This window comes from Saccharopolyspora mangrovi (assembly GCF_035320975.1).
Classification (GTDB): domain Bacteria; phylum Actinomycetota; class Actinomycetes; order Mycobacteriales; family Pseudonocardiaceae; genus Saccharopolyspora; species Saccharopolyspora mangrovi.
Genome location: NZ_JAWLNX010000006.1, coordinates 285,132 through 330,769 on the forward strand (window position 1 = coordinate 285,132; position 45,638 = coordinate 330,769).

The 45,638-nt window shown below is 69.5% G+C and carries 42 protein-coding genes, 3 tRNA genes, 1 rRNA gene and 1 riboswitch (1 of these 47 only partly in view); of the genes, 16 read left to right on the forward strand and 30 right to left on the reverse strand.

Annotated elements, in window-relative coordinates:
* The 7 genes from R4I43_RS11535 to R4I43_RS11565 all read right to left on the reverse strand — a co-directional run.
* Window positions 1-121: the 5' portion of an LLM class flavin-dependent oxidoreductase gene (locus tag R4I43_RS11535; RefSeq protein ID WP_407691227.1), read on the reverse strand. 923 nt of this gene lie to the left of the window's left edge; only the first 121 of its 1,044 coding nucleotides appear in the window; it begins with the start codon at window positions 119-121; its stop codon lies off the left edge, out of view.
* Window positions 122-274: 153 nt separating this feature from the next.
* A complete protein-coding gene (locus tag R4I43_RS11540) occupies window positions 275-1,579 on the reverse strand; it encodes a lysine N(6)-hydroxylase/L-ornithine N(5)-oxygenase family protein (protein ID WP_324265572.1) in 1,305 nt (434 codons plus the stop codon).
* 90 nt (window positions 1,580-1,669) lie between these two features.
* Complete coding sequence (locus tag R4I43_RS11545; RefSeq protein ID WP_324265573.1) at window positions 1,670-2,497, reverse strand: siderophore-interacting protein; 828 nt, start codon at window positions 2,495-2,497, stop codon at window positions 1,670-1,672.
* A gap of 98 nt (window positions 2,498-2,595) precedes the next feature.
* Window positions 2,596-3,981 (reverse strand): DHA2 family efflux MFS transporter permease subunit, encoded by a 1,386-nt coding sequence (locus R4I43_RS11550; protein WP_324265574.1) that lies wholly within the window; start codon window positions 3,979-3,981, stop codon window positions 2,596-2,598.
* Window positions 3,981-4,169 (reverse strand): MbtH family protein, encoded by a 189-nt coding sequence (locus R4I43_RS11555; RefSeq protein ID WP_125088916.1) that lies wholly within the window; start codon window positions 4,167-4,169, stop codon window positions 3,981-3,983. Before R4I43_RS11555 ends, R4I43_RS11550 begins: the two co-directional genes overlap by 1 nt.
* 81 nt (window positions 4,170-4,250) lie before the next feature.
* Window positions 4,251-11,279: a non-ribosomal peptide synthetase gene (locus R4I43_RS11560; RefSeq protein WP_324265575.1), complete on the reverse strand. Its 7,029-nt coding sequence runs from the start codon at window positions 11,277-11,279 to the stop codon at window positions 4,251-4,253.
* A 92-nt stretch (window positions 11,280-11,371) separates the two neighbouring features.
* On the reverse strand, window positions 11,372-12,724 hold the full coding sequence (locus R4I43_RS11565) for a GNAT family N-acetyltransferase (protein WP_324265576.1): 1,353 nt from the start codon (window positions 12,722-12,724) through the stop codon (window positions 11,372-11,374).
* Window positions 12,725-13,028: 304 nt separating this feature from the next.
* Here R4I43_RS11565 and R4I43_RS11570 point away from each other — a divergent pair, with 304 nt between their 5' ends.
* From R4I43_RS11570 to R4I43_RS11580, 3 genes are all read left to right on the forward strand, one after another.
* A complete protein-coding gene (locus tag R4I43_RS11570; RefSeq protein WP_324265577.1) occupies window positions 13,029-13,970 on the forward strand; it encodes a hypothetical protein in 942 nt (313 codons plus the stop codon).
* Window positions 13,971-13,984: 14 nt separating this feature from the next.
* On the forward strand, window positions 13,985-14,395 hold the full coding sequence (locus R4I43_RS11575; RefSeq protein WP_324265578.1) for a hypothetical protein: 411 nt from the start codon (window positions 13,985-13,987) through the stop codon (window positions 14,393-14,395).
* A 101-nt stretch (window positions 14,396-14,496) separates the two neighbouring features.
* The gene (locus R4I43_RS11580; RefSeq protein ID WP_324265579.1) at window positions 14,497-15,615 is read left to right on the forward strand and encodes a polysaccharide pyruvyl transferase family protein; all 1,119 of its coding nucleotides are present in this window, start codon (window positions 14,497-14,499) and stop codon (window positions 15,613-15,615) included.
* Here R4I43_RS11580 and R4I43_RS11585 read toward each other — a convergent pair.
* The 4 genes from R4I43_RS11585 to R4I43_RS11600 all read right to left on the reverse strand — a co-directional run bounded on the left by R4I43_RS11585 (window position 15,606) and on the right by R4I43_RS11600 (window position 18,093).
* Window positions 15,606-15,878, reverse strand: a complete 273-nt coding sequence (locus tag R4I43_RS11585) for a hypothetical protein (RefSeq protein ID WP_324265580.1) — start codon at window positions 15,876-15,878, stop codon at window positions 15,606-15,608. The genes R4I43_RS11580 and R4I43_RS11585 overlap by 10 nt on opposite strands.
* Window positions 15,879-16,099: 221 nt before the next feature.
* Complete coding sequence (gene tenA, locus R4I43_RS11590) at window positions 16,100-16,810, reverse strand: thiaminase II (protein ID WP_324265581.1); 711 nt, start codon at window positions 16,808-16,810, stop codon at window positions 16,100-16,102.
* Window positions 16,811-16,934: 124 nt separating this feature from the next.
* Complete coding sequence (gene thiD / locus R4I43_RS11595) at window positions 16,935-17,732, reverse strand: bifunctional hydroxymethylpyrimidine kinase/phosphomethylpyrimidine kinase (RefSeq protein WP_324265582.1); 798 nt, start codon at window positions 17,730-17,732, stop codon at window positions 16,935-16,937.
* A riboswitch (TPP riboswitch) is annotated at window positions 17,720-17,815 on the reverse strand. It overlaps the preceding gene by 13 nt.
* A 41-nt stretch (window positions 17,816-17,856) precedes the next feature.
* A complete protein-coding gene (locus R4I43_RS11600) occupies window positions 17,857-18,093 on the reverse strand; it encodes a hypothetical protein (RefSeq protein ID WP_324265583.1) in 237 nt (78 codons plus the stop codon).
* Between the two features lie 173 nt (window positions 18,094-18,266).
* Between R4I43_RS11600 and R4I43_RS11605 the strand changes: the two genes are divergently transcribed.
* The 5 genes from R4I43_RS11605 to R4I43_RS11625 all read left to right on the forward strand — a co-directional run bounded on the left by R4I43_RS11605 (window position 18,267) and on the right by R4I43_RS11625 (window position 22,166).
* Window positions 18,267-19,007: a hypothetical protein gene (locus R4I43_RS11605; protein WP_324265584.1), complete on the forward strand. Its 741-nt coding sequence runs from the start codon at window positions 18,267-18,269 to the stop codon at window positions 19,005-19,007.
* A 247-nt stretch (window positions 19,008-19,254) separates the two neighbouring features.
* On the forward strand, window positions 19,255-19,452 hold the full coding sequence (locus R4I43_RS11610) for a hypothetical protein (protein ID WP_324265585.1): 198 nt from the start codon (window positions 19,255-19,257) through the stop codon (window positions 19,450-19,452).
* 176 nt (window positions 19,453-19,628) lie between these two features.
* Window positions 19,629-21,266: an AMP-binding protein gene (locus R4I43_RS11615; protein ID WP_324265586.1), complete on the forward strand. Its 1,638-nt coding sequence runs from the start codon at window positions 19,629-19,631 to the stop codon at window positions 21,264-21,266.
* Window positions 21,267-21,329: 63 nt separating this feature from the next.
* Window positions 21,330-21,971: an oligoribonuclease gene (orn, locus tag R4I43_RS11620; protein WP_324265587.1), complete on the forward strand. Its 642-nt coding sequence runs from the start codon at window positions 21,330-21,332 to the stop codon at window positions 21,969-21,971.
* Window positions 21,972-22,093: 122 nt separating this feature from the next.
* Window positions 22,094-22,166 (forward strand) — tRNA-His (locus R4I43_RS11625).
* Window positions 22,167-22,279: 113 nt separating this feature from the next.
* Here R4I43_RS11625 and R4I43_RS11630 read toward each other — a convergent pair.
* The 14 genes from R4I43_RS11630 to R4I43_RS11695 all read right to left on the reverse strand — a co-directional run bounded on the left by R4I43_RS11630 (window position 22,280) and on the right by R4I43_RS11695 (window position 34,661).
* Window positions 22,280-23,785, reverse strand: a complete 1,506-nt coding sequence (locus R4I43_RS11630; protein ID WP_324265588.1) for a tyrosine-type recombinase/integrase — start codon at window positions 23,783-23,785, stop codon at window positions 22,280-22,282.
* Between the two features lie 23 nt (window positions 23,786-23,808).
* The gene (locus R4I43_RS11635; RefSeq protein WP_324265589.1) at window positions 23,809-24,111 is read right to left on the reverse strand and encodes a helix-turn-helix domain-containing protein; all 303 of its coding nucleotides are present in this window, start codon (window positions 24,109-24,111) and stop codon (window positions 23,809-23,811) included.
* Between the two features lie 290 nt (window positions 24,112-24,401).
* Window positions 24,402-26,000 carry a hypothetical protein gene (locus tag R4I43_RS11640; protein ID WP_324265590.1) on the reverse strand — a complete coding sequence of 533 codons (1,599 nt, stop codon included), beginning with the start codon at window positions 25,998-26,000 and terminating at the stop codon, window positions 24,402-24,404.
* Complete coding sequence (locus R4I43_RS11645) at window positions 25,997-26,974, reverse strand: bifunctional DNA primase/polymerase (RefSeq protein WP_324265591.1); 978 nt, start codon at window positions 26,972-26,974, stop codon at window positions 25,997-25,999. Before R4I43_RS11645 ends, R4I43_RS11640 begins: the two co-directional genes overlap by 4 nt.
* Window positions 26,975-27,010: 36 nt before the next feature.
* Complete coding sequence (locus tag R4I43_RS11650) at window positions 27,011-28,468, reverse strand: DNA cytosine methyltransferase (protein ID WP_324265592.1); 1,458 nt, start codon at window positions 28,466-28,468, stop codon at window positions 27,011-27,013.
* A 219-nt stretch (window positions 28,469-28,687) separates the two neighbouring features.
* Entirely contained in the window at window positions 28,688-30,934 is a 2,247-nt protein-coding gene (locus R4I43_RS11655; RefSeq protein ID WP_324265593.1) for an FtsK/SpoIIIE domain-containing protein, read from the reverse strand.
* Window positions 30,934-31,983 carry a hypothetical protein gene (locus R4I43_RS11660; protein ID WP_324265594.1) on the reverse strand — a complete coding sequence of 350 codons (1,050 nt, stop codon included), beginning with the start codon at window positions 31,981-31,983 and terminating at the stop codon, window positions 30,934-30,936. The genes R4I43_RS11655 and R4I43_RS11660 overlap by 1 nt, the downstream gene beginning before the upstream one ends.
* Window positions 31,980-32,252, reverse strand: coding sequence for a hypothetical protein (locus R4I43_RS11665; protein WP_324265595.1), 273 nt, complete (start codon window positions 32,250-32,252; stop codon window positions 31,980-31,982). Before R4I43_RS11665 ends, R4I43_RS11660 begins: the two co-directional genes overlap by 4 nt.
* Window positions 32,253-32,338: 86 nt before the next feature.
* Window positions 32,339-32,515, reverse strand: coding sequence for a hypothetical protein (locus R4I43_RS11670; protein ID WP_324265596.1), 177 nt, complete (start codon window positions 32,513-32,515; stop codon window positions 32,339-32,341).
* A complete protein-coding gene (locus tag R4I43_RS11675) occupies window positions 32,512-32,886 on the reverse strand; it encodes a hypothetical protein (RefSeq protein WP_324265597.1) in 375 nt (124 codons plus the stop codon). The genes R4I43_RS11670 and R4I43_RS11675 overlap by 4 nt, the downstream gene beginning before the upstream one ends.
* A gap of 15 nt (window positions 32,887-32,901) precedes the next feature.
* Window positions 32,902-33,063, reverse strand: coding sequence for a hypothetical protein (locus R4I43_RS11680; protein ID WP_324265598.1), 162 nt, complete (start codon window positions 33,061-33,063; stop codon window positions 32,902-32,904).
* Between the two features lie 16 nt (window positions 33,064-33,079).
* Entirely contained in the window at window positions 33,080-34,138 is a 1,059-nt protein-coding gene (locus R4I43_RS11685) for a hypothetical protein (RefSeq protein ID WP_324265599.1), read from the reverse strand.
* Complete coding sequence (locus R4I43_RS11690; RefSeq protein ID WP_324265600.1) at window positions 34,138-34,452, reverse strand: WhiB family transcriptional regulator; 315 nt, start codon at window positions 34,450-34,452, stop codon at window positions 34,138-34,140. Before R4I43_RS11690 ends, R4I43_RS11685 begins: the two co-directional genes overlap by 1 nt.
* On the reverse strand, window positions 34,449-34,661 hold the full coding sequence (locus tag R4I43_RS11695) for a helix-turn-helix domain-containing protein (RefSeq protein WP_324265601.1): 213 nt from the start codon (window positions 34,659-34,661) through the stop codon (window positions 34,449-34,451). Before R4I43_RS11695 ends, R4I43_RS11690 begins: the two co-directional genes overlap by 4 nt.
* Window positions 34,662-34,854: 193 nt before the next feature.
* Between R4I43_RS11695 and R4I43_RS11700 the strand changes: the two genes are divergently transcribed.
* Complete coding sequence (locus tag R4I43_RS11700) at window positions 34,855-35,217, forward strand: GntR family transcriptional regulator (RefSeq protein ID WP_324265602.1); 363 nt, start codon at window positions 34,855-34,857, stop codon at window positions 35,215-35,217.
* Window positions 35,218-35,225: 8 nt separating this feature from the next.
* Here the strand turns inward: R4I43_RS11700 and R4I43_RS11705 are convergent, their stop codons facing one another.
* A complete protein-coding gene (locus tag R4I43_RS11705) occupies window positions 35,226-35,432 on the reverse strand; it encodes a hypothetical protein (protein ID WP_324265603.1) in 207 nt (68 codons plus the stop codon).
* Between the two features lie 191 nt (window positions 35,433-35,623).
* Here R4I43_RS11705 and R4I43_RS11710 point away from each other — a divergent pair, with 191 nt between their 5' ends.
* Entirely contained in the window at window positions 35,624-36,853 is a 1,230-nt protein-coding gene (locus R4I43_RS11710; RefSeq protein ID WP_324265604.1) for a helix-turn-helix domain-containing protein, read from the forward strand.
* Between the two features lie 194 nt (window positions 36,854-37,047).
* Here the strand turns inward: R4I43_RS11710 and R4I43_RS11715 are convergent, their stop codons facing one another.
* Complete coding sequence (locus R4I43_RS11715; protein ID WP_324265605.1) at window positions 37,048-37,698, reverse strand: NAD(P)-dependent oxidoreductase; 651 nt, start codon at window positions 37,696-37,698, stop codon at window positions 37,048-37,050.
* 78 nt (window positions 37,699-37,776) lie between these two features.
* On the opposite strand from R4I43_RS11715, the gene R4I43_RS11720 reads away from it, so the two are divergent.
* Together R4I43_RS11720 and R4I43_RS11725 are read left to right on the forward strand one after the other, a co-directional pair.
* Window positions 37,777-38,646, forward strand: coding sequence for an AraC family transcriptional regulator (locus R4I43_RS11720; protein ID WP_324265606.1), 870 nt, complete (start codon window positions 37,777-37,779; stop codon window positions 38,644-38,646).
* A 39-nt stretch (window positions 38,647-38,685) separates the two neighbouring features.
* Window positions 38,686-38,958: a hypothetical protein gene (locus R4I43_RS11725; RefSeq protein WP_324265607.1), complete on the forward strand. Its 273-nt coding sequence runs from the start codon at window positions 38,686-38,688 to the stop codon at window positions 38,956-38,958.
* Window positions 38,959-39,328: 370 nt separating this feature from the next.
* Here R4I43_RS11725 and R4I43_RS11730 read toward each other — a convergent pair whose 3' ends face one another.
* Window positions 39,329-40,522 carry a L,D-transpeptidase gene (locus R4I43_RS11730; protein WP_324265608.1) on the reverse strand — a complete coding sequence of 398 codons (1,194 nt, stop codon included), beginning with the start codon at window positions 40,520-40,522 and terminating at the stop codon, window positions 39,329-39,331.
* Window positions 40,523-40,793: 271 nt separating this feature from the next.
* Between R4I43_RS11730 and R4I43_RS11735 the strand changes: the two genes are divergently transcribed.
* The 4 genes from R4I43_RS11735 to R4I43_RS11750 all read left to right on the forward strand — a co-directional run bounded on the left by R4I43_RS11735 (window position 40,794) and on the right by R4I43_RS11750 (window position 43,038).
* Window positions 40,794-40,869: transfer RNA gene (locus R4I43_RS11735), tRNA-Lys, on the forward strand.
* 160 nt (window positions 40,870-41,029) lie between these two features.
* Window positions 41,030-41,102: transfer RNA gene (locus R4I43_RS11740), tRNA-Lys, on the forward strand.
* 346 nt (window positions 41,103-41,448) lie between these two features.
* Complete coding sequence (locus R4I43_RS11745; RefSeq protein ID WP_324265609.1) at window positions 41,449-41,979, forward strand: DUF5134 domain-containing protein; 531 nt, start codon at window positions 41,449-41,451, stop codon at window positions 41,977-41,979.
* Window positions 41,980-42,153: 174 nt separating this feature from the next.
* Window positions 42,154-43,038, forward strand: a complete 885-nt coding sequence (locus R4I43_RS11750; RefSeq protein WP_324265626.1) for an ABC transporter substrate-binding protein — start codon at window positions 42,154-42,156, stop codon at window positions 43,036-43,038.
* 1 nt (window position 43,039) lies between these two features.
* Here R4I43_RS11750 and R4I43_RS11755 read toward each other — a convergent pair whose 3' ends face one another.
* Both R4I43_RS11755 and rrf read right to left on the reverse strand, forming a co-directional pair.
* On the reverse strand, window positions 43,040-45,403 hold the full coding sequence (locus R4I43_RS11755; protein ID WP_324265610.1) for a glycoside hydrolase family 3 C-terminal domain-containing protein: 2,364 nt from the start codon (window positions 45,401-45,403) through the stop codon (window positions 43,040-43,042).
* A 131-nt stretch (window positions 45,404-45,534) separates the two neighbouring features.
* Window positions 45,535-45,638 (reverse strand): 5S ribosomal RNA (gene rrf / locus R4I43_RS11760); the annotation flags it as partial.

The window sequence follows — 45,638 nt, forward strand, 5'->3', positions numbered from 1 at the left end:
CAGTCGTCGCCGCCAGCGCGTCCGAAGGCGAGTCCTCCATCCCCACGGTCGCCAGGTCCAGCACCGACAGAGGTACCGACGCCTCCCCCTTGGCCGAACCCCGGACCTGATCTCCACTCACGCGCGCGTTCATCACGCCGTACAACCACGACACCCGCGACCTTGTTCCCGATCCCCGCGCGTGACCAGGGCCATTCCAATTTCGCGCGAAATTCGAGCCCCGAAGTTCGGACTCGAATTTCGCGCGAAATTCGAATTGCGCAAGTCCGGGAGGTCAGTTGCGGGAGAGGGCGTAGTCGCGGGTGGGGGTTTTGCGGCGGGTGAGGAGGGAGTCGCGGATCTCGCCCGCGCGGACCGCGCCGTTGGACAGCAGCGACGAGGTGATGCCGTGCGTGTGCTCGGTGCCGCCCTGCAGGTAGATAGCGCCGGGCAGCTCGCCGGTGGTGCGCACCCGGTAGTCGCGCTCGACCTGCAGCGAGCCCTGCTCGTCCCACTCGCAGTGCCGGGCCATCTCGCCCAGCAGCGTGTACGGGTCGCGCGGGCGGCAGCCGGTGGCGTAGACGAGCAGGTCGGCGTCGAGGACGCTGCGCTCGCCGGTGGGCTGGAACTCGACGGTGACCTTCGCCCCGTCCGGCCGGGTGTCGACGTCGACCAGGCGGCTGGCGTTGAGGATCCGCAGCCGCTCCGCCCCTCGCACCTTCTCCTGGTAGGCGCGGGCGTAGAGCTCCTCGATCAGCTCCAGGTCGACCACCGAGTAGTTGGTGTTGCGGTGGTAGTCCATGAGCTTCGCGCGGACCTCGGGCGAGGAGGCGTAGAAGTCGTCGACGGCCTGCGGGTCGAAGATCCGGTTGGCGAAGGGGCTGTCGTCGGCCGGGCTGTAGCCGTAGCGGCCGAACACCGCGCACACCTCGGCGTCGGAGAAGGTGCGGTGCAGGTAGTCGGTGACCTCGGCGGCCGACTGGCCCGCGCCGACGACCAGGCAGCGCTTCGGCTCCTCGGTCAGCTCCTGGACCCGGTGCATCAGGTCGAGGTTGTGCCAGACGCGCTCACCGAGCTCGGCGCCCTCCGGCACCGAGGCCTCCAGCCCGACGGCCATGACGATGTTGCGCGCCTTGTGCACGGCCAGCTGCCCGCCGTGCCGGACGACGACCTCGTAGTGCTCCTCGACGGGGTGCACCTCCACGACCTCGGAGTCGTAGCGGACCACGTCCTCGAGCCGGCCCGCCGCCCACTCCAGGTAGTCGTGGTACTCGACCCGGGTGGGGAACATCGTCTTGTGGTTGATGAAGTCGGCCAGCCTGCCCTTGTCGTGCAGGTAGGACAGGAAGGAGAAGTCGCTGGCCGGGTTGCGCATGGTGACCAGGTCCTTGAGGTAGGACACCTGCATGGTGGTGCCTTCGATCAGCATGCCCCGGTGCCATCCGAAGGACGCCTGGCGTTCGAAGAAGACCGCGTCCACCGGGTCGTTCCCGTCGTTCCGGTTGTGCTCCTCCAGCGCGATCGCCAGCGCCAGGTTGGAGGGCCCGAACCCGATCCCCAGCACGTCGTGGACTTTCTCTTGGTTCAGCGCCGCAGACACGTCGTCCCCTCGGTTCGCCGGAGCCCGACTCGCGGGCGAGTGAGATCACCGGCGAAACCGTGGGGTCAGGCCGGGAATTCGCCGCGTCGGTCAGTCCCGATCGTGATTGTGCTTGTCGTGGTATTCCGTTTCGGCCATGCCGTACTTCCAGTAGCCGATGGCCAGCACGGACTGGGCGTCCATGCCCCGCTCGTCGCGCAGGTGCCGCCGGATGCCGCGCACGACGCCGGACTCCCCCGCCACCCAGGCGGAGACGTCGACGTCGGCGGGCACGTCCAGCTCCTGCACGGCGTTGATCAGTTGCCGCGAGAGCCCCGCTGAGACGCCTTCGCGGTGCATCCAGGTCCACCGCAGGTCCGGCGGGCACTGCACGTGCTGCCGGTCGGCGGCGGTGTCGACCTCGACGAGCACGTGGCCGCGCGCGGTGGGCGGCAGCTCCTCGACGATGCTGGAGATCGCGGGCAGCGCGGTCTCGTCGCCGACCAGCAGGTACCAGTCGGCGGCCCGGCAGGTCCTGCCACCGGGTCCCATCACGCCGAGGCGGTCCCCGGGCCGGGCGTTGCGGGCCCAGTTGGAGGCCACCCCGTGCTCGCCGTGCATGACGAAGTCGATGTCGAGTTCGCCGCGCGACTCGTCGTAGCGGCGAACGGTGTAGGTGCGCATGGTCGGCCGGACTTCGGGCTCCGGCCAGCGGTACCGGCCGGTCTCGGGGTCCAGCTGCGGGAGGACCGGGCGCTCCTGGCCCTGGCGCGGCACGAAGACCTTGATGTTGGGGCCGGTGTGCTGGTCGAGGAAGCCTTCCAGCTCCTCGCCGCCGAGGGTGACCCGCCGCATCGACGGGCTCAGCTCAGCGGTGCGCAACACCTCGAGGTCGCGTGCCGGGGGCCGGTTGCGCCGGAGTCGATCCGCAGTTCCCATCGACCGTGCGTTCCTTTCCGCTCCACCAACGATCACTCAGTTAAGGCTAGCCTAACCATAGATCGGAAGATTGTCTTCCCCTCGGTGGCTCAGATCTCTCAGCGCCCGGCCGAGACCGGTTCTCGTTGCGGCGTCACGACTTCCGTGACCCGCAGTGCCAGGAGAACACCGATGATCGCGAAACCGGCGCAGGTCAACATCGCCAGATGGTATGAACCCAGCCCCGGTCCGGCGGCGGCCAGAACGCTGGCCGTGATGGCCACGCCGAGCGCCGAAGCCACCTGCCGCTGCACGTTGAACAGCGTCGACGCGCCACCGGTGGCGGCCTTGTCGATGGTGGTGAAGGCGACGACCTGCAGTTCGGCCGTGGCTGCCCCGACGAAGAAGCCGGAGGCCAGCTGGACGAGCGCGGCCATCCACGCGTCGTGCGGCCCGATGACGTTCATCAGCGCGAACGACACCGCCGCGCCGAGCATCGCCACCGCGATCAGCGGTCTCGGCCCGAACCTGCGGTGCGCCCAGGCGACCAGCTGCGAGGCGATCATCAGACCCACCGCCTTCGGCAGCGTCACCAGTCCCGTCTCCCACGCCGAGGCGCCGAGTTCCACCTGGTACATCAGCGTGAACCCGTAGAGCGTGCCGAGGAATCCGACCAGGCAGGTGAACAGGATCAAGCTCGCCCGGCGGAAGTGGTCGTCGGCGAACAACCGCAGGTCCAGCATCGGGTGCTCGGTGCGCAGCTGGGACCGCACCAGCAGCCCCAGCAGCACGAGCCCGGCAGCACCGGCCGCCCAGCTCAGCGTCGCCGACGCCCCGCTGGCGATCCCCTCCAAGCTGAACACCACCAGCCCGAGACCCGGTGCGGCCAAGGCGAATCCGCGCAGGTCGAAGCGCTTGTCCGGCGCTTCCACGTGTTCCTGCAGCAGCAGCGCGCCGAAGACGAGCGCGGCGATGCCCACCGGCAGGTTGACGAAGAATCCCCAGCGCCAGGTCAGGTGCTCGACGAAGAACCCGCCCAGCACCGGTCCCAGCGCGGGCGCCACCGCCGTGGGTAGCAGCAGGACCCGCGACAGCCGGATCCGCTCGGCGGGCGGGTAGGCGCGGAACAGCAGGGTCAGCGCGACCGGGCTCATCATTCCGCCACCGGCGCCCTGCAGGATCCGGGCCAGCGTCAGCTGCGTCAGGTCGCCCGAGATCCCGCACAGCGCGGAGGCGAGCACGAAAACCCCGAAGGCGGCCAGGAAGACCCGTTTCGTGCCGTAGCGGTCGCCGAGCCAGCCCGACACCGGGATGCACACCGCGAGGCTGACCAGGTAGCCGACGTTGACCGACGACGCCGAGCTCGCCGACACCGAGAAGTCCTCGACCAGCGCGGGCAGCGCCACGTTGACGATGGTGGCGTCCATGCCGTTCATGAACATCGCCGCGACGTAGCAGACGCACACGGCGACCTGCGGGTTCACCCGCCGCAACGCGGTGGCCATCAGCGGGCCGGCCGCATGTCGGTCCAGTGGACCTCGATGTGGTCGACGCAGGACTGCCGATCGGCGGGGCCGTGCGCGACGGTCCACCCGGCGGGCACCTCGATCGCGGCCGGCCACAGCGAGTACTGGTCCTGATCGTTGATCAAGGCGTAGTACTGCGCGTCCGGATCCTCGAACGGGTTCGTCATCCTCTTGCTCCTCCTCGCGTTCACCCTCGAGCCGACATCTCCGAACACCTCCCGGCGAGCCCCGCCGGGAGGAATTCCGGATCACTCGTCGGTTTCGTCGAGCGCTTGCTGCACGACTGCTGCGATCTCGGCCAGCGGCTCGGGCTGGGTCATGTCCTTGTGCTCGCAGGCGATGTCGTGGTCGATCACGTTCCCCGCCACGTACGGCTGCCACATCGCGCTGGTCAGCGACTCCTTCGCCGGGTTCACGGTGGCGTTGAAGAACAGCACGTCACCGCGGAACTCGTCGTGGTCTGCGGTGTTCTCCAGGACCGCGCAGTTGGCGAAGTTGTCGATGATGGCGGTGACGCTGTGCTCCTCCAGGTTCGCCAGGGCGCTTCCCTCGGCCGACAGGACCTCCAGCACGTAGTCCCTGGTCAGCGGGCCTTGGCGGAGTTGGGACAGGTCGTAGCCGGCCATGTAGAGCAGGGCCTGCAGCGCCTCCTCCTCGGTGGGCAGCACGTCCCAGACGTCCTTGGGGTAGGAGTCGAGCATGCACAGGAAGCGCACCTCCTCCCCCTGGGCCTGCAGCTGGGTGCCCATCTCGTGGGCGACCACGCCGCCGAAGGACCAGCCGAGGAAGTAGTACGGCCCGTGCGGCTGCACCGCCCGGATGTGCTCCAGGTACTCGGCGGCCATCTCGGCGAGGCTGCCGGCCACCGGCGCCGGTTCGGCCAGACCGCGGGACTGAACGCCGTAGATCGGCCGCTCGTCGTCGATGAGCTTGAGCAGCCCGGAGAACGGCCAGGCCAGCCCCGCCGCCGGGTGCACGCAGAACAGCGGTGGCTTGCTGCCGGTGGTGCGCAGCGGCAGCAGGATCTCCAGCGCGTCCCGGCCACCGCCGGTATGGATGCGCTCGGCGAGCCCGGCGACGCTGGGCGCGGCGAACAGGCTGCCGACGTTGACCTTGATGCCCAGCGCGTCGCGGATCCGGCCGATGAGCTTGGCCGCGAGCAGCGAGTGCCCGCCCAGGTCGAAGAACCCGTCGTGCACGCCGACCCGGGGCAGCCCCAGGACTTCGGCGAACAGTCCGCACAGGATCTCCTCGGTGGGGTTGCGCGGCATGTCGTTGCCGACGGTCTCGGCGAGGTCGGGCGCGGGCAGCGCGTGCCGGTCGAGCTTGCCGTTGGGCAGCAATGGCAGCGCGTCGACGAACACCACGGCCGCCGGGACCATGTAATCGGGCAGCTCCTCGCCGACATGACGACGCAGCGCGGCGGCGTCGGAATCGCCCACGACGTAGGCGACGAGCCGCTTGTCGCCCGGGGTGTCCTCGCGGACCACGGCCGCGACCTGCGAGACGTCCTCGTGCTGGGTCAGCACCGCTTCGACCTCGCCGAGCTCGATGCGGAAACCGCGGATCTTGACCTGGTCGTCGGCGCGGCCGGCGAAGTCCAGCGTCCCGTCCGCGCGCCAGCGCACCAGGTCACCGGTGCGGTACATGCGGGCGCCCGGCTCGCCGAAGGGGTCGGCGACGAAGCGCTCCGCGGTCAGCCCGGCCCGGTTGAGGTAGCCGCGGGCGAGCCCGAGCCCGGAGACGTAGAGCTCGCCGACGACACCGGGCGGGCACGGCTGCAGCCGCTCGTCGAGCACGTACACGCGGGCGCCCGGGTCGGGCACGCCGATCGGCACCGAGCTCGACACCGCGTCCGGATCGCAGTCCCACAGCGTGGTGTTGACGGTGGCCTCGGTCGGCCCGTAGCAGTTGAGCATCGTGCGGTCCCGGCCCCAGCGCTGCACCAGGTCGGAGGGCACCTTCTCGGCGCCGCACAGCAGCGTGGCGTTCTCCGGCAGCGAGACCTCGGGCGGGAACATGCCCATCATCGACGGCCCGATCGCCAGGTGCGTGATCTCGTGGCGCCGCACGTGCTCGGCCAGCGCCTCACCGGGAACGCGCAGGTCGGAGGGCACGACGACGAGCGTTCCGCCGCTGAGCAGACCCATGCAGATCTCCCAGAACGCCACGTCGAAGCTCGGCGAGGCGAACTGCAGCACCCGGCTGTCCGGGGTGACGCCGACGCGGCGGGTCTGGGTGGCCAGCAGCTTGCCGATGCCGCGGTGCGCGACGACGACGCCCTTGGGCGTGCCGGTGGACCCGGAGGTGTAGATGACGTAGGCGGCGTCGTCGAGATCCGGCTCGGGCAGCTCGAGGTCGCCGTCGGGCCGGTCGGCGTGGTGCACCAGCGTCGTCGGCAGGTCCGCGTCGAGGTCGTCGGTGAGCACCAGGCGCGGCCGGGCGTCCTCGACCATGTGCCGCAACCGCTCCGGCGGGTACTCGGGGTCGAGTGCGAGGTAGGCGGCACCGGCGTGCATCGCCGCGAGCAGGCCGATGATCAGATCGGCTGAGCGCGGCAGCATCACGCCGACGATGTCACCGGGTCCGGCGCCGCGTTCGACCAGCAGCTTCGCCTGCTCGGTGACGCGTTCGCGCAGCTGCCGGTAGGTGAGTTCGGTGCCCTCGAAGACCAGTGCCGGCTTGTCCGGGTTGGCCTCGGCGCGTTCGGCCAGGATCTGCGGGAAGGTGCCCGCCGGTCCGACGTCGCCGGTCGCGTCGCCCCAGGCCAGGACCTGCTTGCGGGTCTGGTCGCCGAGGACGTCCAGCCGCCCGATGGGCGTGTCCGGTGCGGCCACGGCGGATTCGAGCAGCATGACGAACCGGTCGACCAGCGATTCCACCGTCCGCTCGGCGAACAGGTCGGTGCTGTACTGCACCAGTCCGCGCACCTCGCCGTCGGCGTTCTCGTGGAGGCTGAAGGCGAGGTCGAACTTCGCCGCCCCCGCCGGGATCGTGTCCACAGTGGTCTCGATCCCGGGCAGGTCGGCACGCACCGATTCGGCGGCGCCCCAGTAGGCCAGCATGACCTGGAACAGCGGGTGCCGGGCCAGCGACCGCGCCGGGTTGAGCAGCTCGGCGAGCCGCTCGAACGGCAGCTCGGCGTTGTCGAAGGCCGCGAGGTCGGTCTGGCGCACCCGGTCCAGGAGCTCGGCGAACGTCGGCTCGCCGGAGGTGTCGGTGCGCAGCACCAGGCTGTTGACGAAGAACCCGACGAGGTCGTCGAGCCGGTGGTCACCGCGCCCGGCGACCGGTGAGCCGATCGGGATGTCGGTGCCCGCGCCCATCCTGGTCAGCAGCGCGGCGAGCGCGGTCTGCAGCACCATGAACGCGCTGGTCTGGTGCTCGGCGGCCAGGTCGCGGATCCGCCGGTGCAGCTCGGCGTCCAGGCCGAAGCGCACGGATTCACCGCGGTGGCTCGACACCGCCGGACGCGGGTGGTCGGTGGGCAGCTCCAGCTGGTCGGGAAGGCCGGCCAGCTGCTGCTTCCAGAACTCCAGCTGCTGCGCGGCCAGCCCGTCCGGGTCGTCCTCGTCGCCGAGCAGTTCGCGCTGCCAGAGCGCGTAGTCCACGTACTGCACCGGCAGCGGCTCCCACTCGGGGGCCCGCCCGTTCAGCCGGGCGGCGTAGGCGGTGGACAGGTCGCGCACCAGCGGGCGCACCGACCACTCGTCCCCGGCGACGTGGTGCAGCAGCACCAGCAGCGCGGTCCGCTCGCCGTCGCGGAACAGCTCGGTGCGGATCGGCGGTTCGGTCGCCAGGTCGAAACCCTCCCGCGCGGCCCCGGCCAGCGCGGTGTCCACATCGGACACGTGTCGGACCACCAGTTCCGGCGCCTGGTCCCCGATCTGCTGACGGGGTTCGCCGAGGGTGTCGGGGAACGTCGTGCGCAGGCTCTCGTGCCTGCCGACGACGTCGCCGATCGCGGCGCGCAGCGCGGCCACGTCGGGTTCTCCGGACATCCGCAGCACCAGCGGCATGTTGTAGGTGGCGCTCGCGCCTTCAAGCCGGTTGAGGAACCAGAGCCGCTGCTGGGCGAACGACAGCGGGACCTCCTCCGGCCGCTCCACCGGGCGCAGCTCGGGACGGCGGCCGCCGGAAACCTCCAGGCGCTCGGCCAGTTCCGCGACGGTCGGGTGGTCGAAGAGGGTCCGGATGCCCAGCTCGCCGCCGAGTTCGGCGCGCACCCGGGTCAGCAGCCGGGTCGCGAGCAGCGAATGCCCGCCCAGCTCGAAGAACCCGTCGTCGATGCCGACCTGCTCGACGCCGAGCACCTCGCCGAACAACCGGCACAGCGCGCGCTCGGCGTCGTTGCGCGGCTGCCTGCCGCCACCGGCGACTTCGGGCGCGGGAAGCGCCTTGGTGTCGAGCTTGCCGTTGGCGGTCAACGGGATCTCGTCGACCGCGACGAACGCGGCCGGAACCATGTAGGAGGGAAGCCGCTCGGACAGGTGGGCCCGCAACCGGGCGGGATCGGCGTCGCCGACGGTGTAGCCGACCAGCCGCTTGTCACCGGGGACGTCCTCGCGGACCGCGACCGCGGCCTGCCGCACGTGCGGGTGCGCGGCCAGGTTCGCCTCGATCTCGCCGAGCTCGATGCGGAAACCGCGCACCTTGACCTGCTGGTCGGCGCGGCCCATGAACTCGATCGAGCCGTCCTCGCGCCAGCGCCCCAGGTCGCCGGAGCGGTACATGCGGGTGCCGGGCGCGCCGAAGGGGTCGGCGACGAAGCGCTGCGCGGTGAGCCCGCGCCGTCCCAGGTACCCGCGCGCCAGGCCTTCGCCGGCCACGTACAGCTCACCGGTCACGCCGGGCGGAACCGGCTGCAGCTGCGAATCCAGCAGGTAGACCCGCAGATCCGGGATGCCGCGCCCGATGACGCTGCCGTCGCGGCGCGCCACCAGGTCGGCGTCGAGCTCCACGTAGGACACGTGCACGGTGGTCTCGGTGATCCCGTACATGTTGATCAGCTTCGGCGACTCGGGGTGCCGCTGGTACCAGTCGTCCAACCTGGACAGTTCCAGCGCCTCGCCGCCGAACACCACGCAGCGCAGCGCCAGATCCGCGCCCGGGTTCTCCCGTTCGGCCTGACTGAGCTGGTAGAACGCCGACGGCGTCTGGTTGAGCACGGTGACCCGCTCGCGTTCGAGCAGGTCCAGGAACTCCTTCGGCGAGCGGCTCACCTCGTGCGGCACCACGACGAGCCTGCCGCCGTGCAGCAGCGCTCCCCACAGCTCCCACACCGAGAAGTCGAAGGCGTAGGAGTGGAACAGCGTCCACACGTCCTCGCCGGTGAAGCCGAACCACGGCTCGGTGGCCGAGAACAGCCGCACCACGTTCTGGTGCGGGACGGCCACGCCCTTGGGCTGCCCGGTGGAACCCGAGGTGTAGATGACGTAGGCGGCGTGCTCGCTGGTCAGCGGCCCGCGTTCACCGGGCTTGGGGTTGCGCTGGGAGTGCCGGACGATCTCGGCGATCGCGGTCCCGTCGTCCAGCAGCACCCGCGTGATGCCCTCGGGCAGCCGGACGGCGTGCTCGCGATCGCTGATCAGCATGGACGGCTGCGCGTCGCCGACGATGTAGGCGATGCGCTCGGCCGGATGCCCGGGGTCCAGCGGCAGGTAGGCGGCCCCGGCCTTGAGCACGGCCAGCAGCGACACGACGAGCTCGGCGGAGCGCGGCAGTGCCAGCGCCACCAGCTGCTCCGGGCCGATGCCGTGGTCGATGAGGTGGTGCGCGAGCTGGTTGGCCCGCGCGTCCAGCTCGGAGTAGGTCAGCGACCCGCTCTCCGAGGTCAGCGCGATCGAGTCCGGCGTGCGCTGCGCCTGCTCCTCGAACAGCTGCGGCAGCGTGGCCGGCTCGGCCTCGGCGAAACCGGGCACCGGGGCGTTCCACTCGTCGAGGATCCGGGTGCGCTCGTCCTGGGTGAGCAGGTCGATCCTCCCGACCGGGGCGTCGGCACCGGATTCGGCGAAGGCGTCCAGGAACCGCAGGAAGCGCTCGCGGTGCGCGGTCAGGTCCTCGGCGTTGTAGCGGTCGGGGTTGGCGTCGAACTCGAACCGCAGTTCGTCGCCCTCGGTGCGGACCAGCACGCTGAGGTCGTCGACGGGCCCGGCGGCGACGTTGCGCACCCGCCCGGGCGCACCCGCGAAGTCGAGGTCGTAGTCGAAGGACTTGATGTTGATCATCGGCCCGAACAGCGCCCGGTCCGAGCCCAGCAGCATCAGGTCCCGGCGCAGCTGCTCGCTGCGGTAGCGCTGGTGCTTGCGCAGGTCCCGCACGGCCTTGGCGACCTGCGCGATCAGCTCGTCTCGGGTGGTGCCGGCCTCGACGTGCAGCCGCAGCGGCAGCACGTTGACGACCATGCCGGGCACGCGCAGCGCGACCGAACCCATCCGGCCCATCACCGGCAGGCCCAGCACCACGTCGTTCGCCCCGGTCATCCGGTGCAGGTAGGCGCCGAAGGCGGCGATGAGCGCGTCAGGCCAGATGGTGCGCGCCTGCTCGGCCGCCGAACCCAGTGCGTCGAGCGAGGCGGTGGCCCCGAGCTGGCGGTGGAAGGTGCGCGCGGTGGGCCGCGAGCGCTCGGTCAGCGTGACCACGTCGGGTTCGTCGGCGAAGCGCTCCCGCCAGTGGGCCGCGTCCTTCTCGGCCTTGGGCGAGGCGAGGTAGTTCCGCTCGTCCTGGATCAGCGCGTCCACGCCCGCGAACGGCGACTCGCCCGGGTCCTCACCGGCGGCGAGCGCGCTGTAGACCTCGGCGACCCGGCGGATGATGACCGAGAACCCGTAGCCGTCGATGGCCACGTGGTGGATGCGCTGGTACCACCACCAGCGCCGCTCCCCCAGCTTGCACAGCGCCGCGGTCCACAGCCTGCCGCCCTCGCCCTGCGAGCGGGTCAGGTCCACCGGCGCGTCCAGGTCGGCCCGGATCCACTCCTCGGCGCGGGCCTGCGGGTCGGCCTCGCCGGAGAAGTCCAGCACCGGCAGCTCGACGGCGTCGAGCTCGTCGATGACCTGCTGCGGGCCGTCGCCGTCGTCGACCACCCGCATCCGCAGCGTCTCGGCCTCCGCCACCACCGTGCGCAGGGCTTCCGCGAACAGCTCCGGGTCGACCGCCGCCTCGATCTCCACGCGCTCGGCGGTGTTGAAGATCGGGTTGTCCTGGTCGAGTTGTTGGGCGAACCAGATCCCCGCTTGCGCCGCGGACAACGGCAACTGGTCAGCTCGCGACGGCATTGCTCTCCCCACGATCAACAAGATAAGTAAGGCTTACCTTAGTTCAGATTCGATCGGGAGCACAACCGCACGCCGGACCGTCTGACGTGGGGCTACTCACCCGGACGTGCGAACACCATCAGCGCCGAGTTCTTGTTCGGCAAACCGACCTCGGCCGCCTGCGCGAAGCCCGCCTTGCCGAACGCGCCCACTGACGCTCCATTGTGGACATTCGGTTCGGCGACGACGTTGCGGCACGCCGGGTCGGCCGCCAGCAACCCCCGCGCGACCGCGCGGAGCAGCGCCGACCCCACGCCCTTGCCGATCGCGTCCGGCTCGCCGATGGCGATGTGCGCACCCAGGTCGTGCGGCGCGTGCGAGTAGCAGCGCGCCAGCTTGTCCCGCTGCACGCGGTAGAGCTCCAGGTAGCCGATGTCGCGGCCGTCGCGCGTGACGATGCACGGCACCGAGTGCTCCCCGTCCAGCTGCGCGGCGAGCTCGTCGTGCCACCGCTTGAGCGGCCAGTCCTGGTTCCAGTTGACCGCGACGTGCTCGCGGTTCATCCAGCGGTGCACCAGCTCCACGTCGGGACCGCCGTCCTCGCCGATGATCGCCACCGGCCGCAGCGACCAGCCCTCGCCCAGCTCCGGCAGCGGCACCCCCGGCACCTCGGCGGGCGGCTCGGCGCGCAGCGGGTTGCGGTGCTCGAAGCGAACCGGCCGCACCTTCACGGCGCCGGTCTCGTCCCGGTAGCGCAGCTGCGACCCGTTGAGCGCGGCGAGATCGGTCAGCGTCGGGCTGGTCAGCCAGTGCTCGATCAGGTCGGCGGTCTGCGGGTGCTCCTCGGCGATCCCGCCGAGCCGCTTGGCCAGCTCGGCCAGCAGGTACTCCTCGTGCACCACGCCGCGCCGGCCCAGCAAGCCGACGACCACCAGCACGCCCCGGCTCAGCAGCCGCGCGGTGAGCCCGGCTCGGTCCTCGCCGTCGAACTTCAGCACCTCCGGCAGCAGCCGCTCCTCGATGTGCCGGGTCAGCCAGCGCTGGGCCTCGGCGGCGTTGGACAGCGAGCGCCCGACGGCGACCAGGTCGTCCGGCAGCGGCAGCGGGTCGACCTCGCGGCGCGGCAACGCGGTCAGCAGCCAGTCGACGAGGGTCCCCGACTCCGGTGCGTTGATCGGCGCCTCCGCCCGGGAGCGCGCCCGCGCGTCGGCCGAGCAGGCGGCGGCCAGCAGCGCCGGGTCCGCCGACACCAGCGTCCGGCCCTCCTCATCGAGCACGCCGATCGAGCCGAACCCGTGCGCCCCCGTCGGCGAGTCGTAGACGACGTCCACGTGCAGCGACAACGATGCGATCGTCAACCGCAGCGGACCTTCGGCGACCGGCGTGTGGGTCTCGGCCAGCCAACGCCGCAACAACACCGAGGCCCGTTGGTGCTGTCGCCCGACCAGGTCGGCTCCGTGAGACACGCCGCGCTCCCCTCCAAGACCAACACCTTTGTAAGCGGAGCCTAACCTAATCATTTGGTCCACCGACAGGCCATCGCCCGGAGATCGGGACGCATCGGCGCCAACCAGCCGAAACCCCCACCGCCCTGCGCGTGCACAGTGGACAGATGCGTGTCAGCATCCTCGGACGCGGCAACTCGAAACAACCCGATTGATCAACACCTGATCCGGTGATGACCGTTGTGTCTCGCTGGGCGTTGCCCGAACATCCGCCCTACTCTCCGAATCACCGAATGGGCCTACCCTCCGGAGAGGAGATCACCCAATGGATGACGCCGACGCAGTCGTGCCGCTCCGGCCGGGTTTCGACATCCAGGTCCGCGGCTTCAGCCGAAACCAGGTCGTCGAGCACATCGAAGTGCTGGAGGACCAGTTGCGGATGGTCACCATCGACCGCAACGAAGCCGTCCGGCTCAACAACGACCTGCGCAAGCTCTGCGACGACAACCGCCGCAGCTTGGACCAGGCCGAACAGCGCCTCAAGAGCATCGAATCCTCCGACACCGGGCTGCCCGCCGCATCGCAGCGGGTGCAGAACATGCTCGCCATCGCCGAAGACGAGGTCCAGACCCTGCGCGATCAGGCGAAGCGGCAAGCCGAGATCATCCGCGGCACCGCCGAGACCGAGGCTCGCGCGCTGATCAGCGAGGCCGAGCAGGCCGCGTCCGAACTCCGCGACGAGTGCACCGAACTCGTCAACGACGTCGAGGCGCGGCGCACCAAGCTGCAGCGCGAGCACGAGCAGAAGCTCAGCGAGCAGCGCAGCCGCGAGTACCGGCTCCGGCAGGAGATCCGCAGCGAGTACAAGCGGGTCATCACCAGCGCGCAGGAGGAATCCGACGCGCTCATCGCCGAAACCCGCAGGCAGTGCGGCCAGTGGGACGCCGAGAGCGAGCAGCTGCGGCTGGAGGCGCTGGAGGAGATCCGCGTCGAGGGGCAGCGGCTGGAAGAACTGCGCGCCTCGGTGCTCGCGGCGATGGACAGCGTCAAGGGCGAGCTCGACCGGGCCACCGCCAACCTGCGCGCCAAGTCCGACACCGCGACCGCGGCCGAGACCGACGGTGGCCCGGTGGAGGCAGCCGACGAGCAGCGGTTGCACGAGGTCACGCTGCCCGAGCAGCGCGATGACGTGCAGACCTACACGATCCCCATCGAACCGCAGCACACCACCAACGGGGCGTCTGCTCCCGGTGCGCGGCAGAACTGACCCGGAGGCAGCAGGTGGAATTGCTGGTCCTGATGTTCGTGTGCGGCCTCGCGGTGGCGACGCTGGTGTTCTGGCCGCTGCTCAACCGCGCCAACCGCAAGGCGACCGAATCGCAGCAGGCGTCCTCGCGCGGCAGGCACGCGCTGGGCGCCGCCACGGCTCCGGCCGCCGGGTCCGAGAAGACCGAGTCCTCCGGCTCCGAGATCGCCTCGAAGCCGGAGGAGGAGAAGGAGAGCAGCCGCGGCGACGGCGAGGCCACTCAGCCGGTGAAGGTCGAGGTCACCGCGCCGCGTCCGCGCGAGCCGGAGCCGATGGAGATGCCGGAGCTGCCCACCGACATCTTCGAGGCCCGCTACCAGGCCAAGTTCAACCGCTCCAAGCGCCGCCTGGAGCGCATCCGCTCGGAGATCAGCAAGACCGGCTGAGCCGAGAACGCAGGCCCGTGCGGTGCGGTTTTGGTACGGGCGTTCGGCAGGTTGCTAGGTTCGGGAGCGGAACCTAGCAACCCAAGGCTGGAGCCACCCAGGTGAACACCTCGCGCCGGATCTACCTCGTCGGCACCACCGGACATCCCAACTACGGCGACGAGCTGATCGCCGCGGCATGGCTCAAGCACCTGGCGAAGGTGGCCCCGGACAGCGAGGTCTGGCTGGACTCGCCCAACCCCGGCCCCAGCTCGGTGATGCTCTCCGGCCTGCACCCCAACGTGCACTTCACCGACACCTTCTGGCGGCTGTGCTGGGAAGCCCCCGAGGACGAGCCGTGGGCGGTCGCGGCGTTCGTGCAGCACGCGATCCACAACCCCGGCCTCGCGCCGCGCTGGGTCGCCGGCATCGAGCTGGCCTCGCAGATGGACCTGTTCCACGTGATCGGCGGCGGCTACATCAACGGCATCTGGCCCCGCCACGTGGGACTGCTCGCGGCCACCGCGGCAGCCGCGCACCGGTCCGGCGGCCGCGCGGTGATGACCGGGCAGGGCCTGGCGCCCATCGCCGGGGGAACCGAGCCGCTGCTGCGCAGCCTGGCCGACCAGTTCGAGGTCGTCGACGTCCGCGACGAGCCCTCCGCGTCGCTGCTGATCGACCCGTCGGTCACCGGTGACGACATTTTCTTCGGACTCGAGCCCGCGCTGTTCCGCAACGGCGACGACGACGTCCGCGAGGTCATGGTCTGCATGCAGTCGGACCTGCTGGACGAGACCGTGCCCGCGCTGGCCGGATTCCTGCTGGACACGCTGCGCGAGTGGAAGGTCGAGCCGGAGCAGGTCGCGTTCGTCGAGGGCATCCCGCGCGCCGACCGGGAGGTCTTCGCGCTGGTCGAGCACGACCTTCCCGGTGCCCGGTTCCACGCCTTCGACGAGATCATGCGCGACGGCCTGCCGGCCAAGCCCGGCCAGCGGTGGCTGTCGACGCGGTTCCACCTGCACCTGCTGGCCGCCGCCGCCGGGGCGAGCGGGGTCGCGGTGTCGATCAACTCCGGCTACTACACCAACAAGCACCGGTCGTTGATCGAGCGCGGTTCGGGCTGGCAGTTGAGCGAGGGCCTGCGGGTTCCGGCGAGCCCGAGCGGCGGCGGGTTCAGCACCGCCGCGCTGCGCGAGCTGCAGCAGCGCAAGGCGGCGCTGGCCAAGTCGATCTACGGCTGAGAGACTTGCTCCTGCTGGATGCGCACGGTGTCGGCGAGCGCGTTGGCCTCCTCCGGCGTGCGGGCCTCCGGGATCTCGCAGGCGGACTGGGCCGGTTCTTCGGCGGCCTGCGGCCAGATCTGCGGCGCCTCGGTGATGCCCGGCTGCAGCTCCGCGCCGTCGGGCGTCTCGCGGGTGTCCTGGCGCCGGTCAGCTATGTAGAACGGCGCGGCGGCCAGGATCGGGACCGTCATGCCGATGAACACGATCAGAAGAGAACTCACTGCCCCGGAACTCCATCCACGCCTGAGGGAAAACCCGCCCCTGAAACCCCAGCTCGAACAGGGGTTTCGCCCAGCATGTCGCTGTGCGGGCGGCTTCGTTAACAGACCAAGATTGTGTCGCGCATCACATATTGGATCACGCTTCGGAGTAACGCGAAACGGATGACGGCCCGCCACTCCGAGCGAGCCGCCATCGGCGTTCGTGAGACGCGAAACCCTTGTCAGCCAATGAATTTCGCGGTCGGCCAGGTTTCCTTGATCCACGCGCTGTTCCAGAACAACCACTCGAACTCGGTCGCCCGGGCGAACGCGGCGAACATCTGCTCGCGCGTCTCCTCGTCGGCGTGCGCCGCGACCTTGTCGGTGAGCTCGCGAGCGGACAGCACCGCCTCGGCGAACTCGTCGTCGGCGTAGGTGGTGATCCACGCCTTGTACGGGTGGCCCTCGATGTCGCCGGTGGCGTCCAGGATCTTGCTGCCGACGTACTGGTAGACCCAGAAGCACGGCAGGATCGCCGCCAGCAGCACCGGGTAGGACTCGGTCAACGCGCAGGCGCGCAGGTAGGACGTGTAGCCCAGGCACGACGGCGAGGTGTCGATGCCGGCGATCTCCTCGTCGGTCAGGCCGAACTCGGCGACGTAGCCGGCGTGCAGCCGCCGCTCCTCGACCAGCGCGCCCTGCGCGGCACCGGCCAGGAACGCCGCGTCCGCAGCGTCATCGGCCCTGGTCGCCGCGGCCGACAGCGCCTGCGCGAAGCCGACCAGGTAGCGGGCGTCCTGGACGATGTAGAAGGCGAACACGTCGCGTTCGAGGCTGCCGTCGGCGAGCGCCTTGTTGAACGGGTGGTCCACGATCGCCTGCTGCAGTCCGACGGTGCGGTCCCACGCCTCGGCGCAGAACCCTCCGGCGGGCGGTGCGGGCAACGTGCTCATGAGAACCCCTCACGGAAGTCGGAATCTCGGGTGCGGTGGAGCAGGGCAGCTCTGGCGAGCACTGCCCTTGATCGAAGAAGCCCGTGCTGCCCGGACAGTTCGAGCGAGAACTGCCCGCGGCCGCTCACCACCAGCGGTGGAAGTGGTGCACCGGGCCGTGACCGCGACCCACGTCCAAGCGCTCCGAGGCGCGGAGGGCCTCGGTGAGGTACTGCTTGGCCTCGCGGACCGCTTCCAGCCAGTCCGCGCGCTGCGGGCGCAGCGCGGCGATCGCGGCGGAGAGCGTGCAGCCGGTGCCGTGGTCGTTGGTCGTGACGACCCGCTCGCTGGTGAGGAACTCGGCCAGGCCGTCGCCGTAGAGCAGGTCCACGCTCGACTCGCCGTTGAGGTGACCGCCCTTGAGCAGCACCTGCTTGGCGCCCAGCGCGGCCAGCCGCTCGGCCTGCGCGGGCATCTGCTCGGGGCTGCCGATCTCGGCCTCGCCCAGCAGGTCGGCGGCCTCCGGCAGGTTCGGCGTGATCAGGTCCACCCGCGGCAGCAGCTCGTCGCGCAGCGCCCCGACGGCCTCCGGGGCCAGCAGCCGATCACCGCTCTTGGCGACCATGACCGGGTCCAGCACCACGAACCGCGGCGAGTAGCGCTCCAGCACCGCCGTGACCGCGCGGATGACCTCGGCGTTGGCCAGCATGCCGATCTTGACCGCGTCCACCCGGACGTCGTCGAGCAGCGTCACCAGCTGGTCGGTGATGAAGTCCGGCGGCACCTCCTGCACCCGGCTCACCCCGGTGGTGGTCTGCGCGACCAGCGCGGTGATCACCGACATGCCGTAGGCGCCGTTGGCGGAGAAGGCCTTGAGATCAGCCTGGATGCCGGCACCACCACTCGGGTCGGTCCCGGCGATGGTCAGCACGTTGGGGGCCATGACGTCCCTCCGCTAGTACGAGCTAGGTCAGGTTCAACGGGTCTGTTCTCAGCCCCTGGGCAGGGGCACCCCGCGTCACTGACACCAACCTAACAACCCAGGGCAAGCCCCGGACCCTCGCGGTTCAGTCGATCAACCCCAGCACCTGGCCGACGGTGAGCACCTCACCCGCCCGCACCTGGTGCCAGAGCGTGCCGGTGGCCAGCGCGCACACCCGGATTTCGGCGCCCTCGGCCTCGGCCGGGCGCAGCTCGGCCAGCGGCTCGCCCGCCCGGACCCGGCTCCCGTCCGGCGCCAGCCACCGCACGACCCGCCAGCGATCCGGGCCCCGTCGCTCGCCCGGCAGGTGCAGATCGGTCATCTCGCGGCCCCCGCTTCGACGAGCCGTAAGGATGCGACGAATGACGCAGCGGATAAGCCCACCAGGGGCAAAAGCCACCCCGATGGAGCAGTGCGATCGCGATCGATTTCACACCGTGAAAGCACCCACCGGAAGGCGAGGTCAACCTCCATCACGGACTAAAGTGGAGGGCGATGGAAACCACGACCGATGCCCCAGGCTTCGCCCGCTCGCGCCGGCAGCGTCCCGAACAGGACCCGGCGCAGATCTGGGCGCCGCTAGCGGACCTGACCGAGGCCGCCGCCGCGGCCGCCGGATCGGGGACGGTGGCGATCACCCGCGGATTCGACCGCAACAGCCGTCAGCGCGCCAAGGCGCTGCGCGAACTGCTGTCCCGGCGCGACGTGCCGGCGATCGAGGTCACGCCCGCCCCGGGCAGTGATCGGCTGCTGACCGACGTGGCGGTCAGCGCGGTGGTCAACCTGATCGGCGCCGGTTCGTGGCAGCCCTACCGGCTGGCCGCGCAGCTGCGCGCCCCGGTGCTGACCCCCAAGCCCGGCACCGAGCCGGGCGACGAGGTCACCAGGGACGTCATCGCGCTGGCCGGCGAGGAGTCCGGCAAGCGGGACGTCGCGCTCTCGCACGTGGCGGTGCGCGGCGACAACCCGGCCGATGGCCGCCTGACCGTGTCCTTCGACGGCACCGAGCAGGTCATCGACGGCGGCTGGCTGACTGCCACGGTCACGGGCGACCAGCTGGCGGTGCACTACGGCGGCGGGGAGCTGGCCGAGCAGTCGGTCACCACCGGCCGGATCCGGGTCGAGGCCTCCGACGCACCGCACCGCCTGGTGCGTGACGAGCTGCCGATCGCCGACTTCGAAGGCGCGGTCGTGCTCTCCGCCGAGGCCGCCGGGCTGAAGGTTCGCCCGGTCTGACCTCTTCCTTGGGCCGGACGGGTGTCCCCGGCTAACAGCGCTCGCTCAGGGGCGATTCCCGTGGTGGGGGTCGCCCCTGAGTCGCGTCCGGGGACCGCGGCCGGGGAACCCGCGGTGTGACCACGAGCACTTTCCGAGTGATTTCGCGAAGTGCCGTCATGCATCCCGGACCGGCGCGTCCCTACTCCAGAAGCGCGCTGCGCGGCTTCACCGCACCAAGCGGGATCGGCACAGGGAGGCTGGGACTGTGGGGCCCAACCAGCAGTGGCACGTCAGCTGCCGCGACGTCGCCGGACGGCGACGAGACATGTCGGTGTTCGTCAACCACGGCCGGGTCGTGATCGTCGCTCCCCCCGGGGAGACCGCGGTGCTCTCACCGCTGGAGGTCGGCCGCCTGCGCGCGGCCCTGCGCGACGCGGTCGTGACCGCGGCCGGCGCCGAGTAGGGAAACAGGCCCTGGGGGTCGGCGCGGCGGGAGAGGTTCCCGCTTCCCCGCCGCGCCGTCTACTTCGGCACCGCTTCGATCGTGGAATCGGGATACTCGACACGGAGGGCTTGGCCGCGAGGACGCCTCGCGGCACAATCTACTCACGAGTAGGTTTCACGAACGAGGGGTGACAAGTGAGCGTTCTGCGGCACGTGCCCAGGTTTTTCGCCAACCACGCCGCGCCGGCCCTGCACACCCTGTTCGTCCTGGTCAAGCAGGGCGTGGTCCGGCCGATGAGGCCCGACAAGCTGGTGCGCATCGGGCTGGCCTACCGCCGCTGGGGCATCACGCTGCCGCTCGGATTCGCCGTGGGAGCCGTTCGCCACCCCGACCGGCCCGCCGTGATCGACGAGCGCGGCGCGCTCAGCTACGCCGAACTCGCCACCCGCACCACCCGCCTCGCCGCCGCGCTGCGCGACCGGGTGCCGGGCAAGACCCGCATCGGCGTTCTCACCCGCAACCACCACGGACCCGTCGAGGTCATCGTGGCCGCCGCCAAGCTCGGCGTCGACGTCGTGCTGCTCAACGTCGGCCTCAGCGCCCGCCAGCTCGCCGACGTGCTCGCCGAGCAGGACGTCAGCCTGCTCGTCCTCGACGAGGAGTTCGCCGGACACCTCCACGACCTGCCCAGCGGGCTCGACGTCGTGCTCGGCTGGGCCGACGGCCCCACCGAGCACGACACCCTCGACCACCTCATCGCCACCGGGCCCGCCAAGCGGATCCCCCGCCCCAAGCGGCACTCCCGGCTGATCGTGCTCACCTCCGGCACCACCGGCACACCCAAGGGCGCCCGCCGGCCCGACCCGCCGAGCCTCAACCCCGCCGGCGCGGTGCTCTCGCGCATCCCGCTGCGCGCCGGAGAACGCGTGCTGCTCAGCGCACCCCTGTTCCACACCTGGGCCATCGCCGGATTCCAGCTCTCCGCGGTCCTCGGCGCCACCCTGGTGCTGCGCCGCAAGTTCGACCCCGTCGACGCGCTGCGGACCGTGCAACGGCACCGCGTCGGCAGCATGTTCAGCGTCCCCGTCATGCTCCAGCGCATCCTCGACCTGCCCGCCGAGGAGCGCGAGCGGTTCGACACCTCCTCGCTGCGCATCGTCGCCGCCAGCGGCTCCGCCCTGCCCGGCGACCTCGCCAGCCGGTTCCAGCGCGCCTTCGGCCCGGTGCTCTACAACCTCTACGGCTCCACCGAGGTCTCCTGGGTGAGCATCGCCACTCCCGCGGACCTGCGGGCCGCGCCGTCGTCGGCCGGACGCCCGCCGCGGGGCACCCAGGTGCGCATCCTCGACGACGACGGCGAACCCGTGCGCCGCGGCGAGACCGGCCGCATCTTCGCGGGCAACGACATGCTGTTCGACGGCTACACCAACGGCAACAGCCGCGAGAGCCGGGACGGGCTCATGTCCACCGGCGACTTCGGCCGGTTCGACCACTCCGGGCGCCTGTTCATCGCGGGCCGCGAAGACGACATGATCATCTCCGGCGGCGAGAACATCTACCCCAAGGAAACCGAGGACGCCATCGCCGGACTCGCCGAAGTCGCCGAAACCGCCGTCATCGGCGTCGACGACCCCGACTTCGGACAGCGCCTCGCCGCCTTCGTCGTGCCCCGCGAGAAGGGCTCCATGAACGCCGACCAGGTGCGCGACCAGGTCCGCAGCCGGGTCTCCAAGTTCGCCGTCCCCCGCGACGTGATCTTCCTCGACGAACTCCCCCGCAACGCCACCGGCAAGGTCGTCCCCCGCGAACTCCGGGCGTACCTCGACGGATGACCCAGGTTCCGATCAAGACACTGTTCCCGCGATCACTCGGTCACGGGAGTTAGGCTGCGTCGAGTGAATGACCGTCTAGTGTGGATCGACTGCGAAATGACCGGGCTCGAGCTCGGCAAGGACGCGTTGATCGAAATCGCCGCCCTGGTCACCGACGCAGACCTCAACATCCTCGGCGAAGGCGTGGACATCGTCATCCACGCCGACGACGACGCCCTCGCCGGCATGCCCGAGGTCGTGCGCGACATGCACGACCGCTCCGGGCTCACCGAAGAGGTCCGCGCCTCCCCGGTGACCCTCGCCGAGGCCGAGCAGCAGGTCCTGGACTACATCCGGCAGTACGTGCCCGACGTGCGCTCCGCGCCGCTGGCCGGCAACTCCATCGCCACCGACCGCGGGTTCATCGCGCGCGACATGCCGCAGCTCGACGCGCACCTGCACTACCGGATGGTCGACGTCTCCTCCGTCAAGGAGCTCTGCAGGCGCTGGTACCCGCGCATCTACTACGCGCAGCCCGAGAAGGGCCTCGCCCACCGCGCCCTGGCCGACATCCGCGAGTCCATCCGCGAACTCGCCTACTACCGGCGCACCGCGTTCGTCCCGCACCCCGGGCCGAGCAGCGAGCAGGCCCAAGCCGTCGCGGCCGAGCTCCTCAACGACCCCGAAGGGGTCAGCGGCACCACCAAGGCCCGCGAGCAGTCCTGACACCGCTGCTGAGCTGCTCGGACGCGAAAACCGGAGGTGGTGGAAAACCCGCTGCGGGCACACGCTAGGATGGTTTCCGTTGCTCCGGACGGGGCCCGCCAGGGCCGGTCCGAGCGGCCGAGGTGGGTGTAGCTCAGTCGGTAGAGCACTGGGTTGTGGTCCCAGGTGTCGCGGGTTCGATTCCCGTCACTCACCCTAGAGAAAGTTGCAGGTCAAGACTCCGGCCGACTGCCAAACGGGCAGTCGGCCGGAGTTTTTTGGCCTTGTGGTGTCCGATTTTGGGAGCGAAATGGGAGCGCGCCTCCCGATCACGGCTCCCGGTAGGGCGTCAGCAGCTCCTCGAGAAGCGGCACCGGCGAGTGCGGAGACAGCTTCGCGCGGGCTCCCAGTGACTCCTCCCACAGCCGAGGGAGGGCTGCCAGGAGCTCGGCTCGCATCTCGGGTGTCGGGTGTGCGTAGGTGCCGCGCATGCCGGGCACCTCGTGACCCATGCGCTCGGACTGCAGGACGTAGTGCACGCCTGCGTTGTCCATCATCGGCTGGTGCCCGTGCCGGAGCCCGTGCGGTGTGAGCCCCGCTACGAGTGGAGCCCACGACGCCACCGGCACATCATCTGCGGGTCGGACTCCGGTGCCGTCGCACTGGCCACCGTCAGGACCGTCATGGGCGATCAGCGTGCCGTCGAGCCGGAGCAGCTGAGTCTTCTGGCACGACGCACACCGACCGCGGCCGTCATCAACGCTGACCAACCGTGGGCGGCCTCGGCCAACCGGCGGTGTGAACGGTCGCCCTGGTTCGGCGGCTGGCCAAGGCTGCACGGGCAGGCCCGGGAAGCCTTCGCTGACATCCGCCAGCACTGGCCGAGCCGGCTGCTTCTGCGACCTTCTCGGGTACCAGCCGTCGGCTGCCGGCCGGAAGTACCTCGTGGCGTAATTCGAGCGGCGGAAGTGCGTGCCGTCCGAGGACAGGAACAGGTACTCCGCGCCCGAACACCACTCCCCTGTTCCGGAGCAGTGGCAACGTTGAGGCTTGATCCTGCCCAGCAAGTCATCGAGGAAGGGCGGGCTGTCGAGCGTGCGGATCGAGCCATCCTTGGGGCGCCCCAGGTAGAACCGTCCGTCGAGCTCGTAGAGCTTCCAGTTCACCTCGATCTTGCCTGGACTGATCGTCGAGGGAGCCAGCGCCATCAGCTCGCTCCAGCGCATGCCCGTGAACGCTGCGGTCACGATCAGGATGAAGTCGAGGTCGCGGCCCGACAGCAGGGCACACCGCTCAGCCAACAGCAGGGCCTGCAACGGCGTTGCCCACGCGCGTTCCCGCTGCTCGGCTTCCGCGATGCGGCGCTGTCCCTTCTTTCCCTTACCCCGCTTCCGGGCTGCCGGGTTGATCGATAGGTAGCGCGGGATCGCGTCGTTGAGCAGGTTGGTCAGTGTCGAACGAGCTTCCTGCGCGGTCCGGCGAGACACCGGGAGAGTGCGTTCCCACTTCGCGATCTCTTCCGGCGCGTGCTCGAGCGTTCGGAGATCCCAGTCCCCGAACTCCGGCAGGATGTGCATCTCGATGTGGTAGCGGTAGCTGTGCAGTGTGGACAGCTCAAGGTCGAGGCTGGGAAACCACACGTTGACCCATTCCGTCAGGGTCATGCTCGATGCACGAGGATCGCGGTAGGTGTTGTTCCGGACCTCTGCTTCCTTGTCTTCCCCGTAGTCGAGCGCATCACGCTTCTTCTCGAAGCCCGATCGGGACTCCAGTCGCCCATCCGGCCCGGTCCACCGAGCGCGCCAGAACTTCCCGCGCTTCTCTGCGTAAGCCACAGTGATTCCTCTCGTTTGCGTTCTCAGGAGGCCCTGCGCTGTCGCGGGCGTAGCGGCACGAACCCCTCTGGGGGCTGCCGCGTTGCCTTGCTCGGTCGCCGTTTCTGGCGCTCGGTGCTGATCGAGGACACGCCTGCGGGCTGTTCGTTCAGACGGACGATTTCGGCCAGGTGCTCGGGCGTGAAGCGGTACTGGCCGCTGAGCATCACGAACGGGATCTGTCTGCGCGCGCAGCGGCGCTCCAGCCAACTCACCTTGACCTTCAGAAGCTGAGCCGCTTCCTGCTTCGTGTAGAGCTGGATCCCCTGGTTCTCGTAGCTACTCACTGTCACTCCCGGTGCCGTCCACTGATGCTGGAACAGTGGTGGGGTTCTCGTGGTCTGGGCTGGAGCGGTTTTCGGACCCGCAAACCCGCAAACCCGCAAAGTGGGGTTTGAGCTGGGGTTTTGGTTGCGGGTTTGGTGCGGGTTTGCGGGTTTGGAGTGCTGGGTTTTGCGGGTTTGCGGGTTTGGCGGTGGACGTTGCGGGTTTGGACCCCGTCCCTGTCCGGGCTTCTTTTCCCTGGTGATCCTGGGTGCCTGCTGGGTTTGCGGGTTTGCGGGTTTGATTCGGAGGGTCATGAGGTTTGTTCCTGGCGCTCGACCCAGTAGACGCGGCTGCCGGTGTGGCTGTTGGTGACGCTGCGTAGAACGATGTCGCCACGCCACCGTCCGATCTGGCCAGTGAGCTTGCGGCCGAGGGACTTGGCGGACAGCAGCTTCCCGGCGGCGGTGGTGGGGAAGTTGCCCTGCCACGGGTCGAGGCCGGAGTCGACTTCGGCGGTGGCGCGGAGCTCATTGGCGGAGACTTCCTTGCTGCCGTGGAGTTGGTGCCAGCGCAGCAGGAATCCGCGCCACTCGGCGGCGTCGTCATCGAGGTCGCGGGAAGTCTCGGCGTTGCCGAGGAAGCCGCCGATGCCGTGGTGTTCGAGGAAGCCGCCGAGGTACTGGGCCCAGCGGGTGAACTGCCGCATCTGCGGCACCGACGTCGAGGTGGGCGCGCCGGCCGCGGTCCAGTCGAGGATCAGCACGAGCAGGTGCCGCAGCACGACCGCCTGGTTAACCGGGTCGAGGATCCAGGTGTCGAGGTTCGGGATGGTGAACCCGCCACGTGCCTCCGGCCGGGGGCAGTCCGGGTCCAGGCGCACCCAGACGCTTCGGGAGGCCATGTCGCCGCCGACTCGCAGGTTGTTTCCTGTGGCCAGCCACAACCGGTCGTTGGGAAAGGTGGAGGCGGCGTTGGTACCGAGCTTGCGGTCGGTCCAGGTCCGCTCGGTCACCAGCCGTGCCAGGACGGCGGAGTTGATCACCGCGCCTTCCTCGAGGTTGTCGAAGACCACGACGCCGACCTGGTCGGCGAGCACGGTGGTAATGGCCTTGCGCAGTTCCTCTTCGGAATCGGTCCAGGTCAGCACGCGCTGGCCGACCAGCATCCCGACGCAGCCGGACAGGATGGTCTTGCCGCTACCGGGCATGGTCGCGTCGATGACGCCGAACGGCGACAGGGCTCGGGTGAACGGGCGGATGATCGGCGTGACGAGCATGCCGAGATAGTTGGCACGGTCGGCGTTGGACACCCACGGGAAGTCCCGCAGGAAGGTCTCCAGCAGGAACGTCTTGGCATCCTCGACCTGCTCCTGGCTGGGCTTGTCGGGTACGGGCTCCAGGTGGCTGCGGCCGGCCAGAAGGAACCCGGTGGCCGGGTCGTAGCCGGGATCTTGCAGCAGCGTGCCGTCCGGGCGCAGCACCGGAGTGGAGATGATCCGGCGCAGCACCGGCAGGTCCGGCCACGAACGGCGCGAGAGCACCGACCCAAGCACCGACAGCGACGGGGACTTCTCGACTTCGACGTGGTTGCCGTGCTTGTCCACATCCGGCGCGACGACGTTGAGGTGCTCGGCCATCAGGCTCGCCAGCAGCGCGGGCTTGAGCTGCACCGCCGACAGCGGCAGGGCGACGTCGTCATCACCTGCGGTTGGGTCGCCAGCACCGGAGACGGCCTCGACCAGTACCGGGGCGCCGTCCTGGACGTAGGTGTCGGGCAGCAGCCGCGAACCCACCGCCGACGTGAGCACGCGGATCGCGTCGGGGTTGGTGCTGATGCGGACCTTCGGGCGGCCGTCGTCGCCGACGGGCCACATCGACGGGCGGGACTGAGTGGCGTGGGCTTCGGTCATGCCGCATCACCGCCCTGCACCCGCAGCGTGCGGGGGTTGGTGGCCGCGTAGCGGAACCCGGAGGTGATCGTGGCGTCGATCTGGGCCGGGGTCCACGGCTCGTTCGGCCGGGTCAACGGCAGCCGAGACATGGCGTGATGCAACGCCTCCCGCACCGTGGCCTCGTCAACCGCTCCCCCGGCAACCAGCCGCCCCAGCGCCAGAGCGGCGGTGAACAGGGCCTGGTTTTGCGCGCCTGTGCCGGTCGCTGCCAGCCGCTCGCACTCGTTGCGCACTGCTGCGGCCACGTAGCGGGAGGCACGCATAGCGGGGATCTCACGCGGCACTGAGACCGCCGCTGCGGGCCTGCGAGCAAGCCGCTGGACCAACCAGCCCGGCAAATCCACCGGTTCCGCGTCGTCGACGAGCTCGTAGACCCCCTCCGAGGTGACCGAGCCCGGAGCGACGACGTAGCCGCCCCCTGCGCGGGTGTCGATCAGCGGCCCCAACACGCCGCTGGTGTTGCGCAATGCCAGGTCGGCCGGAGCGCGGAAGTAGAAGTGCCTACCCCCGCTCGGCGTCGCCACCGTGTAGGTCGCCGGCACCGTGGCCCCAGCCTGCTCGGCGAGTACAGCCAGGACATCGAGCCCGCACGAAACCCCCCTCCTGTTCCAGCTTCCCGGCCAGACCCAGCCCGTCTTGGGCTGGTCGCAGTCCACGACCAACAGCCCGGAGGGGCCGGTAGCGATCGCGATGTTGAACGCCGCCGTGGACCAGCACGCCCACACTCGCGAGGCATCCGAGGTGGCGCGCTGCTCCCAGCCCCGGTGTCCCCCGGAGCAGACACCCTTGCCGGGACAGTCCTTGCGGCCGTGCAGGGCCGGGCTGCGCTTCGTGCCCGGCCGCAGCGGAAATACCTTCCAGCCACGCTTAGCCAGCAGCAGCGCCCCATCACGCAACTGCTCGGCAGCGCTGGAAGCCCGATTTGTGGTCACGAGGGTTCACCTCCACAAGGGACGCAGGGAATCGGTTCAGGCCGCCGTCTTCTCGGTGGCGGTGGCCGGGGTGTGGCCGAGGGCTCGGGTGACGGCGGCCAGGAGGTGTTCGGCGGCGGGTGGGGTGACGGCGTTGCCGAGCTGGCGGACGCGTTCGCGCCGGGTTCCCAGGACCGCGTAGGTGTCGCGGAAGGCCATCGCGCGCTGGATCTCGGCGGGCTGCAGCATCCGGAACTGGCAGTCCTCCACGCCGATCGGTCGCCGGGTGGTCTCGGTGTGGACCAGGCCGTGGTGGTTGCCGTTGGCCGTGACCGTGGCCAGGGGCTGGGAGATGTGCCGCGCGCTGGACCCGCCGCCCCGGAGCTCGGCGACGAAGGCCAGGCCGTGGCGGTCGTGGGTGGTGACCGTGGACAGCGGCTCACCGGCCGGACGGGCCGTGCCGTTGCTGTAGTACGGCACCACCAGCGCGGTCTCGTTGCGGCCGGTCTGGGTCCGCAACGGCTCCCACGACGGGCGCGCGGACTTGCCTTCGCGGCCCTCGACCGGCACCAGCAGGCCCTCGGTTTCCCGGGTGGTGCGCGTGCGGAACGGGTCGGTGACCGGCGTTCCGGACACGTTCCACGTGCCGCCGGAGGGCACCAGCTGCGGCACGCTGGCGTAGCGGCGCAGGCCTTCCTCGATCCGCCGCAGCGTCGCGGCCTTCAGGGGCCGGTCGCGGTCGCCGATGCGTTGACCGGGCAGCGACCAGTCGATCGCCGAAGCCGCGGGCAGCGCGTAGGGCTCGACGTCGATGTGGCAGCGAGCGGTCGGGCACCGGTAGACGTACTGCGAGCGGTAGCGGCCCCACGCCTTGCCGTTCTTGAACACCTGCACCGCCGCCACGTCGCGCTCGCAGGCCGGGCACCAGGCCAGCGGACGCGGCTGCACCTCCGGTTCCGGGTCTCCCTCGCGGGTGAAGACGACGTAGAGGCGGTCGCGGGACTGCGGGGCGCGCGGGGCGTTGATGGTCGGGGCGTGCATGGAGTTGAGGAACACCAGCTGATGCCGATAGCCCAAGCACTGCATGGCGTGCAGCCATGCCGGCCACATCGACCACTTCCCGGCGTCGACCACGTTCTCGACCACGATCGCGCGGTAGCCGTGGTACTCGGCGAAGCGCGGGACGTCCCACATCGTCGCCCGGGACCGCTCGGCCGCCTCCGTCGGCAGGGTCTCGCCGAACAGGTCCGGCTGGGCGGCGCGCTTGCGGCCCTGGGCGATCGAGTGGTTGGTGCACTCCGGGCTGGCCCACAGCAGATCCGTCGAGGGGTAGCGGCGGACATCGACCTGGGAGATGTCGGCGCAGTCGTGCGCGGCCTCCGGGAAGTTCGCCGCGTGGGAATCCACCGCCAGCTGCCAGTGATTCGCCGCGATCGTCAACCCGATCCCGGGCACCGCGGTCGCGCCGAGCGCGGAGCCACCGGCGCCGCAGAACAAGTCGGTGAGCGTGAGCACGAATCCTCCAAAAGTCACTGTGCGTAGCTGTTTTGGGGCGTGTTGGGGGAAGGGAACGGCGAGGGAGGCGGGAGGGAATTCGGGTGGGGCAAGGGAGAATTCCCTGTGGCGGCCCCTTGGCGCGTTCCCTGGGGTTGAGCTGGTGGTTTGAGCTGGAAGGGAGTCAGGGAGCCGGGGTGTTGCGGCGCCTGGGACACCGCGTGTGGGGCGGTGTTTGGGCTAGCTGGTCTCGCTCCCTCCCTCGCGGGCGGCGAGGGCGGTGTGAACACGGTGCGTGTACACGGTGGGGATGCCGTCGGCCTTCTTGACCTCCACGCCGAGCGTGGCGAGCTGGTCTTTGAGCTTGGTGCCGTCCAGGGCCTGGTAGGCCCGGTGGTCGGGGGCGAGCTTGCGTAGCCGGGCGACGACGTCTGTGGCCTTGACCTTGTCGGCGTCCTCCAGGACGGTCGCGACGTCGTCGAGCAGATCGCGCTGCTGCTCGGCGGGTTCGGTGCGGTGGAAGCGGGTGCCGGCGCGCACGATGCGGGCGCGTTCGGCGACCTGCTCGGCGCTGGTGCCGTCGATGAAGTGGGTGCGGACGGTTTCGATGGTGTTGTCGGCGTCCTTGACCACCAGCACGCCCTTGTCCTTGCCTTGGCGCAGCTCGTGCGGGGCCGCGCCACCTGCGTCGACGGCGGCGTCACCCAGGGCCATGCGGGACTGGGACTCGGTGGCCACGACCAGCGAGGCGCGGACGTGGGCACCATTGCGGGCGCGGATCGGGAGGTTTTCGTTGGTGGGGTCCTGGGTGCCCTGCCAGAACGTCACGTTCACCGCCCGGCCCTGGTTCTGGATCTTGCGGACCGCGTTGAAGAACCGGCTGGTGGCCTTCGACCCGCCCAGCGGCAGGCCGTCGTCGTCCTTGGCGGGGCACTCGTAGGCGACCTGGGCCTCGTCGACGACCAGCACGATCGGGTGGAAACCGCTGGTCACATCACGCGAGAGCGCGGCGGTGATGCCGTTGGGGTAGGCGTCGGCGTTGGCCTCGATCTCCTCGATGCGCCGGTTCATCTCCCCGACGGCCCACTCCAGCATCACCGTGGCCTCGGCGACGTGCTCGTCGGTGGGACCGGCGATGTAGCTGCTGACCAGGGGCTTGAGCATGTTGTAGTCGCCCACGCCCTTGAGGTCGGCCAGGTGCACCTCCACCGAGGGGTCCAGCAGCAGCCACAGCAGCAGCGAGCGCAGCGCGGCGGTCTTGCCCTGGTTGGACAGGCCGGTGATCAGCAGGTGGCACTGCCAGAGCTTGAGCAGGAACGGCGCCCCGCGCAGGGTCACACCCCACGGCGCCTTGCCCGAGAACACGTCGGCCTTGTCGAAACCGTCTCCGACCAGCGGAGATTCACCGATCGGCTCATCCAGGGCGCCGGAGTCGGCGATCCAGAACCGCACCGTGCGGGCGGCCTCGGCCTTGGTGATGAACACCTCGTGCTCGTGACGGCCCAGACCTTCGGCCAGCGCGCGGCGCTTGGCGCGGATCTGCTCGGTGGTCACCGTGGTGTCCCCGCTGGTCGGCAGGGTCACATCGACCTCGACACCACACCCGGCCAGGCGGATCGGCGAGAGCATCGCGGCACGCTGGTGCTCGTCCATGTTCTCGATCGCCCGCCGCAGCGCCGGAATCCCAGCCCTGCGCAGCGCCGAGACGACCACGCTGGGGGTCACCTCGACCTCACCGACACCGCTGCCGGGGGCGGCCAGGAACGCGGGCACGGCCTGGCGGTGGCGGCGCTTGTTGTAGCCCGAGCCCAGCACCCCGAGCAGCACGGCCAGCCCGGCCCACGGCGACCAGGTCGCCGCCCAGGCCACGAACTCGAAACCGCTGTTCAGAGCCGAGAAGAACCCGGACCACACGTCGGTGAAACCGAGCCCGCCCGGCTGCAAGGCGGCGATGATCGAGGCCACGAACACGATCCCGAATACCGCGCCCACGAGGCCGGCCAGGCCGATGGGCAGGTGCTTGAGGAACTGGCCCCAGACCTTCAGGCGCTCCAGGAACAGCTTCTTGCTCTCCGCGCGCTGGCGCAGCAGGTCAGCGGCCACCGCGTGCTCACCAGCGGCCTGCGCCGCGGCGATCTGGGCGTCGATGTCGCGGCCGGTCCAACGCCCGTAGGTCGTCGAGAAGGTGTCCCACGCCCCGGCAACCAGGAAGTAGGAGTGCCGAAGCACCGTCAGACCAGCGTCTTTCACCACCGGAGCCGCAGCACTCGCCTTGCTGGCCAGCGCCGGAGGCACCACCGGCTTACGCGGCGCGACCTCGGTGGAAGGCTCCACCAGCTCGGCGTCAACAACCTCATCAGTGCTGGTCACAGCCTCGGTGAGGCGTTCGGCGGTGGCCTGCACCGGCTCCGAGTCCTGCTCCTGGGAGCCGGGGAAGGTGATGATCTCGGCGTCGCGGTCGAGGTGCTGTTCGTTGGGGGTGCTCATCACGCGCTCACCTCCTGTTCGCGCTTGAGGGCGTCGCGGATCCACTGCCCGGTCGGGGCGCCGACGCGGTGGCCCTGGTCTTTGAGGTAGTTGCGGATCGAGGTCACGCCGCCGGAGACGTGCCCTGCGCGGTAGGCGGGACGCACCACGGCCAGCAGCTGGCGGGCGCGGTCGAGATCGACCGTGGACGGAGTCGATTCCGGCTGTTCAGAGCCGTTCTGAACGCCCCGGCTGGCCGGGTTGGTTTCGCGGGTGTGCAGGCCGATGTAGGCCGCCCACAGCACCGGCAGGGTGTGCACGAGCAGCACGACCATCGCCGGGCCGACCGAGTGCACGATCAGGCCACGCAGCAGCTCCATCGCCGGGTGGGCGATCAGCCCGGCCGGCAGGCTAGTCCAGCAGTTCAGAACCACGGTGTAGACCAGCGGGATCCACTTCGCTGCCGTCACCCACGGGTCGTTCACGGTGACCTGGCGGGTGGCCAGGTAGGCCGTGGAGCCCATGACGGTCAGCAGGGTCGCGGAAATCAGCGGCTCAACACCCCACGCCAGCCACCAGCCCGCGGTGCCGTGCTGCACGCCGAGTGCGGCGGTGTGCTGGACGTTGGCGGTCGACCAGCCCAGAGCGATCAGCGCCGCCAGGAACCCGACGATGTTGGCCCACAGCTGCGCCCGGGCATCCCGCAGAGCGATGCGGGCGGGGTTGGCCAGCTCGCGGCGCTTGTCCTCGGCATCGCGGGAGGCCTGCCGCAGCTTGAGGGTCTTCGGCGATTCGACGTGGGTTTCGGCGTGCTGGGCCTGCAGCGCCGCCAGGTGCTCCCGCTCGGCAACCTCGCGCTCCAGCTCCAGCACCCGCCGGGTGCGGCCCAGCTCCTCGGGGTCGGCGTTCGTGGCGGGCACGTCCGCCTCCAGCTGCTCGGTGGCGGGCGCGGTGATGGCCGGGATCGGCTCGGTCACCGCGGCCTGCTCAGTTTCAGTGGCGGTGGCGGGCAGGTAGATGCCCGAGCGGTGCGGCCGGTAGTCCTCGATGCGAGCGACTTCGGTGCTCATGCCGGCACCCCCTTCCGGAGACGCGGCGCGGGCACTGCCGCTCCGGCCCGATCCAGGGCGAGCATCAGTCCGCGCAGCACGACGATCAGCAGGAATCCGGCCAGCGCCACCGTGCGGACCACGCCGCTTGAGATGGCCAGCAGGCCGATCAGCAGGGCGGGCAACACCGCCCGCCAGGTCACAACCAGGGCGGCGACGGCCAGCACACCGGCCACCGTGGCCAGCAGCAGCACGCCACGCGCACCGAGGTTGAACAGGTTCTCTAGCATCAGAAGTTCCCTTTCCGGATTGGTTCGGGTGGGGAACCCGGCCCAGCAGAAGTTCTTGGCGGAGTGACTGCTGGGCCGGGGCGGCCCTACCTGCGGTTGTTCTTGATGGCTTCGCACTTCGGGCAGTCCTTGCCGGTCTTGGGCAGGAACCAGTTCTCGCTGACCCAGTTGCCGGCCGGGGCACGGAAGCCGCACAGGAAGACCGCGGACCCGTCCCACCAGGACTTGCGGGCGAAGGTGTGCCAGACGTCCTTGTCGCTCATGGGTTCCTCCACTCGCTGTCGGTGTTGTCCAGCTCGTTGGCCTGCTCGGCGACCCAGTCGGCCGCCTGGTCTTCCTCGACGCATTCGGCAGGTGCCTTGGCCCTCTTCCACTCCTGGTGGGGCCAGTAGTCGACGACCCGGCCGTTCTCGCAGAGCACGGCCTCGTTCGTGCCCGGCTCCACGGGGAACCCGCCGAACATGTCGTCCTCGGCCGGTGCGACCAGCTCCGGCAGCGGCTGCTGTGGGGCGGCCTGTTCGGGCTGCACCTGGCTGTTGTGCTGCGCCTCGGGCTGAGGGGCCTGGCATCCGCCTTGCCCGGAGGCCATCGCGGCGGCCAGCCCGACCGCGGCGGCCATCTTCACCAGCGACATGAGCTCCCCTCCCCCTCAGTCCTGGTCGCCGCTGTTGTCGACCTGGACGTCGTCGGATCCGGTGTGGACTGGAGTGCCCTCGGGCAGCACGGTTCGGGAGATGACCCGGCCGGCGTCGTTGACGTTCTCGATGACGAGATGTCCCTTGCCGTCGCTGTAGGTGTGCGTCCGCATCACGTGACTTCCTTCCTGGTCAGCCCTGCAGCGAGACCGCGTAGGCCTCAGTGCTGGTAGCGGCCTGTGAAACCAGGCCCATCACCTGGTCGATCTGCTCCAGCGCCTGGCGGTAGATGCCCGCGATCTCCATCGGGGTCTGGGCTTCGGTGCTGACTCCGGCGACCTCGGTGGCGTTGGTCTCGAGGTCAAGCTGGGCCTGCCGCAGCGCGCCCAAGATGTAGTTGCCGCGCTCCTGAGTGCCCGCGAGGGTCGTGCGCGCCTGATCGATCAGCGACATTCCGGTTCCTCCGATTGATGTGGTGGGTGCTGTTTTCGTGCTGCGCGTCGACTTCGAGGTCGCCGCGGCCTTGGTGGGGGCCTGCTGGCCCGCCGACTGCGCCTCGTTCCGCTCACGGGGCGGCGCGTCCATGAGGGCGTTGAGCTCCTCACCGCTGAGGTGGGTCCTGTCCTGCAGCTGCTTGGCGATTGCCATGACCTGCGGCCAGCTGTCAGCAAGGAGCTGGTCAACGGCTGGTGAGGCGACGGCGATCAGCTTGGGCACGTCGGCGAACTCGCCCAGGGCTGTCTGCAGCGTGAGCAGGTCACTGAAGCCGCTCTGGGCCGCGTCGAGCCGGTTGGCCGGTGTGTCCAGGCCCTGGTGGGCCAGCCACTGCTTGCTGGCCACGGCCCCGGCCACCATCAAGGCCGCGTAGTTGTGCCGGTCGACCGCGCTGTCCAGGCGCCCCAGGCTTTCGGTGTCCCAGTCGACCTGGCCGCCCTCGCCACTGAGGGACGCCTGCAGGGGCTTCATGCCCAGCGTCACGCCGACCACCGCGTGCCCGGCCTCGTGGACCGCCGCGTACTCCCGCGCCTGGTCGGACGGCAGCCACTGGCCCATCCCGCCCCGGATCTCCAAGCCAGGCCCAGACACGGCGACCTGCTTGTTGACCCGAGCGATGCAGGCCTGGCACGCGCTGACATCCAGCCCGTTGCCCAACGGCAGCTCCGGCACCCAGAACCCGGTCCGAGTGATCCGCTCCTGATGCTCCGAGCACAGCGCGTCGGCGAACCGCATGTAGGCCGGCCCCTCGACCATCACGCCGCTTCCCGGCCCTGCTGGGCCGCCCGACGACGCTGGGCGCGGATCTTCCGGCGCTGTGTCTCGGTCGTGCCGCCCCAGATCCCGAGCTCGCCGTTCTGCAACGCCTTCTCCAGGCAGGCCTCCCGCACCGGGCAGCGCTCGCAGATCGCGATCGCCCGCCGAGCCAGGTCCACACGGCCCGGTTCCGGGAAAAACACCTCCGGGTCGGTCTCCGCGCACTCCGGCACCGCACCGAAGTCAGCCCCCGGCAGCGCCGTCAGCAGCTTGTACAGGGCGTCGTGCCGCTCAATTCGCTCCTGGCGGGTCATGCGATCGCCCCCTCGTCGGCGCCCAGGGCGCAATTGCCGAGGTAGGCGTTCAGGGCCGAGCCGGGAATCCGCACTGCGCCCTTGCCGTTGCCAATCTTCAGCGCCTTGAGTGCGCCAGAGTCGATCGCGCGATAGATGGTGTTCACGGATACGTCGAGCGCTTCGGCCACTGCCTTCACGCGGTACATCCGGCTACCCTCAAACTGCATCTTCGGTCTCCAAAACTGAGATGTCTTGCCCCGGTCGGTGTGCCCGCACTGGCCGGGGCTTTGTCATGTCCGGCTGAAGGATTCGGAACTCTGCAACAACCGAGACACGAGAAACGTTAGAAGACTTAGTCAACCTAGTCAAGGCTATGTTGTCTATCTTCCCTAGCTTGCGCAGCCTTGTACCCTCTGTGACATGGGAAAAGTCGACCCAGATGACCCCCGACCGCCCTACCAGCAGATCGCCGACGACCTCCGGTCGGAGATCCGTTCCGGAGAGCTCGCGGCTGGCCAGCGCCTGCCCAGGCAGTCCGACCTCGTGAGCAGGTATGACGTGGCACTCGGCACGGTGAAGAGCGCGCTCGCAGTGCTCCGCGACGAAGGCCTGATCGTCAGCCGCAAGGGCGAAGGCGCATGGGTTCGGCGGGAAGCCCTCGACGAGCCGCAGGACGAAGAAGCCGCCCCGGATGCCGCCTCGATGCTGGCCGAAGTCCTCGACCGACTCGAAGTCATCAACGAGCGCTTGACCAGCATCGAGAAGCGGCTGCCTCAGGGCTGACGCGCAACTCACTGCTGCCCCAGCAGCGTGAAGAACGCAACCAGGCCCTCAACCGCGCCGCCCAAGAGCCCGAACAGCCCCTGAACCATCGTGGCGGCCGCGGCGGGGTGCTTCACCACCAACACGAGCAGCGCCAGGACCACCAGGGTCCCGACCAGCTTTCCGAGCAAACCGCCGCCGGCCTTCGGCATCACCGGCATCTGCTGCTTTGCCATTTCAACCCCTCCTCGTTCGCCTGCTGTTGCCGTGTTTCCACGATCGCCGCAGGCATGGGGCTGCTGACAGTGTTGGGACAGGTGTGACGAGAGGGACGAGGTGATAAGCGCGCATCACCTTCCTTGACACCCCCACCGGCGCTTCTCCCGATGCCACACTGGTGAGGCGGGCACACCACCGAGGAGGCCGGATGAGCGAGGACCTGCCGACCTGGGCGCGACGCATCCGCTCAATGCGCGAGGCGCGCGGCTGGACCCAGCTTGAAGCCGCTGAGCAGATGCGGACGCACTCCGACAAGGAACTTCCCGATACCGATCACCTTCTGCGCCGCTGGAAGGCGTGGGAGCGCGGCGAAAACAAGCCCGGAAGCTTCTACGCATCGGTGATAGCCGCGACCCTGGGCACGGTCACCGCTTCGCTATTCCCGCCGCAGCAGCGGGCCACGGACGGCCTTGAGCTAGTCACCGCCACCGGCATGAACACGCTCGACATCATGAGCCGGCTGTCGGCATCGGACGTCAACGAAGCGACGCTTCAGGCGGTCCGGATCACGGTCGACAAGCTGTGCTCTGAGTACGCGCGGATGCCCCCGCAGGACCTGATTCGCGAAGGGCAGCAGTGGCTGCGGCGATTGGTCGAGATGCAGGAACAGCGGCTGAGCTTCAGCCAGCGCCGCGAGACGCTCGAGCTGGCTGGCTGGCTCGCGCTGCTGGTTGGCTGCCTCGAATACGACCTCGGCCAACGCCAGGCAGCAGAGGCGACGCGCCGGTCCGCGCTAAGCCTCGGCCAAGAGGTCGGTAGCTCAGGAATCCTCGGTTGGGCGCATGAGATGCGCGCTTGGTTCGCTCTGACCTCCGGCGACTATCGGGGCGTTATCGCAGCGGCGGATGGCGGCGAAGCCGCGGCGGGTAACCACAGCGTGTCAGTCCAGCTCGTCGCCCAGAAGGCCAAGGCGCTTGCGCGCATGGGTCGCAACGACGAAATGCTGAAAACCCTTGAGCACGGCCGCGTTCTCCTCGATCAGATGCCGTACCCCGACAACGTCGAGAACCACTTCATGGTCGACCCGTCGAAGTACGACTTCTACGCGATGGACTGCTACCGCCAGGTCGGGGAGAACCGCCTGGCCCGTGAACTGTCCGAGGAAGTGATCCGAGCTAGCACCGATTTCCAGGGCCACGAGCGGTGGCCGATGCGAATCGCGGAGGCACAGGTCACGCTCGGAGTCGTGGCGGCACGGGAGGGCAACCTCGACGAGGCCATCGGCTATGGCCGGCGGGCACTCGAGGGGGACCGAAAGTCGCTGCCCTCGTTGGCCATGCACTCGCAGGATCTGGCTCAGGTGCTGAAGGATCGCTACGAGGGCGAGCCGGAAGCCGACGCCTACCTTGAGCAGCTGCAGGGCATCCAGCGAGGGTAATGCGAGCGTAGAAAAGCCCCTGTTCTCGCCCGGAAATTCTGGTGAGAACAGGGGCTTTGACTGTCACCGCCGCCTGCTGTGCTCCTCCAGCGCTTCCGCATGCTCGATCAACGCCAGAGCATGCGCGGCCGTAGCAAAGGCAGACGCCGCTTCGCGCCGCTCGGCACTGTCTTGCGGCTGGTCGGTGCGCGGGTTCAGTAGGCGACGGTGAATCGGCGGCCGGTGTGCTGTGGCCGTTCGATCTCGTCGACGACCGCGACGGCGAAGTCTTCGGTGGAGATGCGGCTTTCCCCGGCGTGGTCGGTCAGCAGGTCGTCGGTGGCCGTGCGGTAGGTCCCGGTGCGATCGCCCGGCTCGATGGTGGCGGGTGGGGTGGCGTTGGTCCACTCGACGTCGGAGACCGTGCGGTAGTAGTCGAGTGCGTCGCCGTGTGCGTGCATGATCTGCAGCAGGAACTCGGGCAGGCCCTCGGCGTCCCACACCTGCTTGCCGTCCGGGGTGCGCAGCGAGCCGGCGCCGCCGACGGCGATCAGCCGGGGTGCGTCCGCGCCCAGCGAGCGGAGGCCGGCCACCAGAGCCTCGGCCGAGGGCTTGATCGTGGCGATGGTGCCCGGGCCGTCGTCGCCACCGACGGCGCTGACCAGCACGTCCTGGCCCTTGGCTGCGGTCACCACCGAGGCGGCGTCGAGCACGTTGCCCTCGCTGACCGTCAGGTTCTCGTGGTCCGTGCTGATCTTGGCCGGGTTCCGGACGACCGCGGTGACCTGGTGTCCGCGGCTCAGGGCTTCCGCCACGATGCGGCTCCCGATGGTTCCGTTGGCTCCGAAGACGGCGATGTTTGCCATTTCTACTCCTTCTTGGGGGGTCGTGTTTGTAGTTTTCCGTCGATCTGAGCGTTGGGACAGGTAGAATGCCGACCAGTCATGGTGAAAAACAGACATCCGATCCCGTTGATCGGGTTCGCGCCGCCCGAGGCCACGCCGCTGCCCGGGCTCGAGGTGGTGACGTTCGCCGATCTGGCGGCCCGCGCCCGCGCGGGCTCCGTAGACCTGAGTGCACCTCAGCGGCCGGAGTTCCACCTGCTCTTGGCGGTAACCCGCGGCACGCTGCAGCACAGCGTGGACTTCACCGCATACCAGGTCGCCGCGGGTTCCGTCCTGTGGGTGCGGCCGGGGCAGGTCCAGCAGTTCGGCGACCTGACCGAGGCCGACGGCGTGCTGGCCCTGTTCCAAGCCAGTTCGGTCGATCCGGCGACTGCGGCCGCCGCACGGCTGGACGACCCGTTCGGCCGCGCCGTCGCCTCGGCCGCGGACCCCGGCACGGTCGCGCTGCAGCGGGCCCTCGCTCACCTGGCCGCGGAGTTCACCGACGCGGGAGGCCTGCCGGTGGATTTCCGGCGCGACGTTCTGCGCAATCTGCTCGCCGTCGTCGCGGTGCGGGTGGCAGCGCTGTGCGCTCAGCCGGTGAGCGCGGCCGACACCACCTTCGTCCGGTTCCGCGCCCTGGTCGAACGCGACTTCGCCCGCACTCGGCAGGTTGCGGACTACGCCGTCGCGCTCGGCTACTCCGCCCGCACGCTGAGCCGGGCGACCCAGGCTGCGGCCGGTGTCGGCGCCAAGGAGTTCATCGACCGCCGGGTCACCCTCGAGGCGAAACGACTGCTCGCGCACGCCGACCTGCCCGCGGCTTCGATCGCGACCCGCCTGGGCTTCGCCGACCCAACCAACTTCGCCAAGTTCTTCCAACACCGGACCGGGCTGCCACCGGGCACCTTCCGAGCATCCGTCCGTTAGCAGCGCAGGTCCAGGCCGATTGTCGCCGGCCGACGAGGAATGCGTGAGCGCGCCGGCGGCGAGGTAGACCCGACTACGTCCTGCTCGTCCCGCGTCGCGGCGGAGAAGCAATCCGCGCTCGCCCGCCGCCTTGAAGGGGTTGCTCAGGAGTACGCGCTGAAACAAGCGGACGTCGTCAAGGCGGCGGGGCGCGACCCGACCTCCGTAGAGAACGTCAAAGACCTCGAACGAGCTGTGGTGACCGCCTGCGACGCCGCGAAGGGATCCGCTACAAGCCTCGAGGGCGCGCTTGCCTTGGTCGACGATCAATGACGCAGGACCTGGCGTGAGCGCGGACGACTACTGGGAGCCAACTGGGAGGCTGGCGCAACTCCCAACGTCTCTGGGAGTCGGCCAAACGCGGTCACCGTCAGCCCCAGACCTGGCTATGACCTGCGACGATACGCCTACGCTCCGCAGTCAGAACCAGTCGATCTATGTTGTGGTCCCAGGTGTCGCGGGTTCGATTCCCGTCACTCACCCTTTTCAGGAGACCCGTTCCTTTCTGGGAGCGGGTCTCCTTTCTTTTCCTGGCCTTCTTTCGAGCCCCGTGGTTCTGTTCTACCGACAAGACTCCGTGGCGGTGGGGCAAAGAGAAAGCGGCTGCGTCGCTCGTCTGACGCAGCCGCTTCGTCTCGTGCTCTTACTTGTTTCCCCTTTGCCATTCTGACCAGGGGACTTGCCAGTCCCCGAAGCCGTCCCAGGAGCGCAGGTTGGGACCGCCTGAATTGGTGATCTCGACCACGTCGCCCTTCTTGAGCAGGTTGAAGACCCACTCGGCGTTCTCGTTGCTCATGTTGATGCAGCCGTGGCTGACGTTGCGGTGGCCCTGGTCGGCGACCGACCACGGAGCCGCGTGCAGGAACTCGCCGCCGTTGGAGATCCGGACCGCCCACTCGACCTCGGTCTGGTAACCGCCGGCCTCCAGCGGCAGGCCGTAGGTCGTCGAGTCCATCATCTTCTTGCGGTGGTGCTCGGTCACCACGTGGATCCCGTTGTTCGACGGGAACTCCGGCTTGCCCAGGGACACCGGCATCGTGCGGATGACCTGGCCGTTCTTCTCCACGCTCATCCGGTGCGACGCGCCGTCCGCCTTGAGCACCACGCGATCGCCGATGGTGATGGTGGCCCTGCGGTCCTCCTCGCCCCACACGCCCGCGCCCAGCTCACGGCCGTAGGCGTCGACCTGGATCGAGATCTTCGTGCCCGCCTGCCAGTAGTCCCTCGGCCGCCAGTGCACCTCGCGGCTGTTGAACCAGTAGAAAGCGCCCTCCACCGCCGGTTCGGTGGCCACCTTGATCGCCGCCTCGGCCTTCGCCTTGTCCGGCGCGGGCGCGTTGCTGCTGAAGCGGAACACCAGCGGCTGACCGACCCCCACGGTCTCGCCGTCCAGCGGGATCATCGACACGTAGGACTGCGACTTCGGCGCGATCGTGGTGAACGTCGATTGCTGCGTGATGGCCGGGCCGCCCTCGCCCTGAGCCGTCACCGCCAGCGTGTAGGTCTTGCCGTAACCGGTCTTCTCGGTCGACGTCCAGCTCGTCCCGTCCGGGGTCACCTGGCCCGGCACCTGCTTGCCGTCGGAATTGGTCAGCGTCGCGTTCACGATCCGGCCGCCGCTGACCTTCGCCGTCACCGGGTCCGCCGGCGACACGTCCTTGGCGCCGTTCGGCGGCGCGAACTGCACCACCGGGGCCGGCGGCCCCTGCTGCTCGGCTTCCGCACCCCCGCCGCCGCTGCACCCGGCGACCAGCAACCCCACCAGTCCGACGACCAGCCCAGCCGTCGGCCGGCCAACCCGCGAGAAAAACCCGATCGGGTTACGCCTTTCACTCATTGGCAACTATCCGTCCCGTCCCGAAGCACCCTGCGCCTGAAGACCAGTGTGCCGCAATCGCCCGACCGTGCGTGCAGCGACCGACCCCATGCGGAGGGTCATCGTCCGCCGCATTTCAGTCACTCCGCGCACCCTCCAGCAGACGCGCGGAGGCCCACCCGGGTTGCGCTCCACCGTCGAGGTGACCCCCTGTCGGAGGGCCCTGACCGAGACGTGCTAATGTTTTCGACGTCGCCAGGGAGACCGGACGGAAACCCCGGAGGACACGCCAGCGCCAATAGCTCAACTGGCAGAGCAGCTGACTCTTAATCAGCGGGTTCGGGGTTCGAGTCCCTGTTGGCGCACCAGCGAAGAAAGGCCCGCCCATCCGGCGGGTCTTTTTTCGTTCTCAATTCCGCGCCGCACCCTCGAAGCATGCCCCAGGACACCATCGGACCTGCTGCACAGGGCGTTCCGGGCACGTGCTAATCTTTTTCGCGTTGCCGGGGCGACCCGTTGGGAGTTCCAGCGCCAATAGCTCAACTGGCAGAGCAGCTGACTCTTAATCAGCGGGTTCGGGGTTCGAGTCCCTGTTGGCGCACTCAGCGAAGTGTCCTCCGCCTTTCGAAGGTGGGGGACACTTCGCTTTCCATTCCTCCCGATCTTCACGATCCGCCCCGCACCCCCACCTCGACGAGGAAACCGGGCGGCAGGCGCTCTGAGACCTCCGCGCAATACCGGACTCCCGTTGCGCCCCAGCAGGTGTCAGCGACGACACCTCGCTCTCCGCGGACACCTTCACCCACGCGAATCCCGCTGACCGTCCACTTCGGACGCGAACACGGCGGGTCACCGCCGGCACCGGAACTCCGCACGCAAGGCGGTATCTCGACCGCTTCGAGACCCGAACAATCGACCTCGGCAGGCTCCTGCGGCGGTGGAGGGTCATGTTCGAGCAGGTCATGACCGGGTCGGTGATCGCGGCGACGGCAACCGCGCTGCTTCGGCTCGCCGTTCACCACCGCAACCGCGAAACCCCCTGCCACGTCGACGTCGCGCAGCTGCTGATGGGGCTGGGCATGGTCGCGATGCACCTGGTGCAAGCACCCCTGCTGGCGGCGCCGTTCGCGGTCTTCGGCTGCTGGCTGGCGTTCCGGGCGGCACGGCTGCGCAACCGCTCGCACCTGCGCCACGCGATCGGAGCGCTGGCGATGGCCTACATGTTCGCCGCCCAGCGGACCGCCGTCGCCGGAGCTCCGCTGCTCGCGGCCGGCCACCACCACGCACCGGTCGCGATCGCGTCGCAGACGCCGGGACTGGCGGCGCCGCTGCTGGCGTGGGCGCTGATGGCCTACTGCGCGCTCGCGGCCGGGTTCGCCGGCACCGACCTGCTGCGCACACCCCCACCGCGGCTCCGCTCGTTGGTCGAACTGGTGCTCTCGGCCGCGATGGCGCACATGTTCCTGATGATGCTGTAGCGAAGTGCCTGGTAAGCAGCCGCTGACAGTTGGCCCTGCTAATGATCACTATTACAAGCGGTGGGTCTGTTCGAGACCGCTTTGCCAGGTTAGGCTATCCAAACTTTTGCACGATTCCGACAGATTGGGTGCCCTATGCTGCGCCATCGCAGACTCCTCGCGGCGTTGTCAGCCGTGTTCGCGCTGGGAGTTGCCGCCTGCGGCACGCCCGCGTCCGACCAGCCCGCACCGCCGCAGTCCCGCGTCATCCAGCACGCCAAGGGTCAGACCAGCATCACCGGAACGCCGCAGCGCGTCGTCGTCCTCGACACCGGAGAGCTGGACTCCGTCCTCGCCCTCGGCGTGAAGCCGATCGCCACCGTGCTGCCCGACGCCAACACCCAGATCCAGCCCTACCTGGCCCAGAAGGCCGGCAACGTCGAGATCGTGGGCACCATCGGCTCGCCCAACATGGAGAAGATCGCAGCCCTAAAGCCCGACCTGATCCTGTCCAGCAAGACCCGCGACGACGAGCACTACGAGGCGCTGAGCAAGATCGCTCCCACCGTCTTCGCCGCATCCGTCGGCAAGACGTGGAAGGAGAACTTCCTCCTGGACGCCGACGCCCTCGGCAAGCGCGCCGAGGCCGACAAGCTCCTCGCCGAGTACCAGGGCCGCGCTGCCGAGGTCGGCAAGCAGGCCGCCGGTCGCAAGGTCAGCATGCTGCGCTTCATCCCCGGCGACATCCGGCTCTACAACAAGGGCTCGTTCATCGGCACCGTCCTGGCCGACGCCGGCTTCAACCGGCCGGACAACCAGCTCGGCGACAAGACCTTCACCAAGCTGAGCCGCGAGCAGATCTCGCAGGCCGACGGCGACATGCTGTTCTACGCCGCCTACGGCGACAACGCCCGCCAGCAGATGGGCGAGGTCACCCGCTCCGTGCAGTGGACCACGCTGAACGCGGTGCGCTCCGGTCAGGCCGTCGAGGTGCCCGACGACACCTGGTACCTGGGCCTGGGCCCGATCGCCGCCAACCTGGTCCTCGACGACCTGGAGAAGTTCGTCGCCAAGCGGTGATTCAACGTCCAACGTCGAGGCGGAGGTCGCCTGCGCTGGGCCCGACCCGCAGATCACCCTCCCCCGGTTCGACCTCCACGGTCACCTCCGCCTCGGCGCCCGGTTCCGCGGTCACCACCGCGAAACCGGCCAACTGCAACGGATCCGCGGTGTAGACCTGGACGACCTCGCGGCCGGCGCGGTCACCGGTGTTGCGCAGCTTCACCGCGACCCCGCCGCCGTCGAGCGTCGCCTCGTCGTAGGACCAGGTCGTGTAACCGAGCCCGTGGCCGAAGCAGAAACCCGGGGTGATGCCGCGAGCCGCGTAGGCGCGGTACCCGATCAGCGGCCCCTCCTCGTAGCGCAGCTCGCCGTCGACCGGTTGCACACCGGGCAGCGGCACCGGCACGTCGGCCAGCTCGGCGGGCAGGGTCGTCGGCAGCCTGCCGCCCGGCTCCGCCTTCCCCAGCAGGACGTCCGCGAGCGCGTCGCCGTACTCCTGGCCACCGAACCACGTCCACAGCACCGCCGGTGCGTCCGCCGCCCACGGCATCAGCACCGGCCCGCCCGCGTTGACCACGACCACCGTGTTCGGGTTCACCGCGAGGACCGTCGCGACCAGCTCGTTCTGCGCCCCCGGCAGGTCCAGCGAGATCCGGTCGCGGCCCTCCGTCTCGACCTCGTCGTGGGTCCCCACCACGACCACCGCGACGTCGCTCTCGCGCGCTGCCCGCAGTGCCGCCTCCATCTCGGTCGCATCGTCCCAGCGCTCCGAACGGTGCCCGACACCCACGCAGATCAGGTCCGCGTCGATCTTCAGCGGCGTGAACTCCACGGTCAGCCGGACGCGGCCCTTCGCATCCAGGTCGGAGTCGACCAGCACCACGTTGAAGCGCTGCTCCGGCGGCGCCAGCATGTCGCCCAGCGGATCGGTGACCTCGCCCTCCGCCTGAACGTCGGTGGTGAGGACCTCGCGGCCCGACACCTCCACGCGGAAGTGCCCGGTGCCGTTGACGCCGAAGACGTGCTCGCCGACCTCGACCGGCAGCTCACCGCTCATCCGGAGCTTCCTGGTGCCCTCGGGCAGCGCGCCGAACTGCCAGGTCAACCGCTCGGTACCGCGCAGTTCGCCGTCGAGCACCTCGCCCTTCTCGTCCAGGTACTCCACGCGCAGCCCGCTGCCCTCACCTCGCGGGTCCAGGAGCAGATCGCGCGGGATCGGATCGAGCAGCCTGCGGTGCCGGACACCTCGCTGGTGCTGGACCTCGGCCTCGGGCAAGGCCTTGCGAATCCCCTCCAGCGGCGTCACCACGTGCGGCGGGCTCACGTGCGAGGAACCTCCGCCCTGCACCGCCGGGAAGGTGGCGTTCTCACCGATCACGGCGACCTTGCCCACGCCGGCGTCCAGCGGGAGCAAGGACTTCTCGTTGCGCAGCAGCACGAAACCGCGGGCCGTCAGCTCGCGGATCACCGCGCGCGCTTGCTCCGGCGGGCCGTCCTGGGTCTTCGTCGTCCCGTCCTCGCCGAGAGCGCCCACGCGATCGGCGAGCCGCAGCAGGCGCAGCACCTTGTCGTCGAGGACCTCCGCGGAGACCTCACCGGCCTCGACGGCCTTCGCCAGAGCGCCATCCGACCACGGGCTCCTCGGCCCCGGCATTGCCAGATCGAGTCCGCCGTTCGCCGCAGCCGCGCAGGTGCGGGTGGCGAACCAGTCCGAGACCAGCACACCGTCGAAGCCCCACTCGCCCTTCAGGACGTCGTTGACCAGCACCGAGTGCTCGGTCATCGTGTGACCGTTCACGGAGTTGTAGGCGGCCATCATCGCCCACGGCTGGGCGTCGTCGACGATCCGCCGGAACGGGGCCAGGTAGCAGTCGCGCAGCGTCTGCTCGTCGATCATCGCGTCGTAGGTGAGGCGTTCGGTCTCGCTCTCGTTGCCCACGTAGTGCTTGGGCGTCGCGGCCACACCGCGCGACTGGATGCCCTTGACGATCTGCGCTCCGATGACGCCGGTCAACAGCGGGTCCTCGGAGAAGTTCTCGAAATGCCTGCCGCCGAACGGGCTGCGGTGCAGGTTGATGGCGGGTGCGAGCACCACGTGAACGCCACGCCGGACCGCCTCGTCGCCGAACAGCTCGCCGGCGCGCTTCACCGCATCCCGGTCCCACGTCGCCGCCAAACCCGACGCGACCGGCAGGAGCAGCGACGCGTCGCGCTCGTCCCAGGTGGTGCCGCGAACGCCGTTCGGGCCGTCCGACAGCACCAGACCGCGCAAGCCGATCTTCGGCATGGGGTGCAACGTCCAGAAATCAGCACCGGTCAACAACCGGGCCTTCTCCTCAACCGTCAGCTTCCCCAGCAACGATCGGAGTTCGTCCTCGTTCACTCCCGCGCCCCTTCCGCCCGGACTCCGGCCGCCAAGTCTCAAGGACGAACGTGACCTTGTCGAGTCAGACGCAAAGAAGCGGGGCAGGTTGATCCTGATCGGATCAAACCTGCCCCGCTTCGTAAGGTATGTGTCGGCGGTGTCTTACTCTCCCACACCCTAGCGAGTGCAGTACCATCAGCGCTGGGGAGCTTAGCTACCGGGTTCGGAATGGGACCGGGCGGACCCTCCCCGC

Coding starts and splice junctions, on each gene's coding strand:
- R4I43_RS11545 (WP_324265573.1), bottom strand. CDS start 2,497: ATGGGAACTGCGGATCGACTCCGGCGCAACCGGCCCCCGGCACGCGAC.
- R4I43_RS11550 (WP_324265574.1), bottom strand. CDS start 3,981: ATGGCCACCGCGTTGCGGCGGGTGAACCCGCAGGTCGCCGTGTGCGTC.
- R4I43_RS11555 (WP_125088916.1), bottom strand. CDS start 4,169: ATGACGAACCCGTTCGAGGATCCGGACGCGCAGTACTACGCCTTGATC.
- R4I43_RS11560 (WP_324265575.1), bottom strand. CDS start 11,279: ATGCCGTCGCGAGCTGACCAGTTGCCGTTGTCCGCGGCGCAAGCGGGG.
- R4I43_RS11570 (WP_324265577.1), top strand. CDS start 13,029: ATGGATGACGCCGACGCAGTCGTGCCGCTCCGGCCGGGTTTCGACATC.
- tenA (WP_324265581.1), bottom strand. CDS start 16,810: ATGAGCACGTTGCCCGCACCGCCCGCCGGAGGGTTCTGCGCCGAGGCG.
- thiD (WP_324265582.1), bottom strand. CDS start 17,732: ATGGCCCCCAACGTGCTGACCATCGCCGGGACCGACCCGAGTGGTGGT.
- R4I43_RS11600 (WP_324265583.1), bottom strand. CDS start 18,093: ATGACCGATCTGCACCTGCCGGGCGAGCGACGGGGCCCGGATCGCTGG.
- R4I43_RS11605 (WP_324265584.1), top strand. CDS start 18,267: ATGGAAACCACGACCGATGCCCCAGGCTTCGCCCGCTCGCGCCGGCAG.
- R4I43_RS11640 (WP_324265590.1), bottom strand. CDS start 26,000: ATGACCGAAGCCCACGCCACTCAGTCCCGCCCGTCGATGTGGCCCGTC.
- R4I43_RS11655 (WP_324265593.1), bottom strand. CDS start 30,934: ATGAGCACCCCCAACGAACAGCACCTCGACCGCGACGCCGAGATCATC.
- R4I43_RS11660 (WP_324265594.1), bottom strand. CDS start 31,983: ATGAGCACCGAAGTCGCTCGCATCGAGGACTACCGGCCGCACCGCTCG.
- R4I43_RS11665 (WP_324265595.1), bottom strand. CDS start 32,252: ATGCTAGAGAACCTGTTCAACCTCGGTGCGCGTGGCGTGCTGCTGCTG.
- R4I43_RS11670 (WP_324265596.1), bottom strand. CDS start 32,515: ATGAGCGACAAGGACGTCTGGCACACCTTCGCCCGCAAGTCCTGGTGG.
- R4I43_RS11675 (WP_324265597.1), bottom strand. CDS start 32,886: ATGTCGCTGGTGAAGATGGCCGCCGCGGTCGGGCTGGCCGCCGCGATG.
- R4I43_RS11685 (WP_324265599.1), bottom strand. CDS start 34,138: ATGGTCGAGGGGCCGGCCTACATGCGGTTCGCCGACGCGCTGTGCTCG.
- R4I43_RS11690 (WP_324265600.1), bottom strand. CDS start 34,452: ATGACCCGCCAGGAGCGAATTGAGCGGCACGACGCCCTGTACAAGCTG.
- R4I43_RS11695 (WP_324265601.1), bottom strand. CDS start 34,661: ATGCAGTTTGAGGGTAGCCGGATGTACCGCGTGAAGGCAGTGGCCGAA.
- R4I43_RS11700 (WP_324265602.1), top strand. CDS start 34,855: ATGGGAAAAGTCGACCCAGATGACCCCCGACCGCCCTACCAGCAGATC.
- R4I43_RS11705 (WP_324265603.1), bottom strand. CDS start 35,432: ATGGCAAAGCAGCAGATGCCGGTGATGCCGAAGGCCGGCGGCGGTTTG.
- R4I43_RS11710 (WP_324265604.1), top strand. CDS start 35,624: ATGAGCGAGGACCTGCCGACCTGGGCGCGACGCATCCGCTCAATGCGC.
- R4I43_RS11715 (WP_324265605.1), bottom strand. CDS start 37,698: ATGGCAAACATCGCCGTCTTCGGAGCCAACGGAACCATCGGGAGCCGC.
- R4I43_RS11720 (WP_324265606.1), top strand. CDS start 37,777: ATGGTGAAAAACAGACATCCGATCCCGTTGATCGGGTTCGCGCCGCCC.
- R4I43_RS11725 (WP_324265607.1), top strand. CDS start 38,686: ATGCGTGAGCGCGCCGGCGGCGAGGTAGACCCGACTACGTCCTGCTCG.
- R4I43_RS11730 (WP_324265608.1), bottom strand. CDS start 40,522: ATGAGTGAAAGGCGTAACCCGATCGGGTTTTTCTCGCGGGTTGGCCGG.
- R4I43_RS11745 (WP_324265609.1), top strand. CDS start 41,449: ATGTTCGAGCAGGTCATGACCGGGTCGGTGATCGCGGCGACGGCAACC.